At 41.2% G+C, this 57671-nt stretch carries 50 protein-coding genes and 2 pseudogenes; 26 read left to right on the top strand and 26 right to left on the bottom strand.

Annotated features, from left to right (window positions below):
* Window positions 1–77 precede the first annotated feature (77 nt).
* Window positions 78–1265, bottom strand: a pseudogene (locus tag ISP07_RS06330) (M16 family metallopeptidase); the annotation flags it as partial.
* Window positions 1266–1512: 247 nt separating this feature from the next.
* On the opposite strand from ISP07_RS06330, the gene ISP07_RS06335 reads away from it, so the two are divergent.
* Window positions 1513–2469, top strand: coding sequence for a methylenetetrahydrofolate reductase (locus ISP07_RS06335; protein WP_209327130.1), 957 nt, complete (start codon window positions 1513–1515; stop codon window positions 2467–2469).
* On the opposite strand, the gene ISP07_RS06340 is transcribed toward ISP07_RS06335, so the two are convergent.
* The 3 genes from ISP07_RS06340 to ISP07_RS06350 form a co-directional block, all read right to left on the bottom strand.
* On the bottom strand, window positions 2466–3434 hold the full coding sequence (locus ISP07_RS06340) for a sensor domain-containing diguanylate cyclase (RefSeq protein ID WP_138616342.1): 969 nt from the start codon (window positions 3432–3434) through the stop codon (window positions 2466–2468). The genes ISP07_RS06335 and ISP07_RS06340 overlap by 4 nt on opposite strands.
* Before the next feature lie 41 nt (window positions 3435–3475).
* Window positions 3476–4717, bottom strand: a complete 1242-nt coding sequence (locus ISP07_RS06345) for a DEAD/DEAH box helicase (protein ID WP_209327131.1) — start codon at window positions 4715–4717, stop codon at window positions 3476–3478.
* A 95-nt stretch (window positions 4718–4812) separates the two neighbouring features.
* Complete coding sequence (locus ISP07_RS06350) at window positions 4813–5514, bottom strand: DUF3581 domain-containing protein (RefSeq protein WP_054551210.1); 702 nt, start codon at window positions 5512–5514, stop codon at window positions 4813–4815.
* Window positions 5515–6036: 522 nt separating this feature from the next.
* On the opposite strand from ISP07_RS06350, the gene ISP07_RS06355 reads away from it, so the two are divergent.
* The 3 genes from ISP07_RS06355 to ISP07_RS06365 are packed head-to-tail and all read left to right on the top strand — an operon-like array spanning window position 6037 to window position 8308.
* Window positions 6037–6432, top strand: coding sequence for a DUF3019 domain-containing protein (locus ISP07_RS06355; protein ID WP_054551209.1), 396 nt, complete (start codon window positions 6037–6039; stop codon window positions 6430–6432).
* On the top strand, window positions 6429–7121 hold the full coding sequence (locus tag ISP07_RS06360) for a response regulator transcription factor (protein WP_082389161.1): 693 nt from the start codon (window positions 6429–6431) through the stop codon (window positions 7119–7121). The genes ISP07_RS06355 and ISP07_RS06360 overlap by 4 nt, the downstream gene beginning before the upstream one ends.
* Entirely contained in the window at window positions 7118–8308 is a 1191-nt protein-coding gene (locus tag ISP07_RS06365) for an ATP-binding protein (protein ID WP_209327132.1), read from the top strand. The genes ISP07_RS06360 and ISP07_RS06365 overlap by 4 nt, the downstream gene beginning before the upstream one ends.
* Here ISP07_RS06365 and ISP07_RS06370 read toward each other — a convergent pair.
* The 7 genes and pseudogenes from ISP07_RS06370 to proB form a co-directional block, all read right to left on the bottom strand.
* Complete coding sequence (locus ISP07_RS06370) at window positions 8292–9134, bottom strand: MipA/OmpV family protein (RefSeq protein WP_138599612.1); 843 nt, start codon at window positions 9132–9134, stop codon at window positions 8292–8294. The two genes, ISP07_RS06365 and ISP07_RS06370, sit on opposite strands and share 17 nt — an antisense overlap.
* 316 nt (window positions 9135–9450) lie before the next feature.
* Window positions 9451–14781 (bottom strand): S8 family serine peptidase, encoded by a 5331-nt coding sequence (locus ISP07_RS20670; RefSeq protein WP_209327133.1) that lies wholly within the window; start codon window positions 14779–14781, stop codon window positions 9451–9453.
* Between the two features lie 414 nt (window positions 14782–15195).
* Window positions 15196–16721, bottom strand: a pseudogene (locus ISP07_RS06380) (arylsulfatase).
* Between the two features lie 221 nt (window positions 16722–16942).
* Window positions 16943–18427, bottom strand: a complete 1485-nt coding sequence (gene gltX / locus ISP07_RS06385; protein WP_054551203.1) for a glutamate--tRNA ligase — start codon at window positions 18425–18427, stop codon at window positions 16943–16945.
* A gap of 81 nt (window positions 18428–18508) precedes the next feature.
* A complete protein-coding gene (locus ISP07_RS06390; RefSeq protein ID WP_054551202.1) occupies window positions 18509–18868 on the bottom strand; it encodes a glutathione S-transferase N-terminal domain-containing protein in 360 nt (119 codons plus the stop codon).
* Window positions 18869–18935: 67 nt separating this feature from the next.
* Window positions 18936–19898 carry a GGDEF domain-containing protein gene (locus tag ISP07_RS06395; protein WP_054551201.1) on the bottom strand — a complete coding sequence of 321 codons (963 nt, stop codon included), beginning with the start codon at window positions 19896–19898 and terminating at the stop codon, window positions 18936–18938.
* A gap of 63 nt (window positions 19899–19961) precedes the next feature.
* Complete coding sequence (proB, locus tag ISP07_RS06400) at window positions 19962–21065, bottom strand: glutamate 5-kinase (protein WP_209327134.1); 1104 nt, start codon at window positions 21063–21065, stop codon at window positions 19962–19964.
* A gap of 125 nt (window positions 21066–21190) precedes the next feature.
* On the opposite strand from proB, the gene ISP07_RS06405 reads away from it, so the two are divergent.
* Complete coding sequence (locus ISP07_RS06405) at window positions 21191–22135, top strand: DMT family transporter (RefSeq protein ID WP_209327135.1); 945 nt, start codon at window positions 21191–21193, stop codon at window positions 22133–22135.
* Here the strand turns inward: ISP07_RS06405 and ISP07_RS06410 are convergent.
* The 3 genes from ISP07_RS06410 to pdsO are packed head-to-tail and all read right to left on the bottom strand — an operon-like array spanning window position 22045 to window position 25381.
* On the bottom strand, window positions 22045–22629 hold the full coding sequence (locus ISP07_RS06410; protein ID WP_082389160.1) for a class GN sortase: 585 nt from the start codon (window positions 22627–22629) through the stop codon (window positions 22045–22047). The genes ISP07_RS06405 and ISP07_RS06410 overlap by 91 nt on opposite strands.
* Window positions 22617–24617, bottom strand: coding sequence for a marine proteobacterial sortase target protein (locus tag ISP07_RS06415; RefSeq protein ID WP_209327136.1), 2001 nt, complete (start codon window positions 24615–24617; stop codon window positions 22617–22619). The genes ISP07_RS06410 and ISP07_RS06415 overlap by 13 nt, the downstream gene beginning before the upstream one ends.
* A gap of 26 nt (window positions 24618–24643) precedes the next feature.
* Window positions 24644–25381, bottom strand: coding sequence for a sortase-associated OmpA-like protein PdsO (pdsO, locus tag ISP07_RS06420; protein ID WP_209327137.1), 738 nt, complete (start codon window positions 25379–25381; stop codon window positions 24644–24646).
* A 219-nt stretch (window positions 25382–25600) separates the two neighbouring features.
* On the opposite strand from pdsO, the gene pdsR reads away from it, so the two are divergent.
* From pdsR to ISP07_RS06440, 4 genes are all read left to right on the top strand, one after another.
* A complete protein-coding gene (pdsR, locus tag ISP07_RS06425; protein ID WP_209327138.1) occupies window positions 25601–26290 on the top strand; it encodes a proteobacterial dedicated sortase system response regulator in 690 nt (229 codons plus the stop codon).
* Window positions 26290–28416 carry a proteobacterial dedicated sortase system histidine kinase gene (gene pdsS / locus ISP07_RS06430; RefSeq protein WP_209327139.1) on the top strand — a complete coding sequence of 709 codons (2127 nt, stop codon included), beginning with the start codon at window positions 26290–26292 and terminating at the stop codon, window positions 28414–28416. The genes pdsR and pdsS overlap by 1 nt, the downstream gene beginning before the upstream one ends.
* A gap of 113 nt (window positions 28417–28529) precedes the next feature.
* Complete coding sequence (locus ISP07_RS06435) at window positions 28530–28700, top strand: hypothetical protein (protein ID WP_156426462.1); 171 nt, start codon at window positions 28530–28532, stop codon at window positions 28698–28700.
* Between the two features lie 50 nt (window positions 28701–28750).
* Window positions 28751–28960 (top strand): hypothetical protein, encoded by a 210-nt coding sequence (locus ISP07_RS06440; RefSeq protein ID WP_054551195.1) that lies wholly within the window; start codon window positions 28751–28753, stop codon window positions 28958–28960.
* 1 nt (window position 28961) lies between these two features.
* Here ISP07_RS06440 and ISP07_RS06445 read toward each other — a convergent pair whose 3' ends face one another.
* From ISP07_RS06445 to ISP07_RS06460, 4 genes are read right to left on the bottom strand one after another with little or no spacing between them, the layout of a single operon-like run.
* Window positions 28962–29462: a DUF1543 domain-containing protein gene (locus ISP07_RS06445; RefSeq protein WP_209327140.1), complete on the bottom strand. Its 501-nt coding sequence runs from the start codon at window positions 29460–29462 to the stop codon at window positions 28962–28964.
* 8 nt (window positions 29463–29470) lie between these two features.
* Window positions 29471–30814, bottom strand: a complete 1344-nt coding sequence (locus tag ISP07_RS06450; protein WP_054551193.1) for a sigma 54-interacting transcriptional regulator — start codon at window positions 30812–30814, stop codon at window positions 29471–29473.
* 2 nt (window positions 30815–30816) lie between these two features.
* Window positions 30817–31344 carry a hypothetical protein gene (locus tag ISP07_RS06455; RefSeq protein WP_054551192.1) on the bottom strand — a complete coding sequence of 176 codons (528 nt, stop codon included), beginning with the start codon at window positions 31342–31344 and terminating at the stop codon, window positions 30817–30819.
* Between the two features lies 1 nt (window position 31345).
* Window positions 31346–32803 (bottom strand): HAMP domain-containing sensor histidine kinase, encoded by a 1458-nt coding sequence (locus ISP07_RS06460; protein WP_209327141.1) that lies wholly within the window; start codon window positions 32801–32803, stop codon window positions 31346–31348.
* A 312-nt stretch (window positions 32804–33115) separates the two neighbouring features.
* On the opposite strand from ISP07_RS06460, the gene ISP07_RS06465 reads away from it, so the two are divergent.
* From ISP07_RS06465 to ISP07_RS06485, 5 genes are all read left to right on the top strand, one after another.
* Window positions 33116–33343 (top strand): cag pathogenicity island protein Cag25, encoded by a 228-nt coding sequence (locus ISP07_RS06465; RefSeq protein WP_054551190.1) that lies wholly within the window; start codon window positions 33116–33118, stop codon window positions 33341–33343.
* 9 nt (window positions 33344–33352) lie between these two features.
* A complete protein-coding gene (locus ISP07_RS06470; protein ID WP_209327142.1) occupies window positions 33353–33580 on the top strand; it encodes a hypothetical protein in 228 nt (75 codons plus the stop codon).
* A 98-nt stretch (window positions 33581–33678) separates the two neighbouring features.
* Window positions 33679–33912 carry an EF-hand domain-containing protein gene (locus ISP07_RS06475; RefSeq protein ID WP_054551188.1) on the top strand — a complete coding sequence of 78 codons (234 nt, stop codon included), beginning with the start codon at window positions 33679–33681 and terminating at the stop codon, window positions 33910–33912.
* A gap of 4 nt (window positions 33913–33916) precedes the next feature.
* Window positions 33917–34150: an EF-hand domain-containing protein gene (locus ISP07_RS06480; protein ID WP_054551187.1), complete on the top strand. Its 234-nt coding sequence runs from the start codon at window positions 33917–33919 to the stop codon at window positions 34148–34150.
* Between the two features lie 92 nt (window positions 34151–34242).
* The gene (locus tag ISP07_RS06485) at window positions 34243–35883 is read left to right on the top strand and encodes an amidohydrolase (protein ID WP_209327143.1); all 1641 of its coding nucleotides are present in this window, start codon (window positions 34243–34245) and stop codon (window positions 35881–35883) included.
* 2 nt (window positions 35884–35885) lie between these two features.
* Here ISP07_RS06485 and ISP07_RS06490 read toward each other — a convergent pair whose 3' ends face one another.
* Window positions 35886–36116, bottom strand: a complete 231-nt coding sequence (locus ISP07_RS06490) for a YgjV family protein (RefSeq protein WP_054551185.1) — start codon at window positions 36114–36116, stop codon at window positions 35886–35888.
* A 268-nt stretch (window positions 36117–36384) separates the two neighbouring features.
* Between ISP07_RS06490 and ISP07_RS06495 the strand changes: the two genes are divergently transcribed.
* Entirely contained in the window at window positions 36385–37041 is a 657-nt protein-coding gene (locus tag ISP07_RS06495; protein ID WP_054551184.1) for a Crp/Fnr family transcriptional regulator, read from the top strand.
* A 37-nt stretch (window positions 37042–37078) separates the two neighbouring features.
* Here ISP07_RS06495 and ISP07_RS06500 read toward each other — a convergent pair whose 3' ends face one another.
* Window positions 37079–37645, bottom strand: coding sequence for a phosphoribosyltransferase (locus ISP07_RS06500; RefSeq protein WP_138616378.1), 567 nt, complete (start codon window positions 37643–37645; stop codon window positions 37079–37081).
* A 208-nt stretch (window positions 37646–37853) separates the two neighbouring features.
* Complete coding sequence (pepB, locus tag ISP07_RS06505; RefSeq protein WP_054551182.1) at window positions 37854–39149, bottom strand: aminopeptidase PepB; 1296 nt, start codon at window positions 39147–39149, stop codon at window positions 37854–37856.
* Between the two features lie 149 nt (window positions 39150–39298).
* Here pepB and sfsA point away from each other — a divergent pair, with 149 nt between their 5' ends.
* Window positions 39299–40018: a DNA/RNA nuclease SfsA gene (gene sfsA, locus ISP07_RS06510; RefSeq protein ID WP_209327144.1), complete on the top strand. Its 720-nt coding sequence runs from the start codon at window positions 39299–39301 to the stop codon at window positions 40016–40018.
* On the opposite strand, the gene ISP07_RS06515 is transcribed toward sfsA, so the two are convergent.
* Complete coding sequence (locus tag ISP07_RS06515) at window positions 40008–42551, bottom strand: penicillin acylase family protein (RefSeq protein ID WP_209327145.1); 2544 nt, start codon at window positions 42549–42551, stop codon at window positions 40008–40010. The two genes, sfsA and ISP07_RS06515, sit on opposite strands and share 11 nt — an antisense overlap.
* 147 nt (window positions 42552–42698) lie before the next feature.
* Here ISP07_RS06515 and ISP07_RS06520 point away from each other — a divergent pair, with 147 nt between their 5' ends.
* From ISP07_RS06520 to mdoH, 10 genes are all read left to right on the top strand, one after another.
* A complete protein-coding gene (locus ISP07_RS06520; protein WP_209327146.1) occupies window positions 42699–43688 on the top strand; it encodes an AraC family transcriptional regulator in 990 nt (329 codons plus the stop codon).
* 212 nt (window positions 43689–43900) lie between these two features.
* Window positions 43901–44344, top strand: coding sequence for an RNA polymerase-binding protein DksA (gene dksA, locus ISP07_RS06525; RefSeq protein ID WP_054551179.1), 444 nt, complete (start codon window positions 43901–43903; stop codon window positions 44342–44344).
* A gap of 20 nt (window positions 44345–44364) precedes the next feature.
* Window positions 44365–45309 (top strand): tRNA glutamyl-Q(34) synthetase GluQRS, encoded by a 945-nt coding sequence (gene gluQRS, locus ISP07_RS06530; protein ID WP_209327147.1) that lies wholly within the window; start codon window positions 44365–44367, stop codon window positions 45307–45309.
* Between the two features lie 292 nt (window positions 45310–45601).
* Window positions 45602–46888: a polynucleotide adenylyltransferase PcnB gene (gene pcnB / locus ISP07_RS06535; RefSeq protein ID WP_324616110.1), complete on the top strand. Its 1287-nt coding sequence runs from the start codon at window positions 45602–45604 to the stop codon at window positions 46886–46888.
* A 2-nt stretch (window positions 46889–46890) separates the two neighbouring features.
* Entirely contained in the window at window positions 46891–47379 is a 489-nt protein-coding gene (gene folK, locus ISP07_RS06540; protein WP_054551177.1) for a 2-amino-4-hydroxy-6-hydroxymethyldihydropteridine diphosphokinase, read from the top strand.
* A 29-nt stretch (window positions 47380–47408) separates the two neighbouring features.
* A complete protein-coding gene (gene panB, locus ISP07_RS06545) occupies window positions 47409–48203 on the top strand; it encodes a 3-methyl-2-oxobutanoate hydroxymethyltransferase (protein ID WP_199530151.1) in 795 nt (264 codons plus the stop codon).
* Window positions 48204–49055 carry a pantoate--beta-alanine ligase gene (gene panC, locus ISP07_RS06550; RefSeq protein WP_209327148.1) on the top strand — a complete coding sequence of 284 codons (852 nt, stop codon included), beginning with the start codon at window positions 48204–48206 and terminating at the stop codon, window positions 49053–49055.
* Window positions 49056–49151: 96 nt separating this feature from the next.
* On the top strand, window positions 49152–49352 hold the full coding sequence (locus tag ISP07_RS06555; RefSeq protein WP_370625252.1) for a hypothetical protein: 201 nt from the start codon (window positions 49152–49154) through the stop codon (window positions 49350–49352).
* A gap of 352 nt (window positions 49353–49704) precedes the next feature.
* Window positions 49705–51423, top strand: a complete 1719-nt coding sequence (locus ISP07_RS06560; protein ID WP_187490639.1) for a glucan biosynthesis protein — start codon at window positions 49705–49707, stop codon at window positions 51421–51423.
* The gene (gene mdoH / locus ISP07_RS06565) at window positions 51395–53377 is read left to right on the top strand and encodes a glucans biosynthesis glucosyltransferase MdoH (protein WP_138599593.1); all 1983 of its coding nucleotides are present in this window, start codon (window positions 51395–51397) and stop codon (window positions 53375–53377) included. Before ISP07_RS06560 ends, mdoH begins: the two co-directional genes overlap by 29 nt.
* A gap of 52 nt (window positions 53378–53429) precedes the next feature.
* Here mdoH and ISP07_RS06570 read toward each other — a convergent pair whose 3' ends face one another.
* From ISP07_RS06570 to ISP07_RS06585, 4 genes are all read right to left on the bottom strand, one after another.
* Window positions 53430–54398 carry a PstS family phosphate ABC transporter substrate-binding protein gene (locus ISP07_RS06570; protein ID WP_054551171.1) on the bottom strand — a complete coding sequence of 323 codons (969 nt, stop codon included), beginning with the start codon at window positions 54396–54398 and terminating at the stop codon, window positions 53430–53432.
* A gap of 91 nt (window positions 54399–54489) precedes the next feature.
* Window positions 54490–55821 carry a phosphate regulon sensor histidine kinase PhoR gene (phoR, locus tag ISP07_RS06575; RefSeq protein WP_138616392.1) on the bottom strand — a complete coding sequence of 444 codons (1332 nt, stop codon included), beginning with the start codon at window positions 55819–55821 and terminating at the stop codon, window positions 54490–54492.
* A 56-nt stretch (window positions 55822–55877) separates the two neighbouring features.
* The gene (gene phoB, locus ISP07_RS06580; protein ID WP_054551169.1) at window positions 55878–56567 is read right to left on the bottom strand and encodes a phosphate regulon transcriptional regulator PhoB; all 690 of its coding nucleotides are present in this window, start codon (window positions 56565–56567) and stop codon (window positions 55878–55880) included.
* 146 nt (window positions 56568–56713) lie between these two features.
* On the bottom strand, window positions 56714–57664 hold the full coding sequence (locus ISP07_RS06585) for a porin (RefSeq protein ID WP_228290540.1): 951 nt from the start codon (window positions 57662–57664) through the stop codon (window positions 56714–56716).
* Window positions 57665–57671: the final 7 nt, after the last annotated feature.

Consider the following 57671-nt stretch of genomic DNA (forward strand, 5'->3'; position numbering starts at 1 on the left):
TGTGAAAAAGAGGCCCAGTCGGTACCCTGAACGAAAGCCCAAAAAAATGCCTGTCAGCTCTTAACTGACAGGCATTAGTATTTTAGGTTTGATTTTAAATCCGCTAACTTTTGTGCATCAACAAGCTCAGTACGTGCTTGTGCATAAGTACGGTTAATCGCATCACGGGCTTTAGCAAGGTCCGCTTCGTTCTCTACTTTTACAAAAACATGTAATAAACCTGGATCTTTAGTATCTGGGTTATAGGTAAACATTTGGCTGGCAATTTGTTTATCAACTACAAGATCTTGATAAAGTGCTGAGTTGTTAGAGAAATAAAGCTGTGAGATCAAATCAAGAGCTGCACGGTCCTTTTGAGTAGGATCCCATGCCGTGCCTTTGTATGACACAAGCAACCAGTGGCCTGGTAAACCATCATTTTTCTCATGTACATATTTTGCTGTTTTTTGCTTCGGCTCAACAGGAATGTCTGCTTGGTAATCGCCTTTTTTCCAGTTACCCCAATGCTTTTTCACCATCGCCATGGTTTCTTGTGGATCAACATCACCAACAATGACTAAAGATACATATTCTGGTTTATAAAATTTAGCGAAAAACTCTTTACCGTACGCCATTTGATCAGGCATTGCTTCAATGTCTTCGAAAAAGCCCATTGTAGTGTGCTTATACGTATGCTTTTCGAATGCTTCGTTACGAACTGCAGAAAGTAACTTACGAATTGGGCTAGCATTATTCTTTAAATACTCACCTTTTACAGTCAGCGCTTCGGTGCGGAACTGCTCTTCGCTGTATGTCAGGTTTTGGAAAATATCAGCTTCGATTTCAAGTACTTTATCTAAGTGCTCTTTTGAGAAGTTTAAGTGATAGTTCGTGTAATCGTTGGTCGTATACGCGCGATTATCAACACCCGAGTTCTTTAAAATATCTGAATACACATCTTGCGGGAATTTTTCAGAGCCTTTAAACATCATATGCTCAAAGAAGTGGGCAAAACCGGTTTTACCTGCTTCAACTTCATTTCGTGAACCAACCGATACCGGAATTTGCAGTGACACAACATCTGGGTAATCCGTTTTAACGACCATCACGCGAAGGCCGTTTTCAAGCTCTTCTAATAGGTAATCTTGGCTAAATACACGGTTATCACCTTGGCTGACTCGCTGCTCAATTTCGACTTCTTTAACCATAGTTGACTGTGAGTTACTTGCGCAGCCACTCAGCGCCAGTGTTACAGCAACACTGGTTGCTAATAATCTAAATTTCATAATGTTCCCTTGTTAGTTATTTTTCTCATAATCATTGCTGCTTGATTATGCATCAAAGCGCCAGAAAATATGAGGGTCAGCGCAATAATTTATGTAAACAGGTGTGTCAATTTTGCGAAACGCTCAGCTTTAAACTTGAGTAAAATTCATAGTCATTGAAAAACTTTCAAGAAAAAAATCTATCTAGACGTCTAAATGGCTGCTATATTATTTGTCATAGACATTAGCACGAGCTGGAATGAGGATTATGGCTTTATCATTACAAGAGAAAATTGAAGACACCAATCAAGGCGTCTACCTAATTGGTACCACACCACCAAAGTCAAGTACTGATAAAGCACAGCTTGAGACCATTGCTCAGAAGCTACTTGGTCGTTTACACGAAATTGAATACGATGGCGTGATTATTTACGACATTCAAGATGAGAGTAGCCGTATTGCAAAGCCACGCCCTTTTCCATTTAAAGAAACGGTGGATCCACGTGAATACAGCCAATTACTGCGCAGCTTGTCGCAACTTGATGTGATCACATATAAGAGCGTAGCCCAGCGTGGTGAAGCAGAATTTACCGAGTGGTTAAACGAAACACGTAACGACTTCGAATTAAAAAACTTAGTGTTAGTGGGTAGTCCATCATCTCATGGCGATATCAAACTAAGCCTTCCTGATGCATATAAATCGCTTGCAAAGCAAAGCAGTGATGTGTTTTTAGGTGGCGTTACCATTGCCGAACGTCACGCTAGCAAACGCAATGAACATGAGCGCTTAGTTGAAAAAACAGCACAAGGTTGTAAGTTTTTCATCTCGCAAGCCGTTTACAATGCGCAAGCTACGATTGATTTGATCACCAGCTATGCCCGTAGCTGTAAAGCACAAGGCACAACACCAAAACGCATTATTCTAACGTTTACCCCTTGTGGTGGTGAAAAAACCTTAGAATTTATGGAGTGGCTAGGTATTTCGGTACCTGAGGCTACCAAATACCGCATGTTAGATTCTGCAAATACATTGAGTGAATCAGTGCGTATTTGCCGTGAGAATCTCGATTTAATTTTACAAAGCTGTGCGCATTTAGATTTACCGCTAGGTTTAAATATTGAGAGCTTAACCAACCGTAAAGAAGAAATTGATGCGTCAATTAACCTTTACCGTTTACTTAAAGCAACCATGGAATTAAACCTAGCTGAAAAGCAAATAGCTTAGCGGGCAAGTTTAGAGGCTTGCTTTTTCTCATACATATCTTCATCAGCCCGCTTTAATAGCTCAGCAAATGTTTCTTTAGGTTGAGCTACAATACCTGAGCCTATACTCAAATTAAGTTCAGGTATTGCCATATGTTTAAGGTTTTCTTTAAACGCTTCATTAAGTTTGTAGCTAATCGCTTCGATACAGTCGTTACTTTTCACTTGCAGAACCGCAATAAATTCATCTCCTCCTAAGCGGCCAATAATATCAGCCTCTCGTAGATATTGCTTCAATGTATCAGCCAGACATATCAGTGCTTTATCTCCTACTTCGTGACCATGCTTATCATTGAGTGGTTTAAAGTTATCTATATCGATAAACAAACAACAGATATTAAAGCCCAACCGGGCGGCAAGATTTAATTTATGTTGGCAAAGTAAATTGAGTGCGCGGCGATTATAAATATTTGTGAGGGGGTCTAGCATCGCAATTTCACGCATTTGGGTGAAATTATCAAGTAGAGCTAAATCATCTTCCACCATATCCCTAAGCTGTTCGATGAGTTCTAAAAGACTATGCTGATAATCAGTTTTCTTAAAATCCATTACACAAAAAGTACCAAACGGTTCCCCGTTCGGCCAAGTTATAGGCACACCTAAATAGGATTCAACGCCATCGACAGTAAGTGGACAATCATCCCATTGATTATCTAGACTAACTTGTGGAATGTATAAAGGAGCCATATCTTTTAATACCTTTTTGCAAAAGATATTGTCGTCAATGGCTAACTCGATTCCAGCATGGTAAGGGTTTTCTCGTTGTTCGCTAGAAACAATTATGCGGTATGCTTCATCTGTCTTATGAACAATAAAGCCTGCAGGCGCTGAGAATAACTCGGTCATTAAATCGACTGTTTTTTGCCATTTTTGCAAAGAAAACTGGTTGTCAGGCTGACAAAATGACCATTTATTAACTTCTAACATACTACACACTTATTTTAGTCAGTGGATAGTATAAATATACGTCACTTTTTACGGTGTCTCATACTTTTTTGACCCAAAATACGCTTTTTATCTCGCGAGCGACGAGCTTTATTAGTGTTTTTGCTTATGTTTTTAGGTTCTTTCGTTAAATCAGGCTCATACCCAGGTAACCACTGAGGAGTAAGTCTGGTGCCCAGTAAAATGTCTATTTCATCTAATAACCATTGTTCATCAATGCTAACTAGCGACAACGCTAACCCTTTTTCGCCAGCACGACCTGTACGACCTATTCGATGCACATAATCTTCAGCCACATAAGGTAGCTCATAGTTAATGACATATTTTAAAGAGGCAATATCAAGGCCGCGAGCGGCCACATCAGTCGCGACTAATACCCGAGTTACACCAGATTTAAAGTTTTGTAATGCTTTATCTCGCGCCCCTTGGCTTTTATCACCATGAATTGATTCGGTTTTTAAGCCATCTTTACACATTTCTTTAGCAAGCACATCAGCAGTTTGTTTAGTTCGGGTAAATATCAGTACTTGCTGCCAATTTTTCATGCCAATCATGTGTGACACCAGCTCACGTTTACGGTCTTCATCAACCGCATAAACTAGTTGCTCAACTTCAACCGCTGCCGAGTTGCGTTTATTCACTTCAACTAGTTTAGGATCATCTAGTAACTGCTTACTAAGCTTAAAGATACTGTCATCAAATGTGGCTGAAAAAAGTAAGGTTTGGCGTTCTTTCGGCACATGACGCAAGATACGTTTTATCTCGTCAATAAACCCCATATCAAGCATGCGATCAGCTTCATCAAATACCAAGGCGTTAATACTAGAAAGTTTAATACTGCCTTTGATCAGATGATCAAGTAAACGCCCCGGAGTTGCAACAACAACCTGCGCCCCTTTTATGGCTTTAATTTGTGGTCCAATACTAGCGCCGCCATAAGCCAGTGCCGCTTTTATTTCAGTATGCGCAGCATAACGCTCTACACTTGCAAAGACTTGCTGTGCGAGCTCTCGGGTTGGCGTTAAAATTAGGACTTTAACAGCATCAGGGAGTACTTCAGCAGATAACAAATTGTGCAGTAGTGGTAAAACAAAGGCAGCGGTTTTACCCGTACCAGTTTGTGCGCTGCCCATTACATCTGCACCCGCTAAAATAAGTGGGATGGTTTGCGCTTGAATTGCTGTGGGTGTGTGATAATTCTCTTCTTGCAAGGCTGTTAGCAATGCAGGTGCAAGATTTAACTCTGAAAAGGTCGCTACTGACATAGTCTGAAGTATATTTAGCTATAAAAACGCTATTGTACGCGGAACATCAGCAACAAAAAAGGCGCAATAAGCGCCCTTTGTCGTAATTGTAAAGATTACGCTGGTTTAAGTGACTCTTTACGGTGATTATAAAAACTAATTAGGTCATCAACCGTTGTTTGGCAATAATCACGAATGCCAGATACAAGCATGTGCTTTTCACCCGACCCTACTTTTTCGCCATTTTCTAACAGGTTGAAGCGAAGCGTAATTTTTCCGCGTTTGCCAGTAAACTCAAAATCAGGCTCAGCAAACTCTAATTCAGGTGCACTGATATCAAGGCGGTCAAGGTTAATCAACATTGATTCGTAAATCACCATTGGGCGGGCTGGGTTGATCATCACATCTTGCTTGCCCATTAATGGAATGATGACATGTGGGAAGGTAGTACCAGAAAACTCAACATAGTTTTTTATTAAGCTATTTGTTAACTCAGGACATTGGCTAACAGCCCCTTCACGCTTTACTTTTAGCATCACTTTTTCGCCATCGGTGATAGCAAATTCATCAGCACCTTCAGGAAAAGTCAGCTTTGAATTTTCATCAACCATACCAGCAAAAGTGAACTCCATTTTTTCACTAATACCATAGCGGTTTAAAACCAGCGAAAAAAGTAAATCGCCCGGCACACAAAACTTTTTAGCATCTTTATCGTGTAACGGATTGAAATCATCCGCCACTAACTTAGCAAAGCGACAGCCTTGCTCGCGTGAGATAGAAACGTAATCAGCATGCTGCTGATAATAAGGACTTAACATATTTGTTCACTGCTTAAACTACTTATAACCTATCTATACTATCAGAAAAAAAGCACACAGAGGTCGAATCTGTTGAGTATCATTTTCTATATTAACGTTGTGAAAGTCTAATTACTTTCAGAGCGCGCACCAAATTGTATCAATTTGTACGAAACAATTAACAAATAAGCGTGAATAGTAAAAACTAATAGCGCATTTATATAGTGAAAAATTATTACATAAAAACAAATATAAATTCACTTTATCTTTTAAAACAACAAGCTAATAAAGATCTGAACGAGGCACTACAAAAAACTCTGAAACACAAGCTTTAATGTAAGGCAATTTGTAGCTAATGAAATAAATGAGGTATGATAAGCGCGCTTTTTTATCATGAAATAACTCATATAGACTGCATAAATAATAATGATAATAAGCGGTAAATAAATGAATACTCACTATGATTTTGAATGGTTTCATCTGTTTTTAATGGTAAATATTGCTTTGAAATTTAGACGACCAATCGCTCAGGGACTTGGTTAAATGATAAACCGATTAAGCTGGGCGGCTCTGCTTTTTTGTTTTTGCTGTTACTCTCAAGCTGAAGATAAAGCTGAACAGGTCTTTTTTAAAGTTTCACCAACAGTCTGTGTGACAGAAGCAAAACAAAAAGCCTGCGAGTTTAATGTGCAAGTTCATTTTCGAGTTGCTCCTTATGAAGAACTTTGTTTAGAAGTAACCCAACGCCCTCATTACACTCAGTGCTACACGCAAACAGGATTAATAGCCAAACAGTTTTTAATCAAAACAGAATACCCTCTTACCGTTAAGTTAATTAACCCTTTGAGCAGCAACGTTGTTAAACAGCAGCGTCTCTCAATAGTTAGCTATGAAGCCAAAGATTACCGTATAAAGCGGCGCTTTGGCTGGAGTTTATGATGCAGCATATTTTTTTAATTGAAGATGATGTGAAACTAGCCAATTTAATTCAAACATTTTTATTAAAACACGGCTATACCATTGATGTATTTAATACAGCTGAAGATTACCGTAGTAGTGAAATTACCTTTATTCCCTCATTGATTATCTGTGATGTGATGTTACCTGATGGCAATGGTTTTGAATTAATTTCACAACTAAAAGAAAAATACACCTGTCCTGTTATTTTTTTAACAGCTTTAGACTCAGTGCAATCACAAATTAAAGGCCTAAACTTAGGTGCTTACGACTACTTAATAAAGCCCATTAAACCTGAGCTATTATTAGCGAAAATTAAAACAATCATCGCCCACACTGTAAACCAAGATAACTTTTCAGATCACAGCGACTGTTTACGCATAGACAGTAAAAAGCGTGATATCTACTTTCATAATACTGCTCTGAACCTAAACGAGAGTGAATTTGATATTATCGCCTATCTAGCGAAGAATATGCCACAGCCAGTCTCTCGCGAAGTGCTGTTTAAACATGTCATTGGCCGTGAGTATGACGGACTAGACCGCGCTATAGATTTAAAAGTGAGCCGATTACGTAAAAAACTCAAAGATACGATAAGCAGCCACAAAAATTCGTTGGATATTAAATCGGTGCGAGGCAAAGGCTACAGTTTGGATATTTCAAAACTATGAAGCAGCAATTTTTTAAGCTTTACCTGATTATCACAGTAAGCTTAATTGCTTTAGTTCTTGCGTTCGGTCAGCTTTATAATGAGTTTTTTTCTAAGCATGTGCCGAGTGTACAAATTAGTGTTGCTGAACTCACGCAAATAGCAGAGCAAAAAGACTCGCGGATCAGTAGCCTAAGCATAAGTGAAATTGCATTGCCTGATTCTTTGCTCAACACGTTTAATCAAGACGGTATTATCAGTGTCACTGAGCATAATCAGCAATTTATATATCTCAAGGGCAGTAATGGTAGCATTCAAAAAGTTGGCCCCATTAACCTGATTTCACACGCAAAAACTGACTGGTTTGCTTTTTTCGCCTTTTATTTTTTGCTTGGTGTGATGATTTTATTGTTTATACGCCCAGTGTTTCGTGATTTGAGCTTATTGCAACGTGCAGCCTACCGCTTCAGCAAAAAACCGCAACGAATAGAGCTCGATATAAAGCCAAATTCATCCATTGCACCGCTTGCAAACACCTTTACTGATATGTCAGAGCGTATCAACAAATTTGTGCAGCTTCATAGCGATTTATCCCGCATTATTTCTCATGAAATTCGTACCCCACTCTCGCGTATGCGATTTGCGTTATCAATCGCAGAACTAGATTCGTTAGAAAGTAGCCAAATAGAGCGTGATATCGATGAGATTGAATTGCGCTTAGAACAATATTTATCGTTTGCTCGTTTAGAGCATCAACAAAGTGTGTTTAATCAGGAGAAAGTTAACTTAACTAAACTGATCAACACGGAAATAGCTAAATTTGATTTATACAAAGAACTCAAATTTATTCCAACTCTTGGGGTTGACGCTGCTTTTTGCGAAACAAGCTTTATGGCAATCGCGGTACAAAACTTACTGATCAACGCCACAAAATACGCAAAAAACACTATTTATATAAGCACTGAAGAGAAAGCAGGTAATTACTTGATAAGCGTCACAGATGATGGACCAGGTTTGCCTATAAATGCTGATGCGTTAATTGAACCATTCAAACAAGGTGAAGGAGATAAATTGGCGAGTGGTTATGGATTAGGACTTTATATAGTGCATCGTATTGCTAGCTGGCATGGCGGTAAAATTGGTTTAGCCAATAACCTCGAAACGGGCGGCGCTCAAATCTCAATCAGTTGGCCTAAAAATGGTATGTAATACCAGTAAAACCTGAGAAATAGCCATTTTTATTAATCATATGTGAGTTAGCTAAATTGCTATCAAGCCAAGTGTGCTTTAGTTTGAAATCAACACTAAAATTATCACTGATCGGATACTCGTAGCTTACTTTTAAATAGTAATTGGTGGCACTTTCTAAATTATAACTTAATAAGCGAGTTTTGCTCTCTGTGGGACTAACCGTGTAGTAATAGTCAATTAACTCTTCATTTTTGTAGTTTATACCAGCCTCAATGCCAGCAATACCGGAAAACAGTGTAAATGCTTGGTAGCCATTGAATAATATTTCATAGCCATTATGAACATTGGTTATATCGTGCACGTATGCCGCACTCAACCAAATGTCGTCATAAATATTTAAAGCTGATGAAAAGCCAGCCATATAAGAAAGGTTGCGCTCTATCGGTGTTAAGTTAATTGGTGAAGCACTTGGAATTGTAGGTCGACCTGAACTAGAACGAACCACACCTGTCGCGTAGAGTTTATCTACCCCATCTAACTCAAAGAAAAAGCCATCATCATTAAAGCGCCCCAGTAAATCAATATAAAATTTCTCAGATTCAAATAAGCTGTAACCAATAGAAAAATCATCGAAATACCAGCTATCACCATAATAAGCCAAGCTTGGCAGAATTGGCGAAATAACATCATCGGCATCAAGTACTGGGTTTTCAATACCACCGTAGCCTAGCGTAACGCTTGCATGAAAAGTAGACTTTTTAATCAATTGCGGCTGCTTAACATCATCCTGCGCAAATGCAGTTGATGCAGCTAAGCAACACATTGAACCAAACAACCTTTTCATTAACGTAACTCACCTTAATGCCGTAATAAACGACTACTATACTAACTTAATAAACTAAAACTCTTTTAGCCCTTTCTGTGCTGGGGCGATCATAGCGTTTGCATACATTTTTGTATAATTTTTTTGCCACACAACGCAGTAAAATGACTTATTTTATCTACTATCGTCAAACTAACATACTGAAAGAAATATTAAATAGCTTGTACATTTTGCTACATAGGTTTTCAGTTTTAGTTATTAAATTCCATTATTTAATTTACTCAATGACAAAAAAGGGCCCGAAGGCCCTTTGCTACATAACACACTTAGGGAGTGTTTAGTCTCGTTTCATACGGCGACGAAGACCAGCAAAACCAGCTAATAACACTGTTATCCATGCTAAAGAGCCGCTTGAGCCAGAGCTTGATTGCGCTTCTTCTTCAGGAACGACCGTTGTTTCTTCAGCCGTTACTGTCACAGCAACTCCTAGTTCCATCGCTTCAATTCCATCACTTACCAATACGGTAAACTGATGCTCACCAGCCGTTAGACCTGATACTTCAGTGATTGCTGATGTTGGACTTTCAATAGTACCTGGGCCTTGCCATGAGAAAGTTAACTCATCGTTATCTAAATCATGAGATGCTGAGGCATCTAGGGTAATAACGCTGCCTTCAGTGACTTGCTGAGAACTTGCTTCAACAACCACAACAGGTGCGTCGTTTACTGCCTCGACTGTTAACATAAAGGTTGTGCTTGCTGCGTCTGATGGGTATTCAATATCAGACACCATTACAGTGACTTCTGTCTCACCAGAGAAGTTTTCATTTGGTGTAATAGTTACTGTATCGCCATCAACTTCGTAGCTTACATCATCAGAAATTACCGAGATTTCATTCTTCGAGTTCTTTTCATCAATGTGCTGAACACTAAAGCTGACAGGTGTTTCTTCTGTGGTAACCATGTCTTCAAGAGCAATCACTGTAATATTACTTGGGATTGCTAATGTTGCAGTTGAAGTCATGTCATTTAAACCAGACATCGTCGCTTTCGCTTCAACTTCAAGTGTTTGACCTACCGCAGATGGCATTACTTCAGCCCATGCTGTTACTTCAAATTGTGACGACTCAGGGCCAACATAATCCATACAAACAACATAACCATCACTGATCACTTCGTCTAAATTATTGTAGGCAATTTGGATACCTCGATAACCTTCAAGTGGGCCATACTGATATTGCGCACCACGGAAACCTTGCAAACCAATACTGCCTGCTGGACGAGTTGACCCAAAATCTAGGTTGTCGTATGCATAATAAATTTCATGCTCACCTTTACCAAAACGCGTATTGGCATTAAACAGCACTTGGAAGTCAAATGAGTTATCACGTTTAGTGTAAGTGTATTGGCCCGTTTCACGATCATAAACAGGGTTGTCGTAATCTGACGCGTTATCCCACTCAATAATACCCCAACCTGTTGCTGTACTTGCAAGTGAGATCCCTTCGTTAGACGATAAACCCACAGACATTACTGAACGTAATAAGCCGCTCTCTGCAAACTCCCAGCCACGCCACAATGGCCCCATATTCTCATAAGGGAATGACTCATAAGGGAATGGGTTGTGTACTGGGTAGAAGTAACGACTACCGCCTGTATTCACTGTCCCCATACCACGAATTTGAATTATCGAGTTTTGGATATTTGTATTATCAGCATTGTTATAGAGACTGAATGTGTCAAATGCGCCATTGTAAAAGCTTGCTATTGGTAACGAATAACCACTTCGTGAATTATATAGATTACTTTCATCGAAGCCTGAAAGCATAGGCATAATGCCAAACTCAGATAAGTCGACATAACCGCCTGGGTTTGAGTTACCAAAATCAGGCGTACGACACATTTCATCAGTGATGTTATCAGTGACGATGTAATCTGGCTCTACATCTCGGGTATCCGCTTGTGTGCCCGTTACAATAACTTTACCATCAGCAATTTCAACGTTGATTTCAGATGCTGTTGAAACCATTACATTTTCTGCTTTGATATCAAGACCAGCAGGAATATCAAGTTCTAGTGAGAACTCACGATCTATACCTGAGTTATTCGCTAATACTTCAAATGTGTAAGGCACCATATCGCCCACTTTTGCACTAGTATATGGCGCATCAAGATGAGCAACATCATTGCCACGGTTAAGCTTAAATGGAATAGAGCCTAGGTTGCCATGATTTACGGCCGATGTGCCCACATCAAGCAAAGAGTAGTAAACGCTGTCTGAATCAAATTCCATATCCCAATTAACAGTCATTTCAACTGTGTTTTGGCCATCACTGCTAGGAAGGCTGGCTGTCACACCAGAAGCTACTTGATCAGACACAACCGCTGTAGCAAGTTCAAAGGTTTCTTCAACAGCATCAACAGACGATTTATTCGTATTATAAACTACAACCCAGTACTCACCTTCTTCAGGGTTGTTGATATTACAGAAGTTTTTATAAATTAAATGGTTAGATACACATAAGATCTCGTCTTGTGGCTGAACAATACCATCACCGTTATAATCTTTACCTACATAGATAATTGGGTTACCCACATTCAAGGTACCTTCTAGCTCAGATTCAACACCAACAGTTTCAGCAATAAAACGTTTTGTGTTCGCAGGCACTGTTACAAACTTAGTAAATGTTGCTTCATCTAGAATATCACTAGCATCAACTTCTTCTGTTCGATTCATGGCCCACGGGAAAGTACGCTCATCATCTTTTGGCAAAGTTACTGTCGTGATATCTGCTTTAACCGGCTCATATGCGCGTGCAACAGGTGCTTCAACACTCGGTAATACAATACCTTTAGCAACATAAGTGCCTACATTTGAATGAGCAGTTGTTTCTAATGAAGATGGTAAATTACCGCGATCATATTTAAACGCTACTGGCCAATGTGCATCTGGGATACCAGCTTCTTCAGCTTGGAACACAAGGTTGGTATGAAGCTCAACTTCTGAGTTACTAAACCAATCTTGGGTATCCATGATTGATGCTTTAACAATGATTGTTTGCGTTTCACCTTTTTTCAGTGAGAAAGTTTTCGGGAAGATATCAATATTCACACCATTTTGAGCGGTTTGTGAATTAACATCAAATGCCCAGTTTTCAACATCTTCATGGCTTACAGTCCAGGTTCCATCTTCTGTTGCTTTGATAGTTCGAACCCATTGACACTCTGGTGCACAAGAAAAGTTAACCAAATTTGGTAAGTTAAGTTTGTGAGGTGTACCGCCATTATATGGATCAGCCGCTAAGAAGTTGTCGGCTGTTTCGTCCATAACAAAACCAGCTTCAGCTGCTAATGCAACATTGATTCGACCTGCACCAGCACGGTAAATTTTAGCATCAGCAACAACATCATTTTCACTGTTTAAACGATGGTACTTAACTACGTTTTCGGCAGTCATTGATAGTGCAGATTGAATCTCGGCTGCACTCCACTCAGGATGAATCTGACGCAGTAATGCCATTGCACCGGCAACATGAGGTGATGCCATAGACGTGCCGCTAATCGCTGCATAATCTTGACCATGTGGTGCCACAAAAGGATGCTCATCAGAGTATGCCGCATAAATATCAACACCAGGAGCTGCAAGTGTTGGAGCTAGTACTTCAACATTCGAATAAGATGGACCACGCGATGAGAAGGTTGCTAACCAATCAGCATCTTCAGCATCAACACGGCGCTCAATCACTGTTGGCTTAATAGTGATCATATGACCTTTCTCTGATGTGCTATCAACCCAATCTTCTAAACCGTCATCGGGCCACACACCATTCCATTGATCATAGGTAAAATGAACGCCTGGTAATGAGTAAGCCTCAGGTACTGTAGCTTGATCACTGTCACGGTTGAACATAATGAAACCATCAGCGCCACCGGCTTTTACATGATCTACTTTTGCGGTACGGGCATTGGCAGCTGTATCTGTAGCTGAGTGACGTTGACAGATTACAATAACATTCGTGCTGCCATCAGCCGCACCAGCTATTTCTGTCCCATCTTTGTAGAAATTAAACGTATTTTCAGGATAATCGGCAGTACAGTATCCATCAGAGTCTTTAAAGCCATTGACGTCTTCATAGTCTTTAGCCCAGACAACAACGCCGGTAATTTCTTCGCTATTAATGGCACCGCCAACTAACCCCATATCTGACCAACTTGGTACTTCAGAACCCATCGTTTCATCAGCAAAGCCCGCATATTCAACAGCAGTTTCAACGACAACAGTACGGCCATGTGTTGTTGCTGCAACTTGCGCAAGCCACGGCGACGAGTTATCTAAATAGCCAAAACATTCTGCTGCGCCACACCCCTGACCGCTGTTACCTGCTGCCGCGGCAACGTTGATGCCCGCTTCACGCGCTGCTAAGAATGCAAGTTGTACTGGATCGGCCCAAACGTTTGAATCGGCTCCACCAATTGAGAAGTTGATTACATCAACCCCATCAGAAATTGCATCTTCAATACCAGCAACTAACGCTTCACCAGGACAACCTGCATATTCTTCACTTGATGGGTAACATACTTGATAAGAAATAATATTTGCATGCGGTGCAACACCTGAGATTTCAGGGAATAAACCCTCTTTCAAGATATTGCCATCAGTATTTTCACCAAAACTAGGTAGCATATATGGAACGTCTTTGACTACGTTACCTGCCGCAGTTGACGCAACATGCGAACCATGACCTTGATAATCTTCACCAATCGCTGGCCAGCCTGGGATCATGGCATCAAACGAATCTGTGATCACATCGTAAGAACGTACACCAATTAGTTTGTTATTACATTGAATCTCTTCTGGCTCTTCAACACAGTCGCCAACATAAACGCCCGCACCAAATGGGTTTTCATGCTCATAACCATCAGCACCCACAGCTGCAAATGACGGGTGATCTGAGTTAATACCTGTATCAATAATACCTATGATTTGGCCTTCACCTTTGCCCTTGATCCCACTTGGAACACTTGTTCCATCCCAAATTTGATCAGCACCGATGTGCTTAGGGCCTTCATCTGAAAGTAAATCATAATTTTTAGAACGCATTACTGATACAACAGAGCCAAGCGAAGCGACCTGTAATGCCTCTTGCTCTGTCATTTTTACAGAGAAACCATTTAGCGCTTTAGTGAATTGACGGCGCATCTCTGTACGCCCTGTAACTGCCGTTACGTTTTGCATAACAGCACGTTGTTTCGAATAAAGCTTGTTTTGATATTCTGTAACGGCTGAAATTGCAGCCTGACCTTTTTCAAAAACTTTGGTAATACCTTGAGCTTGCATAGATTTTGATAAAGACGAAGTTAAGTCTCTAGCTTCAAGAGCAACAGAGTTATCACGTAAACGAATAATATAAATATGTTCGCCACCCAGACCTTCTTGTTTAAATTTGCTTGCTTGGCTATTTAATTGAACATTTAAACCATCGTTTTGTAGCATGCTTGAAGAGTTACCTTGCTCGAACTCTTTGGAAAATGCTTTCACTTCTTCAAATGTAATATTTGGTGCTTTTAATTGGTGCTTAACTTGATTGTTCTCAACACCGACTGCATGTGCAGCACTAGCACTATAGAGAGCTGCAGCAACAGCGATCGAAAGTGTTTTGACTTTCATAAAGTATCCCCTGGATAGTTAGTTTGAATAGTTATTCAAGCTTTTTGAATTTCCATTTCAACGCTTGTAGTAACAATATAACCACAGGGAGAATCAAAAATGACGCACATTCGTGTAGCGTTTTGTACACACTGTTAACATTAAAGTTACCAAAGGTGGGCTAATATAGTGTTTCTATATACAATATCTCTGAATACAAAATAGAAGTAGCATATTTAATTTAGGTAAGAAATGAAGATAAAATTTATTTATTAATCAATTGATTATGATGATACAGTGGTAAATCGCATAACTCTTATGCAACTATAACTTGAGCTGGCTCATGGTTTTCAAATTCGAAGCAGTAAAGGCTTTACCAGCGATGAGCAAAACTGTCATTTTGCAACATTGTGTTCTGGTAAAGCCTATCGTTTTTTAGCGGTTTAACGCTTGCTGTGAAATCATTTCAGCAACACTACCCACTTGTACTGACATACTCTCTTGACTAGGCGGAAATGCCTTAAAGGTTTTTACAAACTCTGAAATTTGATTACCTGCAGGGCCTAAAATCCAACTACGGTTTTCAGCCCACTCATCATACCCCCTAGCATCAATGAAACGCTCAAATGGATCCATTTTTAAGTTAATAATGTAAGGTGAAGTAAGAGCTTGCTGTGTAGACCTAAACCAATGATTTTGTTCTGTAAAAATTAATTTCCAGTCACCGTAACGCATTCCATGAAAGGTAGTTTCGGTGAAGTAATAGAACTCTTTACGCTTTGTTTTACCATTGTTCTGTAAGATATCACTTTGATCGAAACCATCTAAATGAACCTTATACTTTTGACCATTGATTTTGGTACCTTTTAATAAATTAGCTTTTAAATCTTTATCGCCAATCCACGACATAATCGTTGGCACCCAATCTTCCATTGTCATGAACTCACCTGTGCTCACACCTTTAGGAATATGGTTCGGCCATTTAACAACCATAGGTACTCTGAAGCCACCTTCCCAGCCACCAACGCCTTTTTCACCATGAAATGGCTGATTACCACCATCTAACCATGAGTTTGATGCGGCACCGTTGTCGGTAGAAAACATCACTATTGTGTTATCAGCGACTTTAAGTTCATCAAGTAAGTTAAGTAACTCACCTACATCATCATCCATTTCGGCCATACCATCAGCATATAAACCAAAGCCAGTTTTACCGTCATAAGCTTTATTAAGGTTAGTTTGGTAATGCATTCGAGTTGTGTTATGCCACACGAAGAAAGGTTTATTCTGTTTTACTGCATCACGAATATAGCGTTTTGACTCTACAAGTACTTCTTGGTCTAAATTACGCTGACGCTCTTTCCCAAATGGGCCAAGATCTTTAATCTCTTGTTTGCCATTTCCAAGCGCTTTTGCATGAATGACTCCACGCATTTTTAAGCCTAACTTTTCTTGTGTTTTAGCGTCTTGAGTATAATCTTGCTGCTCTGGATACTCACCTGCATTGAGGTGATATAAGATACCAAAAAATTCATCAAAGCCATGATTTGTAGGTAAGTGTTCATCACGATCACCTAAGTGATTTTTACCGAACTGGCCTGTAACATAACCTTTGATTTGAGCATGGTTGCTAAGGTTGGATCTTTCTCTTGCAAACCTTGTGGTGCGTCAGGAAGACCTAAGGTACTGAGACCTGTACGCATAGGATACTGACCAGTAATAAATGCAGCGCGGCCAGCAGTGCACGAGGCCTGTGCGTAATGATCCATAAATATCATGCCGTCATTCGCAATGCTATCAATGTTAGGTGTACTGCCTCCCATCATACCTCGATGGTAAGCACTAATATTCCACATACCAACATCATCGCCCCAAATAACAAGTACATTGGGTTTTTCTGCAGCGACACTTGGTAAACTTAAGCCTAAAATGGCCACGCAGGCCAGTATGTATTTAAACATCACTTTCTCCTTGAAAACTGACTAAAGCATTTGCCTTAGCTTCAAAAACCCCTCGCTTGCAGTCACCTTATACTGCTTTCTTAAGATATTCATACAAGTGATAAATTGTGCATGTTTAATACTATTAGAGCAGTCCCTATTTACAAGTGAAATCTGGGGTAACTTTGATTTAAATATAAAAAAACCGAGCATAAAGCTCGGTTTATAAAACTAAAGGATGATTAAGCTTGCGGATAATCGCGGTATGCACGCTCAATTTTTTTCGCTTGCTTTTTAGACACACCAAGATGTGCTAAAGCAACACGTAAACGAGCACGCGATAAGTCAGAGCCTAAAATTTCCATCGCATCAAGTACTGATGTTGAAGATGTCTTACCTGTGATAGCCACAAAGATTGGCTCTAGGAAGTCTTTAATCTTCAACTCATGGAAAGTCGCCACTTCTTTTGCGATAGCAAAAATCGCTGGTTTTTCCCAACTACGTAAACCTTCTAATTGCCAGATGAAGAACTGTAATGCTTGACGGATTACATCTTCATCAGCTTTACCTGCTGTTAATAGCGCAGGATCATAACTTGGAATACCACCTACAAAGTGGCCCGCAAGGTCAACCATATCAGAAAGCGTATTAATACGTGTTTTTGCTTCTGGCAATACTTTAGCGAATAGCTCGGTATTAAATTTCCAATCAACAAAACGCTGCATTAGCTCTGCATCAGATAAGTTTTCACGGATCCACATACCGTTTAACCAACTAAGCTTATCGATATCGAAAATTGGGCCGCCAAGCGACACTCGTTTCATATCAAAGTGTTCAATCATCTCTGCTAAGGTGAACTTTTCACGCTCGTCTGGCATTGACCAACCCATACGGCCTAAATAGTTTAATAGTGCCTCTGGAAGGTAACCCATTTCTTTATAGTAGTTGATTGAAGTTGGATTTTTACGCTTCGATAATTTTGACTTATCTGGGTTACGCAGTAACGGTAAGTGACCTAGTACTGGCGCTTCCCAACCGAAGTCTTCATATAGTTTTAATAGCTTAGGCGCTGAATTGATCCACTCTTCACCACGGAAAATGTGGCTAATTTGCATGTGATGATCATCAACAACGTTGGCAAGGAAGTAAGTTGGGAAACCATCAGCTTTAAGTAGCACTTGCATGTCTACATTTTCCCATGGGATCTCAATTTCGCCACGTAGGTAGTCGTTAAACTTAAACGTGCCTTCGCTTGGGATCTTCATACGGATTACGTAAGGCTTACCCGCTTCAAGGTTTGCTTTAATTTCATCTTCAGAAAGATTTAAACCACGACCATCGTATTTAGGGCGTAGGCCTTCGGCCATTTGCTCTTCACGCATTTGGTCTAGTTCTTCGCTCGTAGCAAAACAGTAAAAAGCTTTACCCTGTTCAACTAACTGATGCGCGAATTTCTTATATAAATCGCTACGCTCAGATTGACGGTATGGACCAAACTCACCGCCTACATCTGGACCGTGATCCCAGTTTAAGCCTAACCATTGTAAGCTATCCATAATAGCTTGCTCTGATTCTGGCGTACTACGAACTTGGTCTGTATCTTCAATACGTAACACAAACTCACCGCCTTGCTGCTTAGCAAAACAGTAGTTAAATAATGCGATATATGCAGTACCTAGGTGCGGGTCACCAGTTGGTGACGGAGCAACACGGGTGCGAATTGTCATGGTTATATCTCTCAAAAGACAATTAAAAAATTTGCCCAAATGCTAGCACAGCACGGGCTATAATCGAAGTGAAAAGCCGCTTTATGCCGCGACTTTATCTAAATAAGCAATGATATCGTTTGATTCATACAACCAAGTCACTTGGCCGTTTTCTTCAATGCGTAAACAAGGAACTTTTACTTTTCCGCCCTGCTCTAATAGCTCTTGGCGAAATTGCTCGTTATCTTTGGCATCACGGGTTTCAACTGAAAGGCCTTGACGTTTTATGGCACGACGTACTTTCACGCAAAATGGACAGGCTTTAAATTGATATAGTTTAAATTGTGATGTCACTGAATCAAGCGCGGCTTGCTCTGCTGCCGGGCGCTTTTTACTACGTGGCGTGAATACAAAATCAAAAAACAAAATGATGCGGCCTAACAACCAACGAACAAACTTCATCTTACCTTCTCATAGGGTTCAAAAAAATAGTGGGCAATTTTAACACAGCTAAGCGCGCTGCAACACCTTAAAACAGCTCAATTGAATCATCTTGAGGTTGGCTTTGTTGAATATCTAGTTCGGAGTAAGCAGTGACACAATTACGACCGCTGTTTTTAGAATGGTATAAGGCCTGATCGGCTTTTTGAACAAGGCTGGCAACCATTTCAAACTCATAGATTGGCATAAAACCACTACTCACTGTTAAGTTGCCTACTTGAGGAAATGGGTATTGAGCAACACAGGAGCGAAAACGATTAAGTGCATTTCGTGCATCTAACTCGTCACTTGCTTGAAATAACACAGAAAACTCTTCGCCGCCGTAGCGAAAAACGTAATCTTCAATACGAAAGTTATTTTTTAAAAGCTGTGCCACAAGTAAAATAACCTCATCACCAATTACATGACCATAGTTATCATTAACACGTTTAAAATGATCAATATCGACCATAGCAAGGAACCAATGACACTGCTTAGAGTCATGCTCGACCGCTGTATTGGCAGCTATCTCAATCACTTTTTTATCAAATGTTTGCCTGTTAAGAAGTTCAGTAAGTGGATCCTGCTGTGATTTATGTAATAAAGAGAGCTGATTCGCATAGATATTCAGCATATAAATAGCTAGCATACTGCAGCGCTCGGTTAACTCTTTATCAGATTCAACAACAAGTATACCGACAACATTTCCAGTGTAATAAATTGGCACATATGTCGATATCACCCCACAATCACGGCTAATCCGAATTTTATTGCGACTGACTTTTGCCAATAAGTCTAAGACTTCTTGCTCGCTAAGCTCCTCAATCGCTGTGTTCTTATTTAACAGCCGTGCGGGAAGACCAATATTAAAGGTTTTATTAATATAGATTGCAAAACGTGTAAACTCACCTAATTCAGCAACAGCATTTATCAGTGCACTGTCTAACTCAGGCTCTTCTTCCTGTTGCGTTATAGTGACTACCCAGTCATGCCCGCAAGCATTAGAAGCCATTTAGAAGCCCCCAAAATAAAACATAACTTTAGTTTAGTTAAGTTTGCTAGAATTACTAAAAAACTATAACAAAATCATATCATCTCGGTGAATTACTTCACTGCTTGGTGCAAATACAAGCAACTCAGTTATTTGCGATGAATGACAGCCTTTAATTTGATCAATTTCTTGATGATTAAAGTTAACAAGGCCTTTAGCAATACATTGCCCTTGGCAGGTCACCACTTCAATCACATCACCACGCTCAAACTGCCCTTTCACAGTCTTTACGCCTTTTGCCAGTAAGCTTGCGCCACGTTCTTTAAGCGCAAGGCTTGCGCCGTCATCTATCACTAATTGCCCCGTGCTTTTAGGCCCTGCTAGAAGCCACTTTTTACGGCCATCTTTTGGTGCGGTGAGTTTTAAAAAGCGCGTACCTGGAAGCTTATCAGCCATGCAATTTAAAATCACATTCTTGCCTGCCCCTTTAGCAATAATTACCTCAACACCAGCACGACGTGCAATATCGGCCGCTTGCAGTTTGGTTGCCATACCTCCGGTACCTAGGGTTGTGCCACTGCCACCAGCGAGCTCTCTGAGTTCATCATTAATGTGAGACACTTCATTGATTAGTGTTGCATTGGCATCAGAGCGAGGATCGCCTGTAAATAAGCCTTCTTGATCAGTTAACAATAACAGCTTTTCAGCATTCGCTAATATTGCGACTAAAGCAGATAAGTTATCGTTATCGCCGACTTTAATTTCGGCGGTGGCTACAGCGTCGTTCTCGTTAATAATTGGCACCACATTGTGCGCTAGAAGTGCATTCAAGGTATCGCGGGCATTTAAGTAACGTTCACGGTCTTCCACATCGGCGCGGGTCAATAGCATTTGCCCTACATTCACACCATACAAAGCAAACAGACTCTGCCAAATATGAATAAGCTGTCCTTGGCCGATTGCGGCAAGCATTTGTTTTTCAATCAAAGAACGACCACAGGGGGTAATGAGTTGCTCGCGACCTGCAGCAACCGCGCCGCTTGATACTAAAACAACCTGATAACCCTGTTTTTTTAATTCACAACATTGGCGAACAAGTTCAACCATGTGTGCTTTATCTAATTTGTCGGTACCGCCTGTCAGCACGCTTGTGCCCAGCTTTACAACAACGACGTGTGGCCTTTGCATTTGATTCTTATACTCTGCATATTGAGGGAGTTTGGGTATATATATACCAGCTAACAGTTTTTGAACAAGTTAAAAAAATTCATGCTAGGATCGCGCTCTCGTTTTTTTACTCAATAGCGACACCTATGCCAGCCAGTTTATGCTTAATTATTGCGACCTTTTTATGGGGTAGCTCTTACATTGCTTTAAAGCATGCAATCAATGTTTATGACCCTGTGTTAGTAATTTTTTTAAGAATGCTAACCACCCTATTGATTAGCTTATGTTTATGGCGCTATATAATCCGCTTTGAGTTCAAACCAGGCGACTGGAAGTACTTAATTGGTATGTCACTGGCTGAGCCTTGCTTTTATTATTTATTTGAAGGGCATGCCCTTGAATACACTTCGGCATCGCAAGCTGGGGTGATTGTCTCTTGTTTACCAATTATCGTCGCTATTTTGGCGTTCTTAATTTTAAAAGAGTACATCAGTAAAGCCATTGTCGTTGGTTTTACCTTATGTATTGGCGGCAGTATTTTATTAACGCTATTATCACCAAGTACTGAGCAAGCCCCTATCCCACTGCTTGGTAACTTTTTAGAGTTGATGGCGATGGTTTGCGCCGCGTTTTATACCGTGAGCGTAAAACACTTAGTCGCTCGTTACTCACCGCTGACTTTAATAGCAATCCAAGGGTTTAGCGGTAGCTTATTCTTTGCGCCATTTTTATTTTTCATCGAACTACCCAGCGAAAATCAGCACGATTTAAGTGCCCTTCTGAGCATTTTATATTTAGGCTCATGTGTCACTTTAGGCGGCTATGGCATGTACAATTACGCCATCAGTAAGGTGTCGGTGTTAACCGCTGCTGCTTACTCAAACCTCATTCCAATTTTTGCGTTAATTTTGTCTGCCATTTTACTTGGCGAAGTTCTGACACTTTGGCAATGGGTGAGTATTGCGGTGGTATTTGCCGGTGTTATTGTTAGCCAACGTCATCAAGAACTGAAAGTTGACGTAGACGATAATTTATCAGCCGACACCAATAATCTAAAATCAGTCCCTGAAGCTAACGAGTCAAAAGGGTAACAGGTTAATAAATAAAGGCCTGATTGTGCTAAAAACCCTTGCTCGCTTTGATGAATAACATCAATGCTGCGAACTTGATAGTGTTCAATTTGGCCATTTTGCAATTGCATACTGAATTGCTCACCCACTTTGACATGTTTTAGAAATGCAAAGTGGGTGTCGTTATGACCCGCAATCAGCACCCCATTTGTGCTGCCAAGTTCACCGCTTGGCAAAAAATGCCCGGGGGCAAACGCGAGGTTTCGCCCCGATGCACCAGCAAGTACAGTCAATTCTTGCTGCTGGCTTGGCCATTCTATGTGTGCAGTGACATAACCATCGGCGTAAAACCAAGGCCTCACTTGCTGATTAGGACTTTGCAAAGCTTGCTGCCAAGCAGATTCAATCAGAGCCTGAGCCAGCCAAGCTTTCGCCTGCATATAGCCACCATTCACAAACAATGCGATGCCAAGTAAGGCGCTGCAAACTGGCAGCGCTTTTTTTAGCGTCGCCATTGCCATAACCACGAAAAAGCGAGTAATAGTAACCCGATTAGCATAAACACGCGGCTTTGTCCGTCGGTTTGCGGTAGCGTCATGCCGTTAGGAAGTTTGTTTCTCACTTGCATTGAACGCTCTGCAATCTCATTATCCGCATAGTTATCAACTGCAATAAAGGCTGTAAAAGGGCTAAGTAAATGATGCTGAAGTGCTAATGTCTCAACTTCTGCGCGTACCGCATCCTTTTCATTATAAAGCAGTAGTGACTTAATTTTTTGTCTTGCCCAGAGTCTAGCGATACCTTCGCCGTTTGCGGCATTGGCCGTTGCTAAATTAATCGTCATTGGCCCTGTGTTTGTTTGCCCCTTTAATGTTAAGTGCTGACTGCCATCAAGCTTCACAGCAACCAAAACCGGCTCTGAAAAATACAAATCAGGTAATGGCGATGGCCAATACTCAAGGGCTGCTTTGTCGCCTTCAAGTGCAAGTTCTGTAACCGCGGGATGCGCTAATTTATCAAATAGCAGCTGCATTTTGGGCTGTACTTGGCTGGTGCTACTTATAAAAGTGAATGTACCACGGCCAATATCAGCAGCTCTGGTCATAAAAAAGCTATTAGGTGCGCTACCAATACCGACGGTAAAGAGTCGGCTGTCACCTAAATCTGTTTGAATTTGTTTAAATAGCTGCGTTTCGTTACCCACACTGCCATCGGTTAAAAACACCACTTGGCGTACAAAGCCATCATGCTGTTTACCATCAAGTACCTGAGTCAGTGCTTTTGCTATTTCGGTGCCGCCATCGGCTTGTAAGCCATAAATAAAGCGCTCTGCACGGCGAATGTTAAAGTCATTGGCAATCATTGGCGTGTCACTTAATACCGACACTTCATTATCAAAGCCTATGATGTTAAAACTGTCATTTTCATCCAATAATGAAAGGGCATAAAACAAGGCTTGTTTAGCCTGCTCCATTGATTGGCCATGCATTGAGCCAGAGGTATCTACAACAAACACCATTTCACGAGACAGACGAGCTTGCGAGGTAAAGTGATCGCTTGGCGGTACTAACATCAGTAAACCATATTCTTGCCCTGCTACTGTTTCGGTAAAAAATGCAGCCTGTGAGTGGGCTTTATCAAGGGGCTTAAATGTCAGCTCAAAGTCTCTATCCATTGGAACATCACGATTAAGTGATAACTGGTACCGACCAAAGCTTGGGTTATCTATTTGCATGCCCGCTAAATTAGCGCTGATATCACTCAGCTCAAGGCCAATATCCATCGAAATAGCAAGGTTTAGGCTCGCATCAGACTCTTGGCTTTGTGCACGATGAAAAACAGGCTTTAGCCACGCTGATGCCAATTGCGCTGTATCAGCTGTTGCGTCGCTCTGTTGTTCTGTGTCTTTTGTTTCTAGATTCACTTTTTGCTGCAGTTCTGCCGTTAAAGGTTCGTAGCGCGGAGTAATAGTGGTTGGAAAACGCAGTGAAAACACACCATCTCGAAAACCGATTATCTCTTGGTATTGCAAGGTAATTTCAATCTCTTCCCCTGCTCCAAGGTTTGCTACATCAGTAGAGAAAATGTTCGCGCGTTGCTGACGTACTAAAGCGGCGCGTTTACCCTGTTTTTGGGCTTGCTCAAATTGCTGTTCAGCCTGCTGCTTAAGGACAATATTACCGGTGATAATGCGCTCACCAATTTGCATTTGCATGGCATGAACTGCGCTTTCATCTGGTAACGGAAACACATATCGGGCATTAACCGCAAACGGGTGCGGGTTTTGATAACGCTGTTTAACAACAACATGATTAATAAGCCCAGTGAGCGTCATAGTGACATCGTTTTTCACTAATAAGCCCGACGACACTTGGCTATTAGAATCATCATAAAAACGTAGTTCGGCACTGGCATTGGCTGCAAATGCAGGGTTAACTGCATAACCTAATAAGAGGATAAAAAGGCTCCCCAAAAGGAGCCTTTTGGTACGGTTACTCAACATAATATGTCACTCCATCGACCGATGAATTAGTGGTTACTTTGTGCTGTGCGTAAGCTGCTTTGTGAAACAGGGCGTGTCGTTAAGGTTACGCGGCGGTCAAACACGTTGTCTTCGTAGTTATTTGAATCGGCAACACTTTGCTGCTCACCAAAGGCGGTAGCGGTTAAGCGCGTATGAGGCACACCTTGTTTAATTAAGTAGCTTTGCACTGCATTTACACGCTGTTTTGAGAGCATTAAATTAGCCAACTCATCACCACGCTGATCTGCAAAGCCATTTAAGTCGATAGCCAGATTTGGCTGAGCAATAAGTAACTGTGCGACTTTATTGAGCTGGTTAGCAAAGTGTGGGGCAATTTCACTAGAGCCAGTTTTAAACTGTACCGTCATGGCCAATAAGGTGTTCAATTGGGCTTGTAGTAACTGCTCTTTTTCGTCAGCTAATAATTCAAGCTGCTCACTTAAGGCGGCGTTATCGGCAATTACTTGTTGGTAATCAGCGGTTTGCTCTTTCATTACAACTAATGCGTGTGCTTGTTCATCAATGGTGTTGTCTGCCGCTTCTTTTTCGCCAATTAAGCCACCAGCAAACGCGCCAATAAATGCACCCACTGGGCCGCCGACGATTCCGCCAACAACGGCACCTGCACCTAAGCCAATGGCTGTTTCTTTTGGTGTTTCTTGTTTAGCTTGACTCGCAGCGTCTGCAAAAGGGGCTACAGATACAGCAGACGTGATAACAGCGGCAATAATTAATTTTTTCATGGTTTAATCCTTTTTCTACTTAATTGCTTGGCAACATTGGTTGGTGTTGCGAACTTGGTATGGAGCTATTAAAACAAGTCGAAATGGCAATAAAGGGGATCAAAAAAGGCAAACTGCTGAGCAATTGTGGCAGAAAAATGGCAATCGCGTTTTTGCCAGTACGCAAGGCAAAAAATTAGGTATAGTTCGCTATAGAAAGAATTTAAGTAAGTATTAACAATGAAGAAAATAGCAATCGTTGAAGATGAAACAGCAATCCGCGAAAACTACACAGAAATGCTCAGCGCTCAGGGCTATCAGGTTGTAGGCTTTGCTGACAGAGCCAGTGCTGAAGTGGCATTTAGTCAATCTTTACCAGATTTAGCCATTGTTGATATTGGCCTTGGCCATGAAGTGGATGGTGGTTTTTTACTTTGCCAAACATTACGCAGTCTTTCTAAAACCTTACCGATTATATTTTTAACCGCCCGCGATAGCGAAATTGATACCGTATGTGGCCTGCGCATGGGTGCTGACGATTACTTAACCAAAGACATCAGTATGGCGCATCTTGCTGCTCGCATTGGTGCCTTGTTTAGACGCCTTGATGCCTTCGATCAACCCGCCGATCAAACCGCTCTTTTACATCGCGGCCCGTTAAAGTTAGATACCCAGCGCATGCAGGTTTTTTGGCAAGAGCAACTGGTTGATTTAACTGTGACAGAATTTTGGATGGTACATTCACTTGCACAGCGTCCAGGCCATGTGAAAAGCCGCAACGAATTAATGAGTGACGCGAAAATTTATGTTGATGACAGCACTATTACTTCACACGTAAAACGCATTCGTAAAAAGTTTATTGCTTTAGATGGTGCATTTGACTGCATTGATACCGTTTACGGTATGGGTTATCGCTGGGAGCAAGCTTAATGCTGCGTTTGGGGCTTAGAACAAAGTTTATTTTCTTATCCTGCTTTTTATTTTTATTGCCTTGGCTTGGCTATGAATATGTTTGGGAAATGGAAAAGTTCTTAAGGCAAGGGCAAGAAAAAACCTTAGTGGGCACCACCCGCGCACTTGCAACGGCATTACATGAGCGCCCTGCTTTGTTTGACTCGCAAACCAACTTTTTAGATCAAGTTGTAAAAGGCCGAGATTTATATGCCTATAATCTGAATAACCCGATTCAACTTGATGGTAAATTGTCAGAGTGGCAGCCTTATCAAAGCTTATTTTGGCATTACGACAAGCGCTACTTACAGGGGTTAAGTAATGATCATCAAGAGAGTGATCTAAGTTTTGATCACATGGTAGGCAAATACGAAAACTACCTTTATGCGGCATTTAAAGTCACTGATAACTCACTGGTGTATCGTGCTAAAAATGTGCTCAGCTTTACCCGTAATGATCACTTACAGATCATGTTAAAAACACCAGAAGGTGAATTTAAACGTTATGTGGTGGCCGCCCGCCAAGATGGTTGGGTTAATGCCTTTGATGCTTCGACACAAGAGCCGGTCACTAAAATCCAAGGCTATTTTAAAAGCACCAACGCGGGTTACAACATAGAGCTGCGTTTTCCACTTTCGATGCTAGGTAATAAGCTTGGTTTTGCAATTGAAGATTGGGATGAAGACAAGGTTGAGCCTCAGTTAATGTCGACCTCAAACCTGCAAAACCCAAATGATATCGGCTCAGTTTTAGTGCCTTCGCCAGAAATTAACCGTATCTTGAAAGGCATGGGCCACAGTGGCAGCCGAATTTGGGTCGTCGATAACCATCATCGTGTACTTGCACAATCTGGCTCAATTCATCATGCCGATGGCGTTTGGGCAGACGGCCTAAAAGATGCGCCCGCAACAACCTGGTGGCAACGCTTTGAGCAAGATTACTTACACCCACTTTACTATAAAATTTTAACTCGCCCAGAAAATGAGTTTATTGATACCTTACATGATGTCGCAGCGATGCAAGGTACTCACATAGCCAGCGCTTTAAATGGTAAACCCGCATCATCATGGCGCTTAACCCCAGATAACAAAGCCGTTATTTTATCGGCGGCCTACCCTATTTGGATCCAAGATAAAGTCATTGGTGCAGTAATCGCAGAAGAAACCACCAACGGCGTGCGCACTCTGCGTAATAAATCCTTAGAAAAGCTCTTTAATGTGATTTTAGCGGTGATGCTTGTTGGTACTGTGACACTGTTCTTTTTTGCTTCAAGAATTTCCAGCCGTATTCGCCGCTTACGTGATAATGCCGAGCAAGCCATTGATGCTCAAGGGCGGATCACTGGCAAGATTACTTATGCCGATTCGAATGACGAAATTGGCGACCTTTCTCGCAGCTTTGCCAACATTGTTAGCCGTTTAAGTGGTTATACTGATTACTTAGAAAATATGTCATCACGACTCTCCCATGAGCTGCGTACGCCTGTGGCAGTTGTACGCTCATCACTTGAAAACTTACAAATGCAGCCGCAATCTGAACTGAGTCAGAAATACCTCGACCGTGCTAGTGAAGGGGTTGAGCGGTTAGGAAAAATTATTACCACCATGAGTGAAGCAACGCGCCTTGAACAAAGTATTCAAAGTGCCGAGGCAGAAGAGTTTGACCTGACCAAGGTGATCACCGGCTGCATGCAAGGCTATCAAATAACCTATGGTGAAAGCCTATTTACCTTGTCGCTTTGTAAAGAGCCGTTAAATGTTAGTGGTGCACCAGAATTTATTGCCCAATTACTCGATAAGCTCATCAACAACGCACTTGAGTTTAAAACCCCGCAAAGCACAATTTCAGTCAGCTTAACCAAGCAAGAGCAGCATGCATTATTAAAAATCAGCAACCAAGGGCCTTTGCTCCCTGACGGTTTAGTTGAACACATTTTCGACTCAATGGTCTCGGTGAGAAGTCAGCAGCATCAGCAGCAGCCCCACTTGGGTTTAGGTCTTTATATTGTAAGGCTTATTTGCGATTACCATCACGGTAAAGTATTGGCAGAAAATTTAGATGATGGCACAGGTGTTGTGTTTACTGTGGAGCTGCCTATTAAATAAGCATATTTGCGTTACATATGATTACAGTTTAGTGACGCGATGTTCACCGATAATTCAGATTACAGGACGTAATATTTGTAATACAAAAGGCAAATTATTCTTTGGAGGGCATCATGCGATCTGGATTACAACGTGAAGAGATTGAGTTCATTATGGGGCTGTTTAGCTATAATGAAGCAACCGATAAACCAGCGGCTCCAAAAAAGCAGCCTGTAAAAGCTGACACTAAAAAAGTTGATACAGCGCAATATAAAGCAAACTACAAAGCAACTTATTTGACCTGAGTAAGCTGAGATCATTACAATGGCGCACCTTTGGAATATATCGCCTTGTAATGAAAAAACACTCACCTAAAAAAGAACTGATTTTACTGCCCGTTTTATTCGTGGCTATTTTACTTTGTGTTGCAGGTCACTTCCTACTCCAGCCCAACTATCAAGACAGCCATACCGTTGAGTATTTACTCGCTGCACTGCCATTTGCTTTGTTTGGATTGGTGATTATCGCCTTTAAAGTTGCCAGTAAAAACGATAACCAAGAATAGATCACAACACGTGATAGCCAAACCAATCGGGCTTCATTGCTTGAGCTTGCCCGCTTGGCGTTAATTTTATTGATAAGTTGCTATCTAACAAATCAATCGCAAAACAATCGTCTACATCGTGTAAGTCATCTTTATGAAGATGAGTCATTCCCGCCAATAAAGACTCTTTAGCGCGTTGCTTTGCTTCTTCACTGCTACGGGCAACGAACAATGCAAAATCATGTTGCTCCGCAAGACTATCAGCTCGGTAAGCACCTAAATTCACAAAATACAGTTTTTCGGCTTGGTGATGCGCACTATCAACCACTTCGACCTGATAACCATCAATGTGCTGAATTTGCATGTAGCTATCCATGTGTACGTTGCTTTTATCACCCACCCATTGTGCTTTTAGTTTTGAGTAGGTTTGCTCAATGCTATCGCCTACGACAAATCGAACGTCGTGCATTTCAATGTGGCAACCTTGAATACGACCGCCCAGATAGACTAAAAAAAGCGCCATGTTTTTCCTTATATTAAGCTTTCAACATTAATGTTGTGCTTTTTGATTAATTTATAAAAATCTGAGCGATTACGTTTCGCAAGCTTTGCGGCTTCGGCAACATTACCCGCTGACATTTTCAGCGTATTAATTAAATAATCTCGCTCAAATTCTTTTTTTGCATCATTTAACGAAAGTGGCTCAGCAATACTAACATTACTATTTAATGCACTCTCAACTAACTGAGCAGCTATCACTTTACCAGGTGTAAGGGCTACTACCTGCTCTATCACATTTTGTAATTGACGGATATTACCCGGCCAATCATAGCGCACCAAAGCATGCATCGCATCATTGGCAAACTGCTTTTGCTCTTGCCCCATACGTTTAGCAATTAGACCTGCAAAATGCTGTGCTAGCAAACTAATATCTTCTCGGCGTTCACAAAGCGGAGGCAGTTTTAAGTTCACCACATTTAATCGGTAATATAAATCTTCACGGAACTGCTGATTATTGATTGCCTCTGGGAGGTTCTTATGAGTCGCCGACACCACCCGCACATCAATTGGGATCTCTTCTTGAAAGCCCACAGGGCGAATGGTTTTCTCTTGTAAAACCCTCAGTAGTTTTACCTGTAAATTTAGCGGCATATCACCAATTTCGTCTAGAAAAAGGGTCCCACCTTGAGCTTGTTGAAACAAACCTTGATGGTCTTTGACTGCGCCTGTAAACGCGCCTTTTTTATGCCCAAACAATTCAGACTCTAAAAGCTCCCCCGGCACAGCGCCGCAGTTAATTGCCACAAATGGCCCGTCACTAACATGGCTATGTTGATGTATTGCTTGTGCAAGCAACTCTTTACCTGTGCCGCTAGCACCGGAGATCAACACATTCACTTGCGTTGGACCAAGCAATTTAACTTGCTCAAGTAAATGCAACATCGCGCCGCTACGGGTGACAATATTTGTTTGTGTCGGTGTTTCATCACCGTGTACACCATGGATCTCAATAGCTTTAGCAAGGCTGTCGAACAGCTCATCTTTATCAACTGGTTTGGTAATAAATGCAAAAATACCTTGCTTCGTCGCTTCCACTGCATCAGGTATCGAACCATGTGCTGTCATCATAATCACCGGCATTGAAGGGTAACGACTTTGTAACTGGCGATGTAGAGCCATGCCGTCCATTTCATCCATTCTTAAGTCAGTGATCACCGCATCATAGGTTTGGTTTTTTAGTGTTTGTAATGCCTCAATGCCACTTTCAACTGTGTTTACCAAATAGCCTTTAGACTCAATTCTAATCGCTAGTAACTTTAATAAACTCGCATCGTCATCTACTAATAAAACCCGTGGTTTTGTTACTTCATTCATGGTTACTGCTCCTTGGTTTCTTCACGTAGCAGAAGTTGTTGTTCGATAGTCGCAAGCGACGATAAGGTTTTTTCCATTTCATCACTTAGCGCCTGCTTAGCTTGTTTTGCTGCTAAATTCTGTTGTAAATATTGCTTTTGTAACCATAGATACTGCTTAATATCATCTGGCCAATAAAAAGCATGGTCACTTTTTTCAAGCTGACTAAGAGCTTTTTCTGGCTCTGAAGCACCGAGTAAACAAATCGACTCAAACAGACGCTTTAGCTCATTTTCGCCAACATAATTTGCTTTATCAGAGCTTGCCTTAAAGCCACCGCACTTGGCAGCATGCCAAGCAATAACTGTACTTGCAGGCGGATATAACGGCTCACTTTTCGGCCGAGGCTTTGGATTAGGTTGCCCTTGAGATTTCACATCAGCTGTCGGCTCTATTTGCTCTGCCTCAACATGCTTTTGCGTGATCGTGCACCCTGTTATAAAAAGTGTGCCTATAACAAGCATAAAACTGGCTTTATTCGCTAAGCCCATATCAGTTAACTCCTTGGGTTAATTGAATTGGTAAAATGGCTGTAAATACACATCCTTGCGGGTCATTATCAGTAATAGAGAGCTTACCGTTTAATTGTTCAACGGTTTCTTTAACTATGGTTAAACCAAGCCCGCTGCCCATTTCAGTATGTTGTTTTGCATTCTTACCTTGGTAAAAAGCCCCAAACACAGCGGCTTTTTCAGTATCTTCTATGCCTATTCCTAAGTCGCTGACACTCAAAATTAACTGTCCCTGCTTTAAGCTTGATTTTATTGTCACTGACTCATGTTCTGGCGAAAACTTTAACGCATTTGAGGTAAGCTGAATAAGCACCATTTCAAGTAGCTCAATTGAGATAAACAAAGCTTTATTTGGTAACTCGTTCACCCACACAATGGATAAGTCACGCGCTGATAACCGGTGCTCAAAATGACGCTCAATTTTATTCATCATCAAGTTAAAATTAAGCTCGCTTAGGCTTTGCTTACTGGTGCGAATGGCGTTGTAACTCAATAGGCTTTCAATCATGGCTCTAAGTCGCACCATACTTTGTGTTATTAGCTCAAGAACGGCTTGTTGCTCGCTATTGATAGGACCAACAATTTCATCTGCGAGTAAGTCTGTGCCTTCAACCATCGAAGCTAGGGGCGTTTTTAATTCATGTGTCACATGGCGTAAAAACGTATCTTTTTGTTGCTCAAGCATATGTAGCTGTGCTTGAACCCATTCTAATTTATTACCTAATTCAACTAACTCTGACGAGCCGCGAACTTGAATTTTTTGCTGCCAGTGACCTTGTCCAAGTTTATCAATCACATGTGTAAGTTCTCTGAGCCGTCCGCTGATCCGCCAAAGAAACCCGCCCCCGACCAATAACGTGAGTGGAATTAACGCAACTAACCAATTAATAAATGAAGCTTGAAGCGCTTTTAATTGCTGCTGATTTTTTGTGATGCGCAATTCATTTTGCTCTTTGAGCCAATTTGTTTGCTCACTGATAAGCTTACTAGCGGGTGCAAACAGCTCACCGTCTTGCTTTTGTTCTATTAATAAATGTTGATGCGCAAATTGTAATACCTCAGCCAATTGCCGCCACTGCGAGACATAATCAGCGGTTGGGCTTAAGAAAATGAGCTCATCGACACTTTGCAGTGACGATTGCCACTTGTTGGCAATTAAGCTATCGAGGGATTCACTTTTAAGCACCCAGTTTTGTCGAGTTGCTCGTTCAAGGCTATTTAAGTCTTGTTTGAGGTTGTTAAATGCTTTAGTAATCTCGTAATTGTCACCGACGATTTCTTGAGTCACTGCAAGCTGCTTATTAAGCGCATTTAAAAATAAAATCACCACCAAAGATAACGGTAGTAAAGACAGCAAAATGCTACAGACGAACTGGCCAATAAGACTAGGTCGCCAATTGAGTAACTGTTTTATTTTTATCGCTACTTTATTTTGCATATTCACTCTCAACATAATTGCAGATGCTGATTATTAGTGAACAAACTTAGACACTCGCTGAATCCGACCTTAAAAAGGACTGATTTTCACCCAAAAACCGATACAAAGTTGCTATTTAGCAACAAGCTAACTCATTGAAATAAAGTGGATAAACTTTTAACACCTGAAAATCGTTGCAAAAAAGACACAACACCCTGTAACTATTTCGCATTCAAAACCACATAAAACCCATAACCAATTGATAATTAGGTACTTTTAAAATTGGCACTGATTTTGATTAGTACTAAGCAAATTAGTTATTTAGGACACAAAATGAAAGTAACGGCCCCGGTAGCCACCCTGCTTATAAGTCTGTTCTCAGTTCATAGTTACGCACTTGATTTGCAGACAACATTTAATGAGCTAGATAAAGACAGCAATGGTTTTTTGAGTGAGGCAGAAGCATCTGAGGATGCCTTGTTGCACGGCAACTTTACGCAAATTGATAGTAATCAAAATGGCCAAATTTCATTTTCTGAGTTTCAGTCGTTTATTCAATAGGAGATTGTAATGAAACAACTTTTAGCTGCATTCTCGCTGATGTTTTTAGTTATCAGCGCCACCGTTTTAGCATCACAAATGGATGTTCGATTTGCTAAATTTGATACAAACGCCGATGGCGAGATTTCATTAACTGAAGCAACCAAACACGAAAACTTACTTAAGCAATTTGCCGATCTGGATGAAAACGGCGATCAGGTTTTGTCTGAACAAGAGTTTGAAAAATTCAAACCTTAACGGCTTAAAGTGCTTGCCATAATCCCAGAGGGAATGTGTAAACGGATTTAAATTTTGGGAGTTAAATTATGGCAAGCACTTTTATTTAGGAGACAATTATGAGAATTTTCTGGCTTGCTCCATGCACATTAATTACTATAAGCTTCAATAGCTTAGCATTGGACGTAAAACAACGCTTTGATCACCTAGATAAAGATAAAAATGGCTTTTTATCTGAGCAGGAACTGTCATCGCAACCGCACTTGCAAAAACGCATAGCGCAGTGGGATACAGATAAAGATCAACAAATCTCGCTCCTTGAGTTTAAACACTATTTAACAAACAAGAGTTAAAGTAATGTCAAAATTAACCTTTGCCAGCCTAGTTTTAAGTTGTGCATTTAGCACAATGAGTTTTGCTGCAGATAGTATTGGTGAAAAATTTAAACAACTTGATCGTAATGACGATGGTTACCTGACTCGCTCAGAGTCTGCGAGAGACCCAGCTCTGTGGTCGCGATTTAAAAATTACGACAGTGATAAAGATAATAAATTATCCCTCAGTGAGTTTAAGATTTATGCGAGCAAATAAAGAGTTATAGTTAACTATTAATCTCTGCTGAGTTGCAGTTTACTGCAACTCTGATACTGTTTTCATAAATCAATAAAAACTATTAGAAGATTATGAAACTCATCATCAGCTTACTCGCAACAGCTTCACTTAGCTGTTTTGCCAACACCACTGTTATTTATAATGTAAATGGCTATACGCCTACCTATAAAGGCGAAACCCAACACTTTTCTGCACTGGTTTTTAAAGACGGTAAAATCGTAAAAACAGGCAATGACTCAATTAAAAATAGCTTCCCTGATGCCACCGCAATTGATGGCAAGCAAGCCACATTGTTACCAGGCTTAGTCGATGCTCATGGCCATGTGATTGGTTTAGGAAATAACCTTTCACAACTTGATGTAAGGAATACGCGCTCGGCAGATGAGGTTGGCAAAATGCTGGCTGAGTTTGCCAAAGATAAACAAAGTTGGATCATTGGTCGCGGTTGGAACCAAGAGCAATGGCCTGGCGGTGAGTTTCCAACTGCAGCTGATTTAGACAAATACGTAAAAGACAAACCTGTGGTGCTTTCTCGCGTTGATGGTCATGCTGTGTGGGTTAACTCAAAAGCCATGGAACTTGCAGGTATTGCCAAACAAACTCCCTCTCCTGCTGGCGGTGAAATTTTAAAGCTAGATTCTGGCTTACCTTCAGGGGTATTCATTGATAAAGCCGAAACGCTTATTACTCAGCATGTACCAAAAGTAAGCCATGCCAGCATAAATACAGCCTTAGATAATGCAGGTAAACATCTACTAAGTTTAGGCATCACATCAACCCATGATGCCGGTATCGATTACGACACGTGGCAAGTGTACAAGCAGCGCTCTGAGCAAAGTACTCTTCCTGTCAGAATCGTAGCCATGCTAAGTGCTGCCGATCCTCAATTAGAAACCATGCTCAAAGCGGGTAAATATAAAGACTTGAATGACATGCTGTCGATTCGCAGTGTCAAAGTGTATGCGGATGGCGCTTTGGGAAGCCGAGGCGCAGCCCTCATTGAAGAGTACGCTGATCGTAAAAATCATCATGGCTTAATGCTTGAAACTCAAGAAAAGCTTGAGCAGCTATTTAACCTAAGCTTTTCCCATGGCTTTAGTGCAAACACTCATGCAATTGGTGATAAAGCCAATCACGTGGTGCTCGATGCGTATGAAAATGTGTTCAAAAAAACCGGTGGGATTTTACTTCGTAACCGAATTGAACATGCACAAATTGTGACTCCTGAAGATATTCCTCGTTTTAAAACATTAAAAATTATCCCATCAATGCAGCCTGTTCATGCAACCTCTGATATGCATATGGCTGAGCAGCGCCTGACTGAAAAACAGCTTGAAGGGGCGTATGCTTGGAAGACCTTTTTAGCACAAGGCTCAGTGATTGCAGCGGGTTCTGACTTTCCAGTGGAGCTTGCTAACCCATTTGATGGTTTATATTCGGCCATCACCCGAATGGATCATAATCAATTACCAGAAGGCGGCTGGCGACCACAAGAGCTGCTATCGCGTGATGAGGCTTTGCGTGCATTTACTTTAGGTGGTGCTTATGCTGCACATCAAGAGTTTAAGGTAGGCAGTTTAGAGCAAGGTAAATGGGCTGACTTTATTTTGATTGATAAAGACTATTACAAAGCGCCAATTTCTGAAATTCACGATATAAACGTGACGCAAACTTGGATTGCGGGCGAGCTGAAATATAAAAAAGAGGAATAATATTACTCGGCGTCAGCTTTTTGCTGACGCTTTAATTTAACGATGTGGTAAATATTCACAAACGCCAGTAAGCCATTAGTGAAGGCAACGGGCACGGCTCCTATTGCTAATCCGTAGAAGGTAAATGCAATACACCCTGCTAAGTTAAGCCAACGTAGTTTTACTACATCGCTCATTGTCAAAGAAGCAACCAACAGTGCTGACGCTAAATAGCCTAAATATTCCCAACTCAATTGTTCTCTCCTAGGCTTTAGGTTAGCATTGGAGCTTGTCATTTTTTTTGACGCACTCTGTGCTATTTTGACAATAAAATAAAAAAGCTAACTTACTAAAAACCTTGTAAAGCTTAAGAAGAACCTTGGCTTTAAAATCATTACACGGGAAATGAAGGTATCAGTAACGTGAAACACCTTACTAGCAAGTTAGCGTAAATTCTTAGAATCTTAATGCTAACGTCATTAAGATGTAATAAATAGGACAATTGTCCGAAGAGCGGCGTTAATGTTTCAATATCATTTTTCAAGCTACCTTGTTGACCAATTACTGACATTTGCTGGCAGCAGTTTTCAACAAGCTAAAAAAGAAGTGCTGATCCACCAAGATCAACCCTTGTCAAAACTCGTATTAGTGAGAAGCGGCACAGTGTCGTTCAGCTATGACGTGGGTAATGGCCGACGCCTTCTTTTAGGCCAGCTTGATTGTAACAACACACTAATAGGTGAAATTGAAGCTCTGAATAACTATCCGTGTATTTATACAGTTACGTGCTTTAGCGATGTAAGCTATAACCTAATAGAGCTCAAGCATTGGCGCGCACTACTGTTAGAAAAGCCAGAGTTAAGCTTGTACACAGCGCAAACAATTGCCGCTAAATTCCAAGAAAACCAAAAAATAAACTTAGATAAGCTGCTATTACCTCTTAGCTACAACATAGCTAAAGATTGCTTATTAAGAGCTGAAAACAGCAACCCAACGTTACTGCGTGCCTACCCTACCGTAAATGCTGAAGCTGAGCGCTTTGCTACCACCGAAAGAGCATATAGACGCGTAGTTACAGAGTTAGTTGAAAAAGGCTTAGTGCAGCGAAGCAATCAAGGTTTACAAGTAGTAGATATCGACAAGCTTAGTGATTACGTCGATAGTTTTGCGCAGTTATAAGTGTAGGACACACTCATAACTGCAAGGGTATTCAAACTTACTTTTCTAAAAGTAAATCATGAATATTAGCTAAATCTGACTTACCTTCGATAATTTCGTCTGGCGTTAGGCCTGAAAGCTCATGAGGGAACACAAGCCACTCCTCAGACTCATGAATGAAGTAATCTGGCACCATGTCTACTTTTGAGTTCTTCGGCTTGTAGTATGGGCAAGCAACGCGAATATCACGTGGTAGGTTTAAACGCATTAACTCTGAAAGCTTTTCTTTTAATGCAAAAATACTGCGGCCAGAATCGAACACGTCATCAACGATTAGTAATGAGTTATCTGCATTGGCATTTTCAATGATGTAATGCAAACCGTGAACTTTAATTTCTTTAGATTGCTGGTTAATACCGTAATACGAAGAAGTACGCACTGCGATATGGTCAGTTTCGATGCCTTTATAATCGTAATATTCTTGAACTGCGATACCAATTGGAGCACCACCACGCCAAATACCAATGATGAAATCAGGACGGAAACCATCTTCATAAACTTGTGCCGCAACACGAAATGAATCTTCAAGAAGCTGCTGCGCAGTGATATAGCACTTATCTGACATAAATAGAGACCCCAGTGTGAAATGATCATTCTAGTGTAGCTAATTTAATAAAAACTAACCACAGGATGAGAAAATGTGGGGCGGGATTTTATACTAATTTACTCAAAAAAGCTTGTATCAGTTTGTAAAATTCCCCTTTAGATCAAAAAAGCCCCTAACTTAGATAAAGTTAAGGGGCTTTTAATTAGCTACAGAAAAAGTAAATTGCTTACGCTTTTTCTAGTAAGGTTCTTGCAACGGTACGCATACCTTGTGTTGTTGCGCCTGCAGCCCACTCGCTTGTGCTACCCATGTTAAATGCAGCAGCAAGGTCAATGTGCACCCAACCTTTGCCTTCATTTGGTACAAAGCGTGATAAGAAACCAGCCGCATTAGAAGCACCACCGTAACCACCACCTTTTTGAGGACGGCTATTTGCGGTATCTGCATATGGCGACGGGCAATTTTGTTGATGCCATTTTTCAAGTGGTAATGGCCATGCAGCTTCCATTTCTTGCTCTGCAAAGTCTTGTACGTCACGTACAAGCTCTTTATCAAGACCGAACAATGCATTGTACTCTTGACCAACAGCAACAAGCGCAGCGCCTGTTAGTGTTGCCGCATCAATGATTAATGGCGCGCCAGACTCACCTGCAGCCATTAAGCCATCAGCTAGGACTAGACGGCCTTCAGCGTCAGTATTAACGATTTCAACTGTAGTGCCATTTTTATACGTTAAGATATCACCAAGTTTGTAGGCATGACCTGAAATTAAGTTTTCAGCACAACATAAAAACAATTTAATACGTTTGTTGATACCACGGCTAATAGCAAGTGCTAAGCCTGCAGTTACTGTAGCAGCACCGCCCATGTCGCACTTCATGCCTAACATGCCTTCACTTGCTTTGATTGAGTAACCACCTGAATCAAACGTAATACCTTTACCAACTAAAGCGGCAGCAACAGGTGCGTTTTCGTCACCAGTTGGGTTGTAATCTAATGCTAATAATACCGGTGGACGCTCACTACCACGGCCTACCGCGTGAATACCAATCCATTGTTGCTCTAATAAAGCATCGCCTTTAATGATTTGGTAGCTTACGTGCTCAGGCGCTAATGACTGAATAAACTCAGCAGCTTTACCAGCTAGGCTCTCTGGGAAAATATCATCCGCAGTGCCATTGATCATTTGACGAGCCCACGTCGCAGCTTGCTTTAACGAAGTCAGCTCTTTGCTGTCTGTTTTTGCATTTTCAACAAACTCAATTGCGTCTAAATTCTTTGGTGATACAAAACCTTGATAAAAAGCCCACTGTGTTTCTGTGCACCAAACATCGCCTACTAAGGCAATATTTTTTAAGCCTTGATTAGCTAACGTACGTGCTGCTTTTTGTACGTTTTTAAGTGTATCTTGCTCAGTTAAATGAACAGTTGCGCCTTGTTCAGTAAAAGAAAGAGCGGCTTTTTCGCCCCAATGTGCGGCAGCGCCCTGCTCGCTAAGTTGAACTAGAAATTTTTCTGACATGTTAGAATACTCTTTGCGCTAAAAATGTTGATTGAGTTTACTACAGCCAACGTCAGTTCCCAACAGCTTGCGATAAATAGCGTTATGAAGTGTGGTTTAATCCGCGTAATGAATCACTTACAATAAATAAAAACCAATCAGGTAGAGTCATGAAGTTTGCTCCTGCATTACAATCAGCCACCTTAATTAAGCGCTACAAGCGCTTTTTAGCCGACTTAAAAACTGCCGATGGCGCTGAGTTTACAGCTCACTGTGCTAATACAGGCAAAATGACGGGCTGCGCAGAGCCTGGGTTTAAGGCTTTTTATTCAACCAGTGATAATGCTAAACGTAAGTACCCTCAATCCTTGCAATTAACTCAGAACCAATTCGACCACTTAATTTGTGTTAATACCGCTATTGCAAACCAGGTTGTGCTAGAAGCTTTAAATACAGGCGCGATTGCTGAACTTGTTGACTATCAAACCATTGCTGCAGAAGTAAAATACGGCCAAGAAAATAGCCGTATCGACTTTTTACTAACAGATGAACATAAACCCCATTGCTATGTAGAAGTAAAATCTGTGACATTACTTTCACAAACAGAACCACACTCCGGACAAGGGTATTTTCCGGATGCAAAAACTGAACGTGGCCAAAAACATGTCAGGGAATTAGTAGAAATGGTACAGCAAGGGCATCGTGCCGTTCTGCTTTTTGCAGTTTTACACGACGGTATCAATCAAGTAAGTGCAGCAGAACATATCGATCCGAAATATGCCCAGCTTTTGACTGAAGCTATAAAAAAAGGGGTTGAAGTGATTGCTTATAAAGCAGAAATTTCAGCCAGCCAGATCAGACTGGCTGAAAAAGTACCTTTTATTGCTTAGTCATTGACAGGTCGACTTCATCAATCAGGTTAAGCTCAATATCTTCATCTTTAAAAAGTAAAGGTCTAAGCTTAGCCGACTGAGAATAATAGCGACTTTGATCATCAAAATGTTCTGAATGTGAGTCTGAACTTTGTGACATAGTTAACAAACCTTTTGCCTCAGGGCCATTTTCTGTAAAGTTCATTACAAACATCCAACTAGAGCCATAGTTAACAGGGTATCCCTGCGGCGTTAAGTTTGATGCAAGAGGTTTACCCGTCACAGCATCATTTAGAACAGCATAATCCGTGTAGGGGATTAGTGTTGAACGCGTTAAGTTACTGCGATCATACCTGAACACGTTAAACCCACCTTCCACATGCATAGGACCAGCCCAAGGTAGCTTTTCACCTGAGCCACTGCCACCGGCAAGTGATTTTTCGACAAACTGTAATTCATCTAAGCGACTATCCAGTGCAACATTATTTGCTTGTAAATTATAAACAGCATGTGCCAATGCAGTTAAAGCAACTTTATCTTTGCGTAATGTATTTGGCGTATTAGCAGGGTTAGTCACATCAAAATTGTCATAAAGATGCTCTTTTGCGTTAAATAAGTGCGCAAACTCGCGAAATAAAGCAGCACCTTGCGTATCTAAGTTCATTTTACCATCGGCATTAGCTAATAAATCACATGCTTGGCTGATATCAACTTGCGTACCGTTACTTAATTCAATTGGTAAGTCCCCTTGTGCAAAACATTGTAATGCCAGCTCTTCAAACACTAAACTCTCAAGGTAAAAGTGATTACCAACTAATGCCTGCTCTAACTCATCCAAGGTAAATTTAGCATCTTCGCCTCCTCCTTGCTGAAGAAGCTTCAATCCCATTCTTGTTCTTAGTGATAGGGGTTTATGCACATCACCATATTGAGCCGCAAAGCCGATGAGTGGCTCGTTAAGATTAGTAACCCAATAGCTGTCATTAGAATTTTGTACATAATCTGTGCGTGTTAATTGTGGCGCTTCGTTAAATGGTACTTTGCCTTGGCTTTCAAATAGCTTCATATTGCCAGGAACAATGTCAAAACCGACGGACTCTCTCAAAGCAACAAGCTCTGGTTGTAATCGAATGGCTAAGTTCGCTTGATCGTCAAGCTTTAAAACCGTGCTATCGTCAACATAAAAGACATTACCTTCTTTGTCTGCTGCCATGGTGTTATTGAAAGACACACCATCAAACTCAGCAAAGGCTGCTTTCATATCTTCAAGGCTTACAGCTTGGTTTAAAGCCGACCACTGAGCAACGACATCCATATTAAATTCGTTAGCATCTTTTATCGTAAATGCTTGAGTATCACTCCAACCTAAGCCATTTTCTACAGGTGTTTCGAGCATTAATCCATGATGGCTATAATAAAAGGGCTTGCTCAACTCAATTGTGCTGCCAGCACCAGTAGCCACTTCAACAGTAACGACTTTTTCAGTAATTGAGTACTGCTCATCTTCAACACTATAACTCATTCTATCATTTTCATTTAAAGCCAATTGATAAATTAAAAAGTGACGCGCAGTCGAAAAAGTATGCGTCCAAGCTACATGCTCATTAAAGCCAATATTAATAACGCCCGGCATTCCCTGAAGGCTCCCCCCCATTACATCCATAGCACCAGGTATGGTCAAATGAGACTGCCAAAACCGCAAATTTCCCAAATAAGGAAAGTGTGGATTAGCGAGTAATCCTCCTTTGCCATTGGCCATCATGTCTTTACCTAGGCCCCAACCGTTTGAACCCAAATGTTTATATTTTTTTTCAAGTTTAAATTGCGCAGCTTGCTGAGCAATGTTGTTAGTGATACTAGAAACAGCTGAAGGAGCACCACTCATTGGTACAGGTAAATATTCATTGCTATCCCCAGGGTTGGCAAAAAAAGCTAACTCTAAAAAATTAGCTGAACTGGCTAACTGCACGGTAGCCATTGAATAGGCAAGCATATCTTGTGCTGTTAGTTGAGTAACCCAAGGTTGCGATGCACACTCTGGAGCAAGGTTTTCAACACCGGTGTCTATTACGTATTTATTAAACCCCTGTACAAACCCCTCGTAGTGGGCGCGACTGTCTTCATTGAGTTCATCATAATGTTGCAGTGCGTACTCATTCACTCCTAATGCTTTATAACCAAAGTCTGATATTAAGTGCTGTGAATCTCCACTACCAACAACCTTATCTGGGCCATAGTATTTTGAGCGCTCGCCTCGCACTTTAATAATTTGGTCCATTAATAAGCAAGCATGATCTTTTGCATATGCAAACCCTGCTCCAAACGCCAAACTCTCTAAATTTGCTGCTGTGATATGGGGTACACCATAGGTTGTCCATCGCACATTCGCTTGTAACGTATTGCCTTCGGAAAATGCAGGAATATCTACTTTTACAACTGGATCTGGGTCAGGGATAACAACGGGAGCTGTGGTGTCATTGTTATCTTTATCTGAATTACAGCCGACGAGCAAAGCCGCAGCAATACCGATTAGCAGGGGATTGAGTTTCATTGTGGATCCTTATTATGATTGTATGTCCACCCCCCAGCTTGCCTTAAATAGTAGGCTAAATCTTGACCTTTCACGCAAAAAATTGACTTTGCGCGCCAACTAATGCAGCGTTACTTCTATTAAAATAATAATAACTATGAATGACCTATGTTTTATATCAGTTGCCAGATAATTCGCTCACTTGTATTTTTTTTAGAACGCCAAGGCATGTGTAGCAAACAAATTGAAGCTTTGCTCGGTGAACGACTGAAAGATTTGGACGATGTAAGCGCCCGCTTTCCTATCGCTGACTATGAGTCACTCATACACTATGGCGATAAAATATTACAACAAGAGCATATTGGGCTGGAGTTTGGCAACTCTTTAAAAGCACAAAATTGGGGGTTACTGGGTCATGTAGCATTAGTGAGCAAAAACTTAGAAAAAGCACTGGAGCATGCACAGAGATTAAGCAAAACAATACGAAACATTGGTCACATTGAGCTCGTTTCTGAAGACGAGTTTTGTCGTCTAAGCTGGCATGCTCAAAGTAACATACAGCATTACATGGTAGATGAATTATTTAGCAGTTGGCTTTCATTTGCTAAGCACTGTTGTCACAATCATGCCGATGTTAGCCTTGAAAAAGTACAGTTGACTAGGCCGACCCCAACCCCAGAAAGTTTAGCTGTTTATAAACAGGTTTTTAATTGCCCTATTGAGTTTTCAGCTAACTCAAACTCCCTTATTTTTAGTAAATCTATTCTTAAATGTCGATTGCAATCTCCTAACCCCGAGCTTGAAAACATTTTATTATCTCAAGTCGATACAGCTGTATCACAGCATGATTATGCCTCGCAGTTAGTTACTTTCATTAATACCCAATTGCCTCACATCCCCACCCTTGAACAAGCATCAATTCAACTCAATATTAAAAAACGCACTTTACAACGTCACCTTTCAAATCAGCAACTTAGTTTTTCTAAACTCATTGATCAGCAACGAAAACTGCTTGCAAAAGAGATGCTGCTAAAAGGCCTATCTGCACTGGAAATTAGCAACAAGTTAGGTTTTTCTGAACAAAGCGCTCTACAACGCGCCTTTAAGCGTTGGTACAAAACCACGCCAAAAAAGTTTTTAGCTTTATATACTATTTAAGTTGTATTATTTTTTTTTGCCCATATAACTTAGCAAATTTTAAAAAATGACGAGTAGTTAAGGGCTTACCAAATCGCCCATAATTATTTGAGCAATCATTAGCACAAGGTCAAGAGGATTAATTAAAAATAAATTTGCCTCAGTCTAATGATTCTGCTATTTATAGCCGCCGGCTAACGCTGGGCAAAATATTAAGGATTTAGGAGAAAGTTATGCCAGACCAAAAAAGACTAGGGTTATTGGCTCAGGCCGGGTTGGAACCATACCAAGAACAGCCAGGTGAAGAGTACATGAATGAAGCACAACGTGCTCATTTCAAAACAATTTTAGAAGCTTGGCGTAACGATTTACGTAACGAAGTAGACCGTACTAAATCGCATATGCAAGACGAAGCAGCTAACTTTCCGGATCCAGTAGACCGTGCAGCACAAGAAGAAGAATTCTCATTAGAACTTCGTACTCGTGACCGTGAGCGTAAACTGATCAAGAAAATTGAAAAAACGATTCAATTAATCAAAGAAGATGACTTTGGTTTCTGTGAATCATGTGGTATCGAAATAGGTATCCGCCGCTTAGAAGCGCGTCCTACAGCTGATTTATGTGTAGACTGTAAAACGCTTGCGGAAATTAAAGAAAAGCAATCTGGACGCGGTTAATTACATCCTTTAATTAGCCCATGTCTACCACAGCCGTTAACACGCCAATGCGTGAGTATCGTGGCCGCTTTGCGCCATCCCCTTCAGGGCCATTACACTTTGGCTCACTTATAGCGGCTGTGGGTAGCTTCCTTGATGCAAAAGCCAATCAAGGAAAATGGTTAGTACGCATTGAAGATATCGACACAACGCGTGTTGTAAGCGGTGCTAGCGACGATATATTACACACCTTAGAGGCTTACGGCCTGCACTGGGACGAGCCCGTCATATACCAAACCCAGCGCCATGAGCAATACCAAGCCATTGTAGACGAGTTAATTTCGCAAAACCTTGTTTATGCATGTCATTGCACGCGCAAAGAAATTAAAGCAATCGGTGGAATATACCAAGGCCACTGCCGGTATAAAAACCACGCTTTAACTGATTCAGCGCTACGTTTAACCCAGCAATTTGCAACCAGTCACTACCATGATTTAATTCAAGGTGAAGTGTATGTTGATAGCCAACTTGCCAAAGAAGATTACTTAATAAAGCGCAGCGATGGTTTATTTGCTTACCAACTGGTCGTAGTCGCCGATGATATCGCACAAGGTATTACAAGAGTCGTTCGCGGCGCTGATTTACTCGAGCCGACTGCACGACAACTTAGTTTGTTTAAGCAACTAAATAAACCGGCTCCAGAATACGCCCACCTTCCTTTAGCGGTAGCTAAACCAGGTTTTAAGCTATCAAAGCAAAATTACGCCCCCGCAATAGCAAAATCAAATCCAAAGCCCGCGTTGTTCGATGCCTTGCGTTTTTTAGGTTTAAAGCCAGAAAGTTCACTATTATCGTTAAGTATCGAACAGATGTTAGCTTGGGCTGTTGAAACTTACCGCCTTGAACACATACCAAAGGTGCAAGAAATACAAGTTAGCGAGGATCCTAACTCTCCTTTTTGTAACTTTGTTACTATTGAAAAATAAATTGCCAATTTTAAAGGCCGAGTAACTTAATTTTTCAGCCTTGCTGGTATATGATAGCGACCCAAAGTGTGCGAATCATCAACACCTTAATTTAGCGCCATTTAATACACACTGATTACACGTCAATCTCACATCGGCGAAGTATCAAACAAACGCTATACTTGATGAGTCGCAAAGTCCGCGTCGTAGGAGACAGATTATTATTTCTAAGCTTTTTCAATTTTGTCGGCAGATTATTGGCCCAAATGCCACGACATCAAGTGATGCTTTGCCAACGAGCGAGTTACCTTTGGTGATCGAACGCAGTGAACATGGTATTTCACGCAAACAATTTAGCCCAAATGCAATCAAAGTATTGTACCGCCTTAAAGAAGGTGGTTTTGATGCCTACCTTGTAGGTGGTTGTATTCGAGATATATTGTTAGGCCAACAACCCAAAGACTTCGACGTTGTAACAAACGCAACCCCTGAGCAAATCAAAAAGCTATTTCGTAACTGTCGTCTAATTGGTCGTCGTTTTCGTTTAGCCCATATCGTGTTTGGTCGAGAAATTATTGAAGTGGCGACCATGCGCGGCCATCACGAAGCCGAAGAAAGCAAAAATCAAATTAGTCAATCAAGCGAGCACGGCCAACTTCTGCGCGACAATGTCTATGGCAGCATCGAAGAAGATGCCGAGCGCCGTGACTTTTCGATTAATGCACTTTACTACTCAATTAACGACTTTTGTATTTATGACTATGCCAATGGCATTAGCGCGATAAAAGCAAAACAAATAGAGCTGATTGGCGACCCAGAAACGCGTTACCGTGAAGACCCTGTGCGCATGTTACGCGCAGTGCGTTTTGCCACCAAACTAGGAATGAGCATTGCACCTGGCACCGAAAAGCCAATTAAAGACCTTGCTAATTTACTCGACCATATTCCGCCAGCTCGTTTGTTTGAAGAATCACTCAAATTATTCTTAAACGGCAAAGCAGAAGAAAACTACTTAATGCTTCGCCAGTATGGTTTATTCAAAGCATTATTCCCTGCGCTTGATAAGATCTTAGATGCCAACCCTGAAGGCTTTGAACATACGTTTATCCTGCAAATGTTTAAAAACACCGATAAACGTATTAATGCTGATAAAAAAGTCACTCCAGCCTTTATTTTTGCAGCCCTTTTGTGGTTCCCATTACTGAGCATTGCTAAAAAATTACAACAACGCGATCAACTTTCAGAGTACGATGCATTTGCACAAGCGATGAACAAAGTACTGAGTGAAAACGCACAACATGTAGCAGTACCAAAACGCTTCACACTGGGTGCACGCGATATTTGGCATATTCAGCAACGTCTTGATAAACGAGGTGGTCAACGTGCTTATAGGCTGACTCAACAGCCTCGCTTCAAGGCAGCCTATGATTTCTTACTATTGCGTGTGCAAGCTGGTGAAGAGCAGCAAAAAGAGCTTGCTGATTGGTGGACAACCTACCTAAGCCAAGACATCAACGGCCAAAAAGAGATGGTTAAAAATTTAGGACACCAAGGTGGCCCTAAGCGCCGTCGTCGCCCACGCAAGAAAAAAGTAGACTAAGTATGCATACCGTTTATTTAGGTTTAGGTGCCAATTTAAACGCGCCACGTAAACAAATTCATGCTGCTGTCGCTGCCCTAAAAGCATTAGAAGATGTTGAGTTTGTTTGTGTATCCCATGATTACGCAAGCAAACCCATGGGGCCACAAGATCAACCCGATTATGTAAATGCGGTCGCATGTGTTAAAACTGCACTTATGCCAGAGCAGTTGCTTGATTTAACGCAAGCCATTGAGCTTGAGCATGGCCGTGTGAGAAAAGAACAGCGCTGGGGTCCGCGTACCCTTGATATAGATATTTTATTGTTCGGTAATGACGTAATAGACACCCCTCGCTTAACCGTGCCTCATTATGGCCTAACAGAGCGAGAGTTTGTTGTTTATCCCTTGTTGGAAATTGCACCAACACTTGTACTACCGAATAATCAATCACTTGCTGATATAACAAAAACGTTGCCTTTAAACGATTTACAACAACTCCCTCAGCAGTAATCAACCAAGGCTAAGCCTTAGAGGAAATTATGTCTAAAATCACCGTTTCAACCTTGAATAAAATGAAACAAGAACAACAAAAAATCACCGCATTAACAGCTTACGATGCCAGTTTTGCTAAATTGTTTCATGATAATGGCGTCGAGGTGATTTTAGTTGGTGACTCTTTAGGTATGGTATTGCAAGGTGCTGATGACACATTAGCAGTAACCAACACAGAGATTGCTTATCATACACGCTGCGTACGTGCTGGTAGCCGCGAATTATTTGTAATTGCTGACTTACCCTTTATGACCTATGCCAACCCAACTGATGCCTGTAAAAATGCTGCAGAGCTGATGCGTGCTGGGGCAAACATGATCAAGCTTGAAGGTGGCGAATGGCTGCACGACAGCATTCGTGCGATGACTCAACAAGGTATTCCAGTATGTGGCCACCTAGGCTTAACACCTCAGTCAGTGCATGTATTTGGAGGTTTTAAAATTCAAGGTCGTGAGCAATCTCAAGCCGATAGAATGGTTAGCGATGCGAAAGCACTTGAGGCGGCAGGTGCGCAGTTACTTGTTTTAGAATGCATACCAAGTGAGCTTGCTAAACGTATTACTGATGAGCTAAACATTCCTACTATTGGCATTGGAGCAGGTAATCAAACTGATGGACAAATCTTAGTTATGCACGACTTAGTTGGTATTTCAGCAGGCTATATTCCTAAGTTTTCAAAGAATTTCTTATTAGAAACCGGCAATATGCCAGCAGCAGTGCAAAAGTATTGTGAAGATGTAAAAAGTGGTGCTTTCCCAAGTACCGAACACGAGTTTAAATAAATGCAATCAATCACTGAAATCAAATCGTTACGCAGCCAAATCAAAGCTTGGCGTCAAGCAGGCCTGAGCATTGCACTAGTGCCTACTATGGGCAATTTACACCAAGGTCACTTTTCACTGGTTGAAAAAGCCAAAACCTTGGCTGATAAAGTGGTTGTGAGTATCTTTGTGAACCCAATGCAGTTTGGGGCTAACGAAGATCTTGATAGCTACCCACGTACACTTAACGAAGATAAACAAGGTTTAGCTGAACTCGGTACTGATATCGTGTTTACACCCTCCGTTGAGACAATCTACCCAAATGGGTTAGGCGAACAAAGCTTTGTCGATGTGCCGGGTGTTTCTATGGGTTACTGTGGCGGCTCGCGCCCTGGCCACTTCAAAGGCGTCGCAACCGTTGTCACTAAGTTATTTAATTTAGTACAGCCTGACTTTGCTTGTTTTGGTGAGAAAGACTTTCAGCAGCTGCAAGTGATAAAAACCATGACACGCGATTTATCTATCCCTGTAGAGATAATTGGCGTACCTACTTGCCGTGAAATCTCTGGGTTAGCAATGAGCTCTCGTAATGGCTATTTATCTGATGAGCAAAAAGACACCGCAAAAGTACTGTTTGCCACACTAAATAATACTGCAACTGCACTGAAACAAGGCAGCGCAGACATTGCAGCACTTGAGGCTGATGCAAAAGCACAGCTTGAAAGTGCAGGCCTTAAACCTGACTATTATGCGGTAGCAGAGCGCTCAACATTAAAGCCTGCAACAACGGCTGATAAACAACTTGTTATTTTAGCTGCTGCTTATTTGGGCTCAGTACGTTTAATTGACAATTTACAAGTTGAGCTGGATTAAATAGCAATAATCTGGGTAAGATGGATTGCAAAGAAAAGACATAAACTAGGGATAAGCATGAAAAAACTACTTGCAATTGCAGCAACATTATTTGCTATGACATTACTGTCTGCCTGCTCAAATAAAATAGAAAACCCAGAAATGCAACAATGCGCTCAACAAAACTACCAATGCGAGGCAAGCTGTGAACAACAAAGCACTGCTGATGGCTTAGTTCATAAGGTGTGTAGTAACAAGTGCATCGAAGCTTATAATCAATGTAAAGCTAATGCCGAAAAATTAGGTGAAGTTAAATAATACTTACTTTTAGCTCGCTTATTAGGGCACTGAAACCTGTTCGGTGCCTGCACTTCTCTTCTCGATTACAATTTCATTTCCATAATTAAGCCTCTGGTAATTTTGTTCATATTTTTGTTTACCCTTTAATCTATTCATATTAGGGCAAGCTTTCGTTCATTAAACTTCTCTATATTGGTGACGAATAAACAACTGCAACCATGTAATTGTTTCTCACTAATTTCAAAATTTTACTCTTCGCATTTAACTGCACCAACTCAAAGTCATTGAGATTATTAGTTTTTATTTTGGGTTCAGTAATTGCTAAGGGATATGAATGAATTAACGTGATTTACGGCTAAAGGAAAATTGAATGAGACCAGAAACTCGAACCAAGCTCTTCAGTGCTGCTAAAAAGAAGACCTTATTGGGCGTATTATTAGCCATGAGCGCAGGTCATACATACGCAATTGAAGAACAAGATCAATCAAACGTAACTAAAACAGAACAAACAGCCGTTAAAGTTCAAGCAGCCGAAAATGAAAAACTGGCCTCAAAGGAAAAGGCTGCTGTTGAGCTTAAGCCTGAGATGATCACTATTCCCCAAGAAAAGCTATTTGATGTTATCACTGCGCGTGCTAAAAAACTCGCTTCAGAGCCTTATGTAGCCCCGAAAGATCTTGAACTTGAGGCGCTCACAAGCATCAATTACCAAGACTACCGTGCAATCCGTTTTCGTACTGAGCAAGCGATTTGGAAAGATCAAAGCCTTTATGAAGTGCAGTTGTTCCACCCAGGCTTTTTATATCGTTCACCGGTTGCAATTAATACTCTTGAACAAAACGCTGAAGTAAAAAGTTTACCTTTTAAAACAGATTACTATCGTTATGATGCAACTGCTGCCCCGTTAGAGCAAGAGATCAGTACTGCGATTGCCAATACACAACTTGGCCATGCAGGTTTTCGTTTGCATTTTCCACTGAACAACAACCAGTACAAAGATGAAGTGGCTGTGTTCCAAGGTGCTTCATATTTTCGTTTAGTTGGTCCGCATCAAGTATATGGTCTGTCAGCTCGAGGTCTTGCGGTGGATACTGCTCTTAGTTCAGGTGAAGAATTCCCTGTATTCAAAGAGTTCTGGTTAGTAAAACCAGCACCCGAAGATACCACTATCGTGCTCTACGCATTATTAGATAGCCCATCTGTGTCGGGCGCCTATCGTTTTGAATTAACACCTTCGACCAACACTGAAGTGAAAACTCAAATGCAAATTTTCGCCCGCAAAGACATCAAAAAGCTTGGTATTGCCCCGCTAACAAGTATGTTCTACCACGGTGAAAACAGTACAAAGTTCTTCGACGACTACCGCCCTGAAGTACATGACTCTGACGGCCTTCTAATGCAATCAGAACAAGGTCAATGGGTTTGGCGCGCACTGAATAACCCGAAGAAGCTAAGTGTCACTTCGTTTAGCTACGAGAACCCGAAAGGCTTTGGTCTTGCACAGCGAGACCGTGACTTTAATAACTACCTTGATACCGAAGCACATTATCACAACCGTCCGAGTATGTGGATTGAGCCAGAAGGTAATTGGGGTAAAGGGCGCGTTGAGTTAGTAGAGATCCCAACAGATACAGAAACCAACGACAATATTGTTAGCTACTGGGTGCCAGAGCAGCCAATGAAAGCCGGTGACAGCTTAAGCTTTAGTTACAAGCTTTCGACTTTCAATGCCACGCTTGCAACTCAAGATAAAGCGAGTGTGTTAAGAACTCGAATTGGTAGTGCAGCATTACCTGGTGAAGACAATCCACCACCAAAAAGCCACCGCCAATTTACCGTTGATTTTAGTGGCGAAACCATTAATCAACTATCAGCTAATTTTGCCATGCAAGCGGATCTTACACTCTCTGCTGGGCAAATAAGCGATAAAACGGTACAGCAGTTACCAAATAATCAAGGATGGCGCGTAGCCTTTAAAGTGGCGCCTGAGGGAGATAAGCCAGTTGATATGCGCTTATCGTTAAAACTACGTGATAAAGAAATCAGCGAGGTATGGAGCTATGTCTGGTATCCAAACGACGTCCAATAGTAAAGCGTTAGAAGCAACAGCAATGCCATTTAAGAAAACCCGCGCTTGGCTTTTTTCGAGCCTAGCGCTCAGCATTACCGCCTATGGCGTGTGGATCATGTTCGATATTTTAAATTCTAACGGCATGACACCGCTTGAGTACGCTTTACTGGCATTATTTACAGTCACCTTCGCGTGGATTGTTACAGCCTTTTGTAGTGGCTGTATGGGCTTTATCTTGCAATTATTTCGTATTGACCCGTTGACCTTAAAACGTCAAAAGCCAATCGAGATTAATCAGCATGCCTTGAGCCAAACGAAAACAGCCATTGTTATGCCTATCTACAACGAAGATACAGAGCGTGTAATTGCCGGTTTTGAGGTTAGCCTTCGCTCGCTAGCCAAAACAGGACAAATGCCACATTACGATTTTTACTTACTTAGTGATACGCAAGACCCTGAAATCGCACGTAATGAACTAAAAGCATGGAATGCTCTCACTAAGCGTTTAGGTGATTTAGCTGCGCATACTTTTTATCGTCGCCGTGAAGACAACAAACACCGTAAAGTAGGTAACTTAACTGATTTTTGTGAACGTTGGGGCAGCCAATACGATCATATGATTGTGCTTGATGCCGATAGCATTATGACGGGTCAATGTATGCTTGAACTGACTTCTAGCATGATCAGCAATCCAAAATCAGGTTTGATCCAGACGATCCCTATTCCGGTTCGCCAAGACACGTTTTTTGGTCGCTTTTTACAGTTTGCATCGATTTTATATAGCCCAATGTTGGCAACTGGTTCTGCTTTTTGGCAAACAAACCAAGCAAACTACTGGGGTCACAATGCAATTATTCGCGTTGAAGCATTTACAAAATGCTGCGGCCTGCCAGTTTTAAAAGGCAATGCCCCATTTGGCGGTGAAATCTTAAGTCATGACTTTGTTGAAGCTTCACTTCTTCATCGTAGTGGCTGGGATGTGTTACTGCTGAGTGATGTTGAAGGTAGCTACGAAGAAGTGCCAAGTAACATTCTCGATTACGCAATTCGAGATAGACGATGGGTGCAAGGAAATATCCAGCATTTAGGTTTATTGCCTAAATCAGGCCTTAAGCTAATGAGTAAAATGCACTTTTTATTTGGTGCCACAGCGTATATTTCATCGTTAATCTGGTTATCAATGCTGGCATTAAGTACCTTAGATGCAGTGACTCGTGCTCTTAATAGCGACGTATACTTTAACCATGCTTATCAGCTTTTCCCAACCTGGCAAATTGCCAAAACGGATCTAATTGATTCGTTGTTATTCATTACTGCCGTATTACTGTTACTACCTAAATTAATGGGTATTATTGTGACTTTAGTACACCGTAATAAAGCCTTTGGTGGCACGATGAAGCTAATTGCAGGTTCACTCATCGAAACGGTTTTTGCTATTGTGATTGCGCCGCTAATGATGGTATTCCATAGCTATTTTGTCGTGTGCGTATTTTTAGGTAAAAAAGTGAGCTGGGATGCACAGCCTCGTGAAGGTAGAATGGTACCGTGGAAGGAAGCGATTGGTTATACGTTATTTTCGACTATTACCGCGATTATTTGGGGCTCGGTTGCTTACTATTACACACCGACCTTCTTTTGGTGGTTATCACCTATTTTAGTGGGCCTTATTTTAGCAGCGCCAATTGTACGTTACTCAAGCAGCATCGGCTTAGGTGTGAAAATGCGTAAAATGGGCTTATTCTTATGTCCAAGTGAAGTTGAAAACGATGATACCTTAGCGGCACTTCGAGTACATCAACAAGAAATTGGTTTACCTAAGGATGAGCACGCTGACTTTAGTGTACCTGCACTACCTAATGAATACCCAACGGTAATGCCAATTCAAAGTTTTAAGGCTCCCTCGGGTAAAAAGCGTAAGCAAGTACGTCTTGCTCAGCAACGCATTAAGGCAAAATTATTTGCTAAAAGCTAAACGAAAAAAAACCGCTCACTGAGCGGTTTTTTCGTCTATGTCTGTATGGTTGTTACAGAAGGCCTAGCTTTTTAAGTTCAGCCATTGCCATTTTACCTGAAAGTGGCACATAACCATCTTTCTCAACAATTTTTTGACCGTCTACAGAAAGAACCATTTTTAAGAACTCTGCATCGATTGGTGAAAGCGGCTTGTTAGGGTGCTTGTTCACGTAAACGTATAAGAAACGAGATAGTGGGTATTTACCTGTTGCTACGTTTTCTAATGTTGCATCAACAAAGTTGTCGCCTTTCTTAGAAAGTGGAACCGTACGTACACCTGATGTTTTATAACCGATACCTGAGTAACCAATCGCGTTCACTGAAGAAGAGATTGACTGTACTACAGATGCAGAACCAGGTTGTTCGTTTACGTTGTTACGGAAGTCACCTTTACAAAGTGCTTTCTTCTTGAAGTAACCGTAAGTGCCCGATACTGAGTTACGACCGTAAAGCTGGATATCTTTTGCTGCCCAATCGCCCTCAAGACCTACTTCGCTCCAACGATTAACCTGTGCATCAGCACCACATTTACGTGTTGAAGAGAAAATCGCATCAACTTGGTCAATACGTAAACCTTTGATTGGGTTATCTTTGTGTACGAATACAGCAAGAGCATCGATTGCAACGCGTACTTCAGTTGGCTTGTAGCCGTAACGCTTTTCGAATGCTTCAATTTCTTTTGACTTCATACGACGGCTCATTGGGCCGAAGTTTGCTGTCCCTTCAGTTAATGCTGGAGGAGCAGTTGAAGAACCCGCTGCTTGGATTTGAATGTTTACGTTTGGATAGAAGCGCTTGTACTCTTCTGCCCAGAACGTCATCATGTTTGCAAGCGTGTCAGAACCTACAGATGAGAAGTTACCAGAGATACCACTTACTTTAGTGTACTCAGGCATATCTTTATCAACTGCAGCTGCTTGTGCTGATACAAATGTTGTTACAGCCACACCCATTGCGGCAACGAGATTTTTGAATTTCATAGGGGTTACTCCGATTTGTTCGTCCCATTTCCTAACTGCGGTCTACTCTAATGACACTAGATGACAGTTAGATTACCCTTAAATGACATTTTTATGACTTTGCAGTTTTTTTAATATTATCTGTTAAACGCACGACTTTTTCGCTACCAAATGCAAACGCAAAGGTCGAGCCTTGGCCTAATTTACTGCTGATATCTAAACGACTGTCATGCCTTGTAAGTACATGTTTTGTAATTGCTAAACCTAATCCTGACCCACCTGTAGTGCGGCTACGAGCCTTATCAACACGATAAAAACGTTCCGTTAAACGGTTAATATGTTCAGCAGCAATACCATCACCATTATCGGTCACACTAAACGCGGCTTGGTTATTTTTAAGCTGCCAATCAACCACAATCTTGCCACCGGGCTTGGTGTAATGAATGGCATTAAAAACAAGGTTAGAAAAGGCACTTCGTAATTCGTCTTCAGCCCCTTTAATGTCTAAACTCGCATCAACATTAAAAATAAGCTCATGGCCTTTATCTTGGTTTAATGACTGTGCTTCGGTTTGAATATAGGTAAGTAGCTGCGGCACATTGACAGGCTTATCGTTATCTTGACGACGTGCCCCTTCAATACGCGACAACGATAATAATTGATTAACTAGACTGTCCATGCGCTTACATTGTTCAAGCATGGTAGTTTGCGCTTTTTGCCACATTGCAGGAGGTGGTAAGCTATCTGAATCAAGCATTTCTAAGTAACCGGTTACCACTGTAAGTGGTGTTCTCAGCTCATGAGAAACATTGGCCACAAAATCTTTACGCATCTGCTCAAGTTGCTTTAAGCGAGTAACATCACGCACCACCATCATCAACTGTGAACTTGCATAGGGCATAACACGAAACTCTAAGGTTTGATCGTAGCTGTGGCCACCATCAAGCTCGAGCGGTTCATCGAAACAGGCTTTATGCATGTACTTTGCAAACTTAGGATCGCGAATAAGATTATCTAAGCGTTGCCCATGATCGGTAGGCCACTGTAACCCTAAAACCTTTAAAGCCAATTGGTTACACCAAATGATGCTGAGATCTTTTTGTAAAACCACTACCGCATCAGGGACAGCCTCGGCGCCATCACGAAAGCGGCGTATTAAGTCTGCAAGTTCATTACGTTTTTTACGGTTTCGATGTTGTAAGTGATAGATCCCTTCAAAGACTTGCTCCCACGCTCCCTCCCCTTCGGGTGGGTTGAAACTACGTTGATTAAGAAGCCAATCGCTGAGGCGATATAATTGATGATAATGCCAAATTAGCAGTGCAAAAGAGCCTAAAAATAAAAGCAAAAAAGGCGCACCTACAAGTACGCCAACTAATAACAAGGGTAAGAAATACATAAACAGGCGTTTTGCTAACGCCTGTTTATTCACTACTCGATACATACACTCACTTTACCTTAAGTATGTAAATTAGCTTGTTAAGGTCATTGCTATGACACTTATAATTTACTTGAAAAACGATAGCCTGCACCGCGAACGGTTTGTACTAAACGGTCATGCCCTAATGGTGCAATCGCTTTACGTAGACGACGAATATGTACATCAACTGTACGGTCTTCTACATATACATTTGTTCCCCATACATGATCAAGTAATTGTTCACGGCTGTAAACACGTTCTGGATGCGTCATGAAGAAATGGAGTAATCTAAATTCAGTAGGCCCCATATCCAATTCACTCCCTTCTGAGGTTACACGGTGTGAGATTGGGTCAAGGCGTAAGCCATGGACTTCAATGGCTTCTTCTAATGAGGTTGGTGAAACACGGCGAATAACCGCTTTAATGCGCGCCATTAATTCTTTAGGAGAAAATGGTTTGGTTACGTAATCATCAGCACCTACTTCAAGGCCGCGTACTTTGTCTTCTTCTTCACCGCGAGCAGTCAGCATAATGATAGGTATTTGACGAGTGTATTCGTTTTGCTTAAATTTCTTAGCAATTTGAATACCGCTACCACCAGGTAACATCCAATCTAATAAAACCATATCTGGGTATGGTTCAACCATAGCTTCAATCGCAGAGTCATAATCTTCTGCTTCAATTGCTTGAAAACCATTTTGCTCTAAAACAAAAACCAGCATCTCTCTGATAGGCGCTTCGTCATCGACGACTAGTACTTTACGTGACATTCCAATTTATCTCTTTCGTTAGCGAACTGGTTTCATTATTATGACTAAGTATGACATTTTTATGAAAGTCTAACGAGTAATTGAAAAAGCGCAAAAGAATCAAAGCAAAAATAGCCATTTTTTACGCTTTAATAGTAAATTTCGGATTAAAAGTCATACCTTAAAGTGACTGCAAGATGATCTTCATCAGCACTATTATCTAGTGAAAATTGCGTATACCACATGTACATACGTGCTTGTTTTGACAGGCTTCGTTCAACACCAACAGAGGTACCACTCCCTGAATCTTTCAACTTACCAAAGCTGCCATCAGTATCTTGGTATTGCGCCAATAACTTATATTTATCGATTTTGTAAGATGCGCTCACTAAAAAGCCATCTTCTTTATCGGAACCTGTAACTTTTTCGCTTTGTTGATACATACCGCCTAAGGTTAAATCGCCTAATTTACCTTGCGCCGTAAACCGCGTTGTATCATAACCGGCTACTTTACTGTCATGGGCAACACTAACAAAGTAAGGCGTTTTTTTAAATTTACTATCACCATACATAAATGCCGCAGAAACACCGGTTTCTTCATCTTGTTTGGAGTTATCTTCAGCAATGTAGGTGACCACAAATTGCATATTGCCGACAATTGGCGAGCTATAATGAACCACATCGCCAAGGCGATTTTCGCCATTAAATAAGGCTTTAACATCACCATTAAAGTCGTTCATTAAATCAATTTTACCCTGCGATACTTTTAACGCTGTATCATGTCGACCAAGTACTACCTGCCCATAACTGCCTTGAAGACCAACATATTGGTTACGAGCGGTAATATTCTCTTCAGTTTTACCATCGCTGTCTTGATCTGCTGCATTTACTGCAAATTCAAACTTATATACAGCTTTTAATCCATCACTTATTTCACCGCTACCTTTAATACCCATACGTGAACTGTAGCTCTCAATAGACGTTTCGCTGCCATCGCCAGTGTCGCTATTAGCAACCCCTAAATGGGCCCGACCATACACATCTACAGCTTCGGCAGCACTATGAAAAGAAATAAAGCACATTGCAAAGCTCGACAACATCATGGCAGGTTTATTCATGGTAGCG

This window comes from Pseudoalteromonas sp. PA2MD11, assembly GCF_017808125.1.
GTDB classification, from domain to species: Bacteria; Pseudomonadota; Gammaproteobacteria; order Enterobacterales; family Alteromonadaceae; genus Pseudoalteromonas; species Pseudoalteromonas simplex.

What these genes read in the sequence shown, in the direction of transcription:
- phoR (WP_138616392.1), bottom strand. Translation starts at nt 55,821, where the DNA reads ATGTATCGAGTAGTGAATAAACAGGCGTTAGCAAAACGCCTGTTTATG.
- ISP07_RS06445 (WP_209327140.1), bottom strand. Translation starts at nt 29,462, where the DNA reads ATGGCGCTTTTTTTAGTCTATCTGGGCGGTCGTATTCAAGGTTGCCAC.
- pdsR (WP_209327138.1), top strand. Translation starts at nt 25,601, where the DNA reads ATGAAGAAAATAGCAATCGTTGAAGATGAAACAGCAATCCGCGAAAAC.
- proB (WP_209327134.1), bottom strand. Translation starts at nt 21,065, where the DNA reads ATGCAAAGGCCACACGTCGTTGTTGTAAAGCTGGGCACAAGCGTGCTG.
- ISP07_RS06405 (WP_209327135.1), top strand. Translation starts at nt 21,191, where the DNA reads ATGCCAGCCAGTTTATGCTTAATTATTGCGACCTTTTTATGGGGTAGC.
- ISP07_RS06335 (WP_209327130.1), top strand. Translation starts at nt 1,513, where the DNA reads ATGGCTTTATCATTACAAGAGAAAATTGAAGACACCAATCAAGGCGTC.
- ISP07_RS06495 (WP_054551184.1), top strand. Translation starts at nt 36,385, where the DNA reads ATGTTTCAATATCATTTTTCAAGCTACCTTGTTGACCAATTACTGACA.
- gltX (WP_054551203.1), bottom strand. Translation starts at nt 18,427, where the DNA reads ATGACAATTCGCACCCGTGTTGCTCCGTCACCAACTGGTGACCCGCAC.
- ISP07_RS06390 (WP_054551202.1), bottom strand. Translation starts at nt 18,868, where the DNA reads ATGAAGTTTGTTCGTTGGTTGTTAGGCCGCATCATTTTGTTTTTTGAT.
- ISP07_RS06500 (WP_138616378.1), bottom strand. Translation starts at nt 37,645, where the DNA reads ATGTCAGATAAGTGCTATATCACTGCGCAGCAGCTTCTTGAAGATTCA.
- ISP07_RS06360 (WP_082389161.1), top strand. Translation starts at nt 6,429, where the DNA reads ATGATGCAGCATATTTTTTTAATTGAAGATGATGTGAAACTAGCCAAT.
- ISP07_RS06585 (WP_228290540.1), bottom strand. Translation starts at nt 57,664, where the DNA reads ATGAATAAACCTGCCATGATGTTGTCGAGCTTTGCAATGTGCTTTATT.
- pdsS (WP_209327139.1), top strand. Translation starts at nt 26,290, where the DNA reads ATGCTGCGTTTGGGGCTTAGAACAAAGTTTATTTTCTTATCCTGCTTT.
- panB (WP_199530151.1), top strand. Translation starts at nt 47,409, where the DNA reads ATGTCTAAAATCACCGTTTCAACCTTGAATAAAATGAAACAAGAACAA.
- pepB (WP_054551182.1), bottom strand. Translation starts at nt 39,149, where the DNA reads ATGTCAGAAAAATTTCTAGTTCAACTTAGCGAGCAGGGCGCTGCCGCA.
- ISP07_RS06470 (WP_209327142.1), top strand. Translation starts at nt 33,353, where the DNA reads ATGAAACAACTTTTAGCTGCATTCTCGCTGATGTTTTTAGTTATCAGC.
- folK (WP_054551177.1), top strand. Translation starts at nt 46,891, where the DNA reads ATGCATACCGTTTATTTAGGTTTAGGTGCCAATTTAAACGCGCCACGT.
- ISP07_RS06485 (WP_209327143.1), top strand. Translation starts at nt 34,243, where the DNA reads ATGAAACTCATCATCAGCTTACTCGCAACAGCTTCACTTAGCTGTTTT.
- mdoH (WP_138599593.1), top strand. Translation starts at nt 51,395, where the DNA reads ATGTCTGGTATCCAAACGACGTCCAATAGTAAAGCGTTAGAAGCAACA.
- ISP07_RS06570 (WP_054551171.1), bottom strand. Translation starts at nt 54,398, where the DNA reads ATGAAATTCAAAAATCTCGTTGCCGCAATGGGTGTGGCTGTAACAACA.
- ISP07_RS06415 (WP_209327136.1), bottom strand. Translation starts at nt 24,617, where the DNA reads ATGTTGAGTAACCGTACCAAAAGGCTCCTTTTGGGGAGCCTTTTTATC.
- ISP07_RS06555 (WP_370625252.1), top strand. Translation starts at nt 49,152, where the DNA reads ATGACATTACTGTCTGCCTGCTCAAATAAAATAGAAAACCCAGAAATG.
- ISP07_RS06440 (WP_054551195.1), top strand. Translation starts at nt 28,751, where the DNA reads ATGAAAAAACACTCACCTAAAAAAGAACTGATTTTACTGCCCGTTTTA.
- ISP07_RS06410 (WP_082389160.1), bottom strand. Translation starts at nt 22,629, where the DNA reads ATGGCGACGCTAAAAAAAGCGCTGCCAGTTTGCAGCGCCTTACTTGGC.
- ISP07_RS06515 (WP_209327145.1), bottom strand. Translation starts at nt 42,551, where the DNA reads ATGAAACTCAATCCCCTGCTAATCGGTATTGCTGCGGCTTTGCTCGTC.
- ISP07_RS06370 (WP_138599612.1), bottom strand. Translation starts at nt 9,134, where the DNA reads ATGAAAAGGTTGTTTGGTTCAATGTGTTGCTTAGCTGCATCAACTGCA.
- pdsO (WP_209327137.1), bottom strand. Translation starts at nt 25,381, where the DNA reads ATGAAAAAATTAATTATTGCCGCTGTTATCACGTCTGCTGTATCTGTA.
- ISP07_RS06450 (WP_054551193.1), bottom strand. Translation starts at nt 30,814, where the DNA reads ATGAATGAAGTAACAAAACCACGGGTTTTATTAGTAGATGACGATGCG.
- ISP07_RS06395 (WP_054551201.1), bottom strand. Translation starts at nt 19,898, where the DNA reads ATGGCTTCTAATGCTTGCGGGCATGACTGGGTAGTCACTATAACGCAA.
- ISP07_RS06345 (WP_209327131.1), bottom strand. Translation starts at nt 4,717, where the DNA reads ATGTCAGTAGCGACCTTTTCAGAGTTAAATCTTGCACCTGCATTGCTA.
- ISP07_RS06365 (WP_209327132.1), top strand. Translation starts at nt 7,118, where the DNA reads ATGAAGCAGCAATTTTTTAAGCTTTACCTGATTATCACAGTAAGCTTA.
- ISP07_RS06465 (WP_054551190.1), top strand. Translation starts at nt 33,116, where the DNA reads ATGAAAGTAACGGCCCCGGTAGCCACCCTGCTTATAAGTCTGTTCTCA.
- ISP07_RS06520 (WP_209327146.1), top strand. Translation starts at nt 42,699, where the DNA reads ATGTTTTATATCAGTTGCCAGATAATTCGCTCACTTGTATTTTTTTTA.
- ISP07_RS06350 (WP_054551210.1), bottom strand. Translation starts at nt 5,514, where the DNA reads ATGTTAAGTCCTTATTATCAGCAGCATGCTGATTACGTTTCTATCTCA.
- phoB (WP_054551169.1), bottom strand. Translation starts at nt 56,567, where the DNA reads ATGTCACGTAAAGTACTAGTCGTCGATGACGAAGCGCCTATCAGAGAG.
- ISP07_RS06435 (WP_156426462.1), top strand. Translation starts at nt 28,530, where the DNA reads ATGCGATCTGGATTACAACGTGAAGAGATTGAGTTCATTATGGGGCTG.
- gluQRS (WP_209327147.1), top strand. Translation starts at nt 44,365, where the DNA reads ATGTCTACCACAGCCGTTAACACGCCAATGCGTGAGTATCGTGGCCGC.
- sfsA (WP_209327144.1), top strand. Translation starts at nt 39,299, where the DNA reads ATGAAGTTTGCTCCTGCATTACAATCAGCCACCTTAATTAAGCGCTAC.
- ISP07_RS06455 (WP_054551192.1), bottom strand. Translation starts at nt 31,344, where the DNA reads ATGGGCTTAGCGAATAAAGCCAGTTTTATGCTTGTTATAGGCACACTT.
- ISP07_RS06355 (WP_054551209.1), top strand. Translation starts at nt 6,037, where the DNA reads ATGATAAACCGATTAAGCTGGGCGGCTCTGCTTTTTTGTTTTTGCTGT.
- ISP07_RS06475 (WP_054551188.1), top strand. Translation starts at nt 33,679, where the DNA reads ATGAGAATTTTCTGGCTTGCTCCATGCACATTAATTACTATAAGCTTC.
- ISP07_RS06480 (WP_054551187.1), top strand. Translation starts at nt 33,917, where the DNA reads ATGTCAAAATTAACCTTTGCCAGCCTAGTTTTAAGTTGTGCATTTAGC.
- ISP07_RS06340 (WP_138616342.1), bottom strand. Translation starts at nt 3,434, where the DNA reads ATGTTAGAAGTTAATAAATGGTCATTTTGTCAGCCTGACAACCAGTTT.
- ISP07_RS06460 (WP_209327141.1), bottom strand. Translation starts at nt 32,803, where the DNA reads ATGCAAAATAAAGTAGCGATAAAAATAAAACAGTTACTCAATTGGCGA.
- panC (WP_209327148.1), top strand. Translation starts at nt 48,204, where the DNA reads ATGCAATCAATCACTGAAATCAAATCGTTACGCAGCCAAATCAAAGCT.
- dksA (WP_054551179.1), top strand. Translation starts at nt 43,901, where the DNA reads ATGCCAGACCAAAAAAGACTAGGGTTATTGGCTCAGGCCGGGTTGGAA.
- ISP07_RS20670 (WP_209327133.1), bottom strand. Translation starts at nt 14,781, where the DNA reads ATGAAAGTCAAAACACTTTCGATCGCTGTTGCTGCAGCTCTCTATAGT.
- ISP07_RS06560 (WP_187490639.1), top strand. Translation starts at nt 49,705, where the DNA reads ATGAGACCAGAAACTCGAACCAAGCTCTTCAGTGCTGCTAAAAAGAAG.